The organism is Rhodococcus sp. NPDC003383, from assembly GCF_053589115.1.
On sequence record NZ_JBSFRG010000015.1, the window covers coordinates 57,672 to 113,854 of the forward strand.

Here is a 56,183-nt window from a genome sequence, read left to right on the forward strand (position 1 = left end):
ACCGCCGCGACCCCCGCAGCAACAGCAACAGCGTCAGCAGTCCCGCGATCGGGCACCGACGCAGACCCCGCAACGCTTCACCGACACGCAGCGACCCGATCCGCGGCAGCAGCGCCGCGCACCTGCTCCCCCGGCCGGACCGCCTCCGGGTGCCCCGCCGCGCCGGCCTCGGCCCGCTCCGGAACCCGCCCCGCGCAGGCGCCGGCCCGGAGCCTTCCCCCGGTGGACGCGACGCATCGCCCTCGCGGTGGTCGCGCTGCTCGTCCTGACGATCGCCGGGGTGGTCCACCTCGACGGCAAGCTCACCCGCATCGACGCGCTCGCGGCCTATCCGGACCGGGTCGCGGACACCCCCGGCACGAACTGGCTGCTCGTCGGATCGGACAGCCGCACCGGGCTGACCGCCGAGCAGGAACAGGAACTGGCCACCGGTGGTGACGTCGGGCCCGAGCGCACCGACACGATCATCCTCATGCACGTGCCGGAGGGCGGAGGCGCCACGACGATGGTGAGCCTGCCCCGCGACTCGTACGTGTCGATCCCCGGATACGGGCAGGACAAACTGAACGCGTCGTTCGCGGTCGGCGGCCCGACGCTGCTGGCGCAGACCGTCGAGGGCGCGACCGGTGTGCACATCGACCACTACGTCGAGATCGGGTTCGGCGGGTTCGCATCGATCGTCGACGCGCTCGGCGGCGTCGACATCTGCGTGCCGTACCCGATCGACGACCCGCTGGCCGGGATCAACCTGCAACCCGGATGCCAGGAACTGTCCGGCCCCGAGGCGCTCGGGTTCGTCCGCACCCGCGCGACGCCCCTCGCCGACCTGGATCGCATGAACAATCAGCGCCTGTTCATGTCGGCCCTGCTGAGCAAGGCGACCGGGCTCGGCACGATGCTCAATCCGTTCCGGTTGTGGTCGCTCGCCTCGGGGGCGACCGCGACCCTCGAGGTCGACGACGGCACCCACCTGTGGAACCTGGCGCGCCTGGCGTGGGCGATGCGCGGGGAGACGGTGACCGCGACGGTTCCGGTCGGCGGTTTCGAGGATGTCGACGGTTCCGGCAACGTCCTGTTGTGGGACCGTGAGCGGGCAATCCCGTTCTTCGATTCCCTTGCGGAAGACCGGCCCATACCTCCAGAATTGCTTTCGCCAACCCCTTGACAAATGGGTTCGGAATAAACTCAGGCTTGCCTCATATTACCCAGCAAAGGCAATACTGATCTTGATAAGCGTAGGCTCCCATTGGATGCGCAAGCCTCTGACCTGCACTAACGTCGTTGCCATGACGACCATGGGTGCGATGAACAAGAGCAAGTTCCATTCGCTGCTTCATGACCAGATCCGCAACGAATTCACCGCCTCGCATCAGTACATCGCGATCGCGGTCTTCTTCGACAATGCCGATCTGCCGCAGCTGGCCAAGCTCTTCTACGCCCAGTCCGTCGAAGAGCGCAATCACGCGATGATGATCGTCCAGTACTTCCTGGACCGGGACATGGCGGTCGACCTGACCGGTGTCGACGCCGTGCAGTCGATGTTCGACAGCGCCCGCGAGGCCATCGCCCTCGCGCTGTCGCAGGAGCAGAAGGTCACCGAGCAGATCGTCGAGCTCGCCCGCACCGCGCGCGACGACGGCGACTACCTCGGCGAGCAGTTCATGCAGTGGTTCCTCAAGGAGCAGGTCGAGGAGGTCGCGACCATGAACACGCTGCTCACCGTCGCCGACCGCGCCCGGGACAACCTGTTCCACATCGAGGAGTTCGTGGCCCGCGAGATCAACAGCAAGGTCGCGGCCCCGCCGGTGAACGCTCCGGCTGCAGCCGGCGGCAACCTCTGAGTTCGCCTGTAAACGACGCCGTCCGGCAGACCGATTCGGGTCTGCCGGACGGCGTCGTTTCGGAGCAGTATCGGCCCGACCGCAGTATCAGCGCAGGGTGACCTGGCGGCCGCGCAGGCCGTCCCGCGAACGACGCTCCGCCGCGGTGAGCGGTGCGTCGACGGCCAGCGCCTCGTCGAGGCGGGCACCCAACTCGACGGTCGCCGCGACCCACTCGTCGGGGTGCTTCTCCGGATCCAGGTCGAACACCGGAACCAGCAGGCCGTGCGTGCGGAACGATCCCGCGAACCGCGATCCCTCACCCAGGTTCAGACCGCCCGCGGCGTGCACCCGCGACAGCGCCGCCATCAGTGCGTCCTCGTCCTCGGGCCGCACCCACCGCAGGTGCGCCTTCTCGCCGGCGTCGACCCACCAGGCGGCGACGAGTCCGTCACCGGACAGCCGCGCCGACGGCATGATCGCGTCGTTGGCGTGCGAGACGGTGTGCGCGACGTCCGCCGCGACCTCGACGCCCTCCGGGATCCACCAGTTGAAGTCCTGGTGGACGGTGATCGCCGGAACCGCGTCGGTGACGACGAGATCCTGCAGGCGCGGGGTGTCGGCGTCGGCCCCGGCGGCCTGCAGCGAGGTGCCGGGCTCGGCGGTCAGTGCCCACTCGATCGCGGCACCGAGGTCGGCGGCCGGGTCCGGTCCGGGTGCGGCCAGCTGCAGACCGACGTAGGCGGCGACGTCGTCGCCCTCGTTGCGGACCAGCGCGGCGACCGCGCCGGGCAGCACCGTCGCGAGGGTGAGGCTGCGACCCTCGACGGGCGTTGCCAGCGGCAGTTCGACGAGCGCCGACGGCACGAACTCGCGCAGCGCGACGAGGTCGCATTCGGCGGCCAGACCCTCGAAGGGACGGGTCACCGAGGACGACGCCGCCTCACGTTCGAGGCGACGCTGCTCGAGCTTGGCGGCGCGGTTGCTGCCGGGCTTGGGTCCACTGTTTCTCTTGCTCTTCTTGGCCACCGCGCCAACCTACACGCCGTCCTGCACCGCCAGTAGCTGCTTGGTGCGCCCCGGATGGTTGGTGGCGACCCAGCCGACGCCGAGCGCGCGGCACAGTTCCACGTCCGCCGGATCGTCGACCGTCCAGCAGTAGGTCGCGCGACCTGCCGCCGCAGCCCGGTCCACGAGGTCCCGGTGCTCGCGCAGCGTCGCGATCGACGGTCCGATCGCGGTCGCCCCGACCGTGGTAGCGGCGCCGCCGCCCAGGTAGTGCGAGGTGTCGCCGAGCAGCACGGTGGGCAGCAGCGGCGCGGACCGGCGGATCCGCCACACCGCGCTCGCCGCGAACGACATCACCACCACCCGCGAGAAATCCGCGGAGGCCGGGGTGGCGAGGCCGAACCGCGCGAGCTCGGCCAGCAGTTTCGCTTCGACGAGTCCGCCGTAGCGCACGGGGTGTTTCGTCTCGACGAAGAGCTTGACCGGCACGCTCGTCCAGTCCAGGACGAGTTCGAGGAGCTGCCGCAGGGTCAGCAGCGACGCCGGTTCGCCGGGCTTGCCGTAGTCGAAGGCCGACAGCTCGGCGAGCGTCATCTCGCTGACCACGCCGGTGCCCGACGACGTGCGGTCGATGGTGCGGTCGTGGATGCACACCAGATGTCCGTCGCGGGTGAGCCGCACGTCGCATTCGAGTCCGTCGGCGCCCTCCTGCAACGCCAGCTCGTAGGCGGCGAGGGTGTGTTCGGGTTTGGCCGCGGACGCGCCCCGGTGCGCGACGACGCGGGGCCTTTCGCTCTCGCTCACGACGTCACCACCTTCGCGTGTTCCCGCTGCTCTGCCGACTCCGTGGTCTCGGTGGTCTCGGGGGCCTCGACCGGTTCCTCGAGAACCGGTTCCTCGGGATCGGACCGCCGCCCGGCCGGTTCGATCGGGGCGATCGGCGAGTGCGCCGGACCGGTCGCGACCGTGAGCTGTCGGTACTTCAGCGGCCGTCCGCGCAGGTCGGTGCCGTCGAACAACCGCAGCACGTGCAGTGCAGCGACCGCGACAAGCACGGCGACCGCGGCGGTCACCGCGGACAGGACGACGCCGTCGGCGCGGGCCTGCAGGGCGTCGCGCTGCCGCCACAGCAGGGTCACGACGACCAGCATCCCGCCGAGGACCCACAGGATCCACCAGGTGCGGACGGCGCGACGCACCCGCGGGCCGGCGTCGTCGGCGATCTCGGTGAGGTACACCCCCGGCAGCGCGAGGTTGACCAGCGGGATCACGCAGCCCAGCACGATCAGCGCGGGCGGTCGCGGATCCGACGACCCGCGTGCCGCGTACACGCGCTCGCGTACCCGGACCAACCGCAGCCCGGCTGCGACGACGGCCGCGAGCGCGACCAGCGGCGCGACCACCTGGGTGGAGCCGACGGCGGCGTCGGACAGCGCCAGCGCGACGGGATCGACCAGGCGGGTGCGGTTGAACAGCAGCAGCCCGTAGCGGACGGCTTCGGCGAGGGCCGCGAGCGCGAACAGCACCGCGGTCGCGACGAGGAGCGTCGGGGCGATCTCGGCGAGCTTCTCGGCACGGGTCGGTTCGTCGACGGTGGTGACCGCGCGACGGTCACGCAGACCCCATCGCGGCACGTCGTCGTAGCGGGGGGTGGCGCCGAGCGCCGCGGCCCCACCCGTGCGAGGCTGCGCCTCGGGCGGCGTGCCGGCTGCGGAGGGGATGGCGACCCAACGGAAGTTGCGGCGCGCCGGCGGCACCGGACGCTGCGGGTCCACGGGCGAGAGCAGCAGCCCGCGGCAGCCGGGGCACCATTGGCGCGGCTGCCCCACCACCGGCCAGCGGTGTTCGCAACGGACACAGATCTGGAAGGCGGGCATCAATAGATCTTCGCCGGAGTGTCGCCGTCGGCGGTCAGGGGTCGTCCGGTGCGCTGCCAGGCCACCATGCCGCCGCTCACCTGGAACGCATCGAACCCGATGTTGTTGAGGTACGCGACGACGCCCACGGATCGGCCGCCCTGACGGCACACGACGTAGACCTCGGCGTCGATGTCGATGTCCTCGATCCGGGCGGGTACATCGGCGACCGGGATGTGGAGCGCGCCCGGGGCATGACCGAGATCCCATTCGTCGGCTTCGCGCACATCCAACAGCACCACGCCGTCCCCGATCTCCGGGACGTCGTCGACCGACACGGTGGGAACATCGGAGAAGCTCACATCGTCAATAGTGGCACGCGTCTTCCGGGGACGCAGCCGTCGGATCGGCGCTACATCACCGGTGCGTCACACAGTTGTTACAGGCCGGCCACATTCCCGACCAGAACCGATGACGAAATCCCCACGGCGACGGAGTTATCCACAGTTTCCACAGGTTCATCCCCAGTTTTCGGAGTAATTCACAGCTCCTACCTCGCTCGGGCCGAGCACATTTCGCACTCCGTCCCTCGACATGTCCGAATCATCGTGCGCCGCACCGGCACCTCCCATCACCCACGAGGGCGCGCCCCGCCGCGCGGTGCGCGCACTCGAAACTGCCGCGCGTACGTACACGCGGAACTGAAAGGATCGTGGCCATGGAACTACGGATCTTCACCGAACCCCAGCAGGGCGCCACCTACGCCGATCTCCTCGCCGTCGCGCAGACGGCCGAACGGCTCGGCTACGCCGCGTTCTTCCGATCCGACCACTATCTCGCGATGAACAGCAAGGGCCTGCCCGGCCCCACCGACGCGTGGATCACGCTGGCCGGGCTGGCCAGGGAAACCTCGACGATCCGGCTCGGCACCCTCGTCACGTCCGCGACGTTCCGGCATCCGGGACCTCTCGCGATCACCGTCGCGCAGGTCGACGCCATGAGCGGCGGGCGCGTCGACTTCGGGCTCGGCGCCGGGTGGTACGAGGAGGAGCACCTCGCGTACGGCATCCCGTTCCCGCCCCTGCAGGAGCGTTTCGACAAGCTCGAGGAATCCCTCTCCGTGATCACCGGCCTGTGGGAGACCCCGGTCGGCAAGACGTTCTCGTACGAGGGCGCCCACCACCGGATCCTCGAATCGCCTGCTCTGGCGAAACCCGCGCAGCGTCCGGGTCCGCCGATCATCATCGGCGGCAAGGGCAAGCGCCGCACCCCTGCCCTCGCGGCCCGCTTCGCCGACGAGTTCAACGTCCCGTTCGAGTCGCCGGAGGAGTCCGCGCGGCTGTTCGAGGGGGTGCGGAACGCGTGCCGCGCCGTGAACCGCGACCCCGCGGAGATGGTGTGGTCGAACGCGCTGGTGCTGTGCTGCGGTCGCGACGAGAACGAGATCGCGCGCCGCGCCGCACGCATCGGGCGTGAGGTCGACGAGCTGCGTGAGAACGGGCTGGCCGGCACCCCGGCCGAGGTCGTCGAGAAGATCGGACGCTACGCCGAGATCGGCACGCAGCGGATCTACCTGCAGGTTCTCGACCTGGCGGATCTCGACCACCTCGAGCTGGTCGCGCAGGAGGTGCTCCCGGCGGTGCGCTGAGCTCCGCTCACGGGAGGCACCGGAGCTCCGCTCACGGGAGGCACCGGTAGGTCAGTGGCTGCTGGTGGAGCCGAGGAAGATTTCGATGTCCCGGCTCCACTGGCGGGTCCGTGCGAGATCGAGGCGCCAGCGGGCGACGGCGAACAGTCCACCGGCGACGAGCGCCGTCCCGACCCACGCGGACACGCCCACCAGCACCGCGGACACCTTGGCACTCGTGGCACTCATCGGCGGCAGCGACTGGTTGCCGTCGGCGTCGACCCAGACCGGTACCTGGCTGCCGGGTGCGGTGGTGGAGTCGACCTGGATGGTGCCGTTCCGTGTCTCCCGGCCCCACGGCCACGACGCCTGGACCGTCGCGGAGTCGGACACTCCGTAGTCTCCGTAGGTGGCGGCGACGGTTGTCGGGGTACCCGCGGTCGTTGCTGTCACCAGGGTGCGTTCCGCGGTCTGCTGCGCCGACACCGCGAGTTGTGTGTCCCAGGTTGCGGCCCCGGCCCATATCGCCAACGGGATCATCGCGACCACGAGGAATGCGAGCAGGGCCGTCAACCGCGCCTCGATGCGATCGGTGCGGCGCACGAGAGGATTACGGCGTCGAGAGGATCGGCGTGCCGTTCGTAGATAGGCCGCCGTGCTGTTCACCATGTCGAGTCCGGTCCTTCCCCCTAGTTCGCTCATTCCAGATTGATCCGCCGGACCGGTAAGAGCAAGGGGATGGGCCTTATATCACACGCGAGGCGACTGTGCGAGCGCCGACTCCCGAGGTCCCGAGGGGATCGTCAGAGTCCGAGACCGACGGGGCAGCTGACGCCGGTCGCGTGGACCGGGCAGTAGCCGTTCGGGTTCTTCGCCAGGTACTGCTGGTGGTAGTCCTCGGCGTAGTAGAACTGGGTCAACGGGGCGATCTCGGTGGTGATCGCGCCGTATCCGGCAGCGGCCAGACGCTTGCCGAACGATTCCGCGGTGGCCTCGGCGATCTCGATCTGCGATTCGTCGAACGTGTAGATCGCGGACCGGTACTGGGTGCCGTGGTCGTTGCCCTGCCGCATGCCCTGCGTCGGGTCGTGGTTCTCCCAGAACTGTTGCAGGATCTGCGCGTATCCGATCACTTCCGGGTCGAACACGACGAGAACCACCTCGGTGTGCCCGGTGCGGCCCGAGCAGACCTCCTCGTAGGTGGGGTTGGGGGTGTAGCCGCCCGCATAGCCGGCGGCGGTCGAGTACACGCCGTCGAGTTCCCAGAATTCCTTCTCGGCTCCCCAGAAACACCCCATGCCGACGACGGCGGTTTGCATACCGTCCGGGAACGGCGGGGTGAGGCGGTGGCCGTTGACGTAGTGGGCGTCGGGCACGGGCATGGGGTCGGGTCGTCCGGGCAGTGCCTGCTCGCGGGTGACCATCACGGATTTGGCGGCCTTTTGGGAGAGGATCTCGTCGAACCAGGACATGGTCCCGATGCTACGCGCGGGATTCGCTGCGGGCGGGGGTCGCGCTCACGCCGTCAGCCGGGAGGCGGCGGATCCACCGATCGGTGATCCAGCGCCCGGCCGGCACCTCCACGCAGCGGTAGAGCGCCTCGGAGACGAGCGCGCACACCACCACGAACGCGAGGACGGCCCCGGTACGGCCGAGGTGCCCGACGGTGTTCTCGTACACGCGGTACAGCACCAGCGTGTGCACGAGATAGATCGCGAAGCTGCGGGTCGCGGTCCAGTACACGATCCGGGAGCGGGCGAGCCGGCCGTCGTAGCGGGCGAGCAACACGACGGTCGCGGTGACCACGACGATCGTCCACAGGTAGCGGGAACCGGCCCAGTACACCTGGTAGTCGGTGGCGATCCAGACGACCATCACCTGCGCGAGCATCGCGAGGACGAGTCCGCGGGCAGCCGCCAGCCGCGCCCACCCCAGGTAGATGATCTGCCCGAGGAAGACGCACGGGAGGGTTGCGGCGATCTTCGACAGGAACGGCACCGCGTACGGCTGCGGGACGTACAGGTTGTAGAAGATCACCAGCATGCACACCGCGGCGCCGAGGGTCGGCATCGCGATCGGCGCGGCTCGGAGCAGGGGTCGCGCGAGCACGCAGTAGAGGTAGAACGTCACCTGCACCGCGAGGGTCCAGGTCACGCCGAGCACCGCGACCTCGGGTTTCAGGAAGAACCCGCCCAGGAAGAAGCTGAGCACCGCCTCGCCGTTGGTGATGCCGGTCTGCCCGCTGAACATGCCGTTGATGCCGAGACGCACGAGCACGATCGCGGCGAGGATCGCGACCCAGAATCCGGGCAGCAGCCGGGCGCCGCGGGCGATGAGGAACGGGCGGGCGTCCTGCCGGATCGCGGATCGGGTGATGAGCATCCCGGTCAGCATCATGAAGGCGGCGACGCCGAGGAACGACAGGTGCTGGTTGAGTTTCGCGCCGTCGACGAGCACGTCGTAGACGAGGTCGATCCCCCACCAGCCCGTCCCGAGGTCGTCGATCAGATAGAACGAGATGTGCGAGTACACGACGGCGAGTACGGCGAGTGTCTTCAGCAGATTCACGCCCGGGAACTCGACCCGAGGCGCTTCGCCGCCGCGTGCCGTGTCGCTCGGGAGTGGCCGAAACATCCGGCAATGTTAATGTCCGGTTTACTGTCGCGCCGAATCCGGCCCCCATCTGCGCAGGTAGAGACCTTTGTCCCGTGCCGAGCCGCCCAACAGCCCTCGACGGCGGCGCGCCGGATATGCCGGAACCGCGTGCAGGCCAGTGTTGCGCAGGGTGTACTTATGAGTTTGGGTGGAAACCCAGAAGTATCGAAAACATGAACGGGCCCAACAGGCCCGCAGATGAAGGGACCCTTCGTGGCTGAGTACACGCTTCCGGAACTGCCCTACGACTACGCGGCCCTCGAACCGCACATCTCCGCCAAGATCATGGAGCTGCACCACAGCAAGCACCACGCGACCTACGTCGCCGGCGCCAACACGGCCCTGGAGAAGCTGGCCGAGGCCCGCGACAACGGCACGATGGCCGCGCAGGCCACCAAGCTCGAGAAGGACCTCGCGTTCCACCTCGGTGGCCACACCAACCACTCGGTGTTCTGGCAGAACCTCTCGCCCGAGGGTGGCGACAAGCCGGAGGGTGAGCTCGCCGCCGCCATCGACGACGCTTTCGGTTCGTTCGACAAGTTCCGCGATCACTTCTCGGCCAACGCGAACTCCATCCAGGGCTCCGGCTGGTCCATCCTGGCCTGGGATTCCATCGGTCAGCGCCTGCAGATCGTGCAGCTCTACGATCAGCAGGGCAACATCTCCATCGGCCTGGTTCCGCTGCTCATGCTCGACATGTGGGAGCACGCCTTCTACCTGCAGTACCAGAACGTCAAGGCCGACTACGTCAAGGCCTTCTGGAACATCGTCAACTGGGCGGACGTGCAGGCCCGCTTCGAGCGCGCCCGCACCCAGACCGCCGGTCTGATCGTCTAGTCACCCCGCACACGCTGCGCAAAGAGGGACGCCGGAGATCCGGCGTCCCTCTTTCGTGTCCGCGGGCCGCGGCCCTGGCACTCCGTCCCCCTTGTGTGCCAGCCGGGATCCGGTCATTCTTCTCATATACCCAACGAGGTGTAGCGGTGGCGCTGCGCGCCGACACAACTTCGACATGGGGAGGTTGCGGGATGAACGGACACGAAAGAATCGAACTCGCCGCCTTCCAGGCCGCCGGATCCCTGCGCGGTTTCGTCGTCTCGGGACGCTGGCCCGAGACCACCCGCGAGTGGACCCAGCTGCTGGCGATGACGGTACGGGTGGCCTCGCTCCCGGGCCTGCTGCCCACATCCACCGTCTTCGGGGTACGCGAGGAACTTCCGGACGATCCGGCGCCGGGCACGGTCGGGCTGGTGGTCGCCGAGGGGCCGGTGCTCGGCGAGGAGGCCGTCGAACCGGGACGGTTCGCGAAGCATCAACCGCCGGCACTGATCATGCTGCACCCGCCGTCGGAGACGACACCGTCGCTGCCCGAGAACGTGGGCGTCGCGTCGGGGTGCGTCCTGCTGCCGGGTCTGCCGCACCTGGGGCTCGAGCACCGGGCCGCGTGGGTGGAGGCCGAGGCCGACGGCACGGTGACGTCGCTGGTCAGCAGGGTCGGCGTGGATCCCAACAGCGACCCCGACACCGCGATTCTGGCCATGCTGCTCGCGGCGTGACCGTCGCCCACATCCTCGAGTTCGGGTCGCCAAACTTAGTGTGCCCTTTGCGATTTCGTTGCCGACACGCTATCGTTGCCGAAGCGAAGGGGAGTAGCCCCCAATCGCTCGGTCGACACACTGGCGCGGCCCTTCGGGGTTCCGGCCCGGCCGGGTGAACCGGATCCCTCGATTCCGGTGGGCGAGACCTTCGGTCGTCGACGCACCCCGCGTCGGCGTCCGGAGGAAGCCCGTTTCCTCCATTCGGACAGGAGGAAACGAACCCGATGATCACCGCAATCGCCCTGAGTTTCGCAGTCATCTTCGTCGCCGAACTCGGCGACAAGTCCCAACTCATGGCGATGACCTTCGCGCTGCGCTATCGCTGGTGGGTCGTCCTGTCCGGCATCCTCGCCGCCACCACCGCCGTGCACCTCGTCTCGGTCGCCGTCGGCCACTATCTCGGGGTCGCGATCCCGTCCACCGCCCTCGCGATCGTCGGCGGTGTCGCCTTCGTGTTCTTCGGCCTGTGGACCCTGCGCGGCGATTCCCTCGACGAGGAGGAGCAGAACAAGGCCGCGCGCGTGACCCGGTCCGCGTTCCTGGCCGTCACCTCCGCCTTCTTCCTGGCCGAACTCGGCGACAAGACCATGCTGGCCACCATCACGCTGGCCGCCGACAACAACTGGGCCGGAGTGTGGATCGGATCGACCGTCGGCATGGTCGCGGCCGACGCACTCGCCGTGGTCGTCGGCGCGCTGCTCGGCAAGCACCTGCCGGAGAACGCGATCAAGTTCGGTGCCGCGGCGTTGTTCTTCGCCTTCGGCGCCTGGATGCTCGGTGAGGGCCTGGCCCCCGAGACCTCGGCCGGATTCGTCGCCGGTGGCGCGACGCTCGCACTCGCCGTCGTTGCCGCCGGCGTCCGCGCCGTCGCGGTCCGCCGTCGCGCGGTGGAGGCGCCGCGCGTGCCCGTCGAGTAGTAGAACCCCTCCCTTCCCCCTGGACCGTCCGCTGGAAACGGGCGGTTCCGGCTTGCCCGCAGGAGTATGCTTGCCGATAGGCAATTAATACGGGAGGCGACGGTGAGTTCCGCAAGCACACGTTTCGAGGACGACGAGATCGCACGGCTGCGCCTCACGTTCGGCAAGATCGCCCGCCGCGTCGACCGACGCTCGTCCGGCGAGGACGGCCTCACCCGCAGCCAGTTCTCGCTGCTGTCCACGGTCGCGCGACACGGCGAGATCGGGGTTCGCGAACTCGCCGAGATCGAGGGCATCAACCCGACCATGCTGTCGCGGATGCTCGGCAAGCTCGAGGACGCGGGCCTGCTCACCCGCTCCCCCGACCCCGGCGACAAACGCGTGATCAGGGCCGGCATCACCGAGGCCGGGCGGGAACGCTTCCTGCACCTGCGCGAGGTGCGGACCGCTCTGTTCGCCGAGAACCTGGCCGGGTTGTCGGACGAGCACACCGACGCGATCCGCCGCGCGCTTCCCGCCCTCGAAGCCCTCGCCGAGAGCATGGCCGTCTCCGCGGGGTGCCGCCCGTGACAGCCCTCTCCGACCTGCGCGGACAGACGTTCGCAGCAATGCGCGGCGCGAATTTCCGCCGCTACATCTCCGGCCAGGCCGTCTCCCTCGTGGGCACCTGGATGCAGACCGTCGCCCAGTCCTGGCTGGTGCTGGAGCTGACCGGTTCCGGCACCGCGATCGGCGTCGTCCTGGCGCTGCAGACCGTGCCCATGCTGCTGCTCGGCCCGTACGGCGGCGTCGTCGCAGACCGGGTGGACAAGCGCAAGCTGATGATCGGGCTCCAGACGATGATGGGGCTGCAGGCGCTGGTCCTGGGCCTGCTCACCGTCACCGGCACCGTCCGGCTGTGGCACGTGTGGGTGCTCGCCACGCTGCTCGGCCTCAACCAGTGTTTCGAGAACCCGGCCCGCCAGTCGTTCATGCTCGAGATGGTCGGGCCCGACGACCTGCGCAACGCCGTGAGCCTGCAGTCCGTGCTGGCGTCGTGCTCGCGCATGATCGGACCGGCCGTGGCCGGCCTGGTCATCGCCGCCGGCGGCCTCGGTGTCTGCTTCCTGCTCAACGCGGCCAGTTTCGTCGCGGTGGTGGCGTCGCTGCTGCGGCTCGACGTCTCGCAGCTCAATCCGTCCCCGCAGGCCGGTCGCGCCCGCGGTCAGCTTCGGGAGGGCCTGGCGTACGTGCGGCGCAGCCCGGATCTCGCGGTGCCGCTGCTCATGATGGCGCTCGTCGGCTGCCTGGCGTTCGAGTTCCAGGTCGTGCTGCCCGTCGTCGCGGAACACGTGCTCACCGCCGGGGCCGGTGGCTACGGCTTCCTCACCGCCGCGATGGGCGCCGGTTCCGTCGTCGGCGGGCTCGTGATCGCCACGTGGGGACGTACCGGCGTCAAACCCCTGGTGGTGACCGCACTCGCGTTCGGTGTCGCCATGGCCGCCGCCGCGGCCGCACCGAACCTGGGGCTCATGATCGCCGCAATGGTCCTGGTCGGTGGATTGAGCGCATCGTTCACCGCGACCACGAACAGTTCGTTGCAGCTCGCGTCGGCCCCGACGATGCGTGGCCGGGTCATGGCGCTGTGGTCCGTGGCGTTCCTCGGTTCCACCGCGATCGGCGGGCCGCTCGCCGGATGGGTGTGCGAGGAGTTCGGCGGCCGCGCCGGACTGCTGCTCGGCGCCGTCGCGTGTCTCGTCGCGGCCGGGCTCGGTGCGGCGCTGCTGGTGCGTGGCCGCAGTCTCGCGCTCGGTCGGGTCGACACGACCGTCGCCGAGGGCGTCGCGTAACTGCAGGAACTCTCGGGTCTGTGGTCGCCTCGAGTCGGTGATCACCGCGCTAGGGTTCGACCACAGACGAGGCGCGCCGACGGGGCCGCCGGAACAGGAGTACTGCAGTGGAAATTCAGGGAACCGCAGCACTGGTCACCGGTGCGGCGTCCGGGCTCGGCGCAGCCACCGCGAAGCGACTCACCGACGCCGGCGCGACCGTCTTCGGTCTCGATCTCGCCCAGTCCATCGAGCGGGTCGGCAGCAAGGCTCCCGAGGGCGTCACGATGCTCGCCACGGACGTCACCAGCGCCGACGAGGTTCAGGCCGCGGTCGACAAGGTCGTCGAGTCGGGTGTGCCGCTGCGCATCGTCGTCAACTGTGCGGGTGTCGGCTGGGCGGGCCGCATCCTGTCGAAGAACGGCCCGCACGATCTCGAGCTGTTCCGCACGGTCATCACCGTGAACCTGCTGGGCACGTTCAACGTGATGCGCCTGGCCGCGGATGCCATCGCCAAGACCGATCCGGTCGACGACGCCGGGCAGCGCGGCGTCATCGTCAACACCGCGTCCGTCGCCGCCTTCGAGGGCCAGATCGGGCAGATCGCGTACTCCGCATCCAAGGGTGGCGTGCACGGCATGACCGTCCCCGCCGCCCGCGACCTCGCCCAGTACGGCATCCGCGTCGACACGATCGCCCCCGGCATCGTCGACACCCCGATGCTCGCCGGCGTCACCGAGGAGTACCGCAAGGGCCTCGAGGCCGGTGTGCCGTTCCCGTCGCGCCTGGCCCAGCCCGCCGAGTACGCCCAGCTGGTGCAGATGATCGTCGAGCACGACTACCTCAACGGCGAGACCATCCGCATGGACGGTGCGCTGCGCATGGCCCCGCGCTAGGCGGCTCCGCCGCCCGTGTGCCTTTGTGGCGCCCCCAACCGCCACAAAGGCACACCGGAGCTAGCTGGGCAGGAGGTACGAGCCCGGGTACAGCGAGTAGGTATCCCACCGGGAGGACAACGCGTCCACGACGCGTGACCCGGCACGCGAAACACCCGCTGCCCCAACCACGGTCACCGTCGCGGCTGCGAAAAATACAGTGGCAGTGACAATTATGCGGAGCATCTGACATCCTTCCCGATGCGGTTCGGCCTCCAATCTATGCACCGAGCAAGATCATTCGCCAGGCGAAACGGCGCACGACGGCGAGGTTGATTCGTTCGGAGGAAGGGGCACACTCGTAGTCGTGACACTCGGAACAGCAGCGCGGGTGCTCGTGATCGTCGTCGCGGTGATCGCAGTGGCGGGCGTCGCACTGTTGGTCGGTCAGCGGCGGTTGATCTATCTGCCGGACACGTCCACGCCTCCCCCGGCAGCCGAGGTGCTGCCGGGCGCCCGGGACGTCCGCCTCACCACGGACGACGGTCTCGAACTGGGCGCCTGGCTCGTCCCGGCAGCCGAGCCCACCGGCCCGGGCGCCGGTTTCACCGTGCTGCTCGCTCCCGGGAACGGCGGCAATCGACTCGACCGGGCGCCACTCGCCGCAGCCCTGTCCCTGGCGGGATTCGCGACGCTGCTGGTCGACTACCGCGGCTACGGCGGCAATCCGGGCCGGCCCACCGAGGACGGCCTCGCACTCGACGCGCGGGCGGCACGGAACCATCTCGTCGAGATCGAGAACGTTCCGCCCGACCGGCTCCTGTATCTCGGGGAAAGCCTCGGCACCGGGGTTGCGACCGGACTCGCCGCGGCGTATCCACCGGCGGGTCTGCTGCTGCGCTCGCCGTTCGTCGACCTGCCGTCGGTCGCGCGGCACCACTACCCCCTTCTTCCGACAATGCTGCTGTGGGACCGGTTCCCGGTCGCCGCGACCGTCGCCCGGCTCGGCGTGCCCGTCACCGTCGTGTACGGCACCGCGGACACGATCGTCCCGCCCGCGCAGAGCGAGCGCGTCGCCGACGCGGTGCCGCACCTCGTCGAACAGGTCGTCCTGCCGGGGGTCGGGCACAACGACCCGCCCATGTTCGGACGGCCGGTGGTCGACGCCATGATCCGCCTCGCAGCCGCCGCTCGGTCGTGAGGGTCAGAGATCGTCGCTGTGCGGGATCTCTTGCACTGCACGGTCGGTCATCCACTCACGCAGGATCACATCACCGATGACGGACGCCGTTACCCGGACCATCTATTCGCCGACACCGCCGTTGGGAAGCCCCGGGTGTGCGGTGATGTTGGTCGAGCCGGTGAACGGCATCGATGACGCCGTCGCCAGCACACCGAGCAGGCTCGGCGAACCGGGATCGGTGACGCCGTAACCAGCGGTGAGCCGGTATGCGGCCTGCGCCGTCGGCGCGACCGATGCGCCGGGGGCATCGGCAGATCCCGTTCCGAGCCGAACAACGAACTCGCACAGGAGCGATAGCGCGAATGCGGCCGTGCTACTCGATCCCGTTCCACCGGCACCCGGCGCGCACCCCGGCGACGCATACACAGGATGACGCAGCGATTCGACGGCAGATGAGACCGGCGTGGGCGCGGGAGCCGCGGCCGCAGCGGCGGTCGGCACGAAACCGACAGCGGCGGTGAGGGCGACGACAAGTAGAGATTTACGCAGCATGACGAGTCTTTCGTAGAGGAACGACGGGCCCGGCGCGTCTGCCGAAGACTACTACGGCATCAGGTACGAACCCGGGTACAGCGGGAAGGAAACCGCCCGAAGGCCCGGAACACCGCGACAGGAGGATTGGTCCGGCGCGCGCCGCAACGCCCTATCTGCCGACCCAAGCCGAACCCGTGGACAGCAGGCACAGAATTGCTACCGGGTCGCGATAGCACGGGCCGGAAATCGTGGTTGCCTGATAGGGCAACGGACCAGCCGCCGGCGCGACCGGGGAAGGCGTCACCGGCGCCGCGACCGCGACATGAACAGGCGCAAAGACGGCGATGCCGACAAGGGCGGCAGAGATCAACGATGTGCGCAGCATATTCTTCCTCCGTTGTTGCAGGCCGAATCCACAGTCGGATAAGAAAATTCAGCGCCGGAACCACTTCGGTCGATCACCCGGCACCGACCTCGAATCACATGAACAGCAATCTATCCCGATGTGACGACAATCCACCACACGCACTGCGGAATTGATTCGTTCGGCGGACACATGCCTCGCGGCGGCTTCAGAGGTCGTCGATGTGCGGGATCTCTTGCACTGCACGGTCGGTCATCCACTCACGCAGGATCTTCGTCGCGATGACGTCGTCCTCGTTGTACTCGAGCAGCCGCTGCCGCTGGGACGGGTCGGGCGGACCCTCGTAGCCGACGGCCTCGCGATACCAGCTCATCGACGCCTCGCCACCGGCTTCCTCGTCGCGCCACCGATGTCCGGCCAGCGGCGCAATCTTCTTGAGTCCCTTACCGTTCGGGCACACGAACTGATCGGTCACGGCCTGGAACACGTCGACCCACTGCGGCGAGTCGATGAACGCGCGGACCTCCGCCTCACTCGGCACACCGGGCCGCCCGTAGAACCGGCGCGCCGACGCCAGCAGCCACTTGTCCTCGGCCGTTCTCGAATAGCAGTATGCGGCAAACGTTTTCCCACGACGCTCGGCGACCTTGCGTTGATCGGAGAGCCACGTCCAGAACTCTCCGAAGGAGCGGGCCTCATCGTCGGTGGGCACCGGATCCCAGGTCGCGAACGGCAGGTACGCCGACTCACCGTCGACGTTCAGCAGCGTCCCCCACAGGTAGGCACCGAACTCGTGGTAGCTCTCCATGTCGACGTCGACCTCGATGTCGGCGCGGTGCACGTGCACGTGCCCGTATCGCCGCACCAGGGGCGCACCCACCAGCCACGCCTTTGCAGTCACGATGGTGTCCGCGAACGACCCCTGCGGCCACACCTCGGGTTCCTCGCCGTCCCAGTGGGCCAACTCGTCGACGGTGTGCACACCGAGTTCCCGCAGCACCGTCGCGCGCTGGCCGGGCGCGACCAGCGACACGTCGTGCGCCTGCACCAGCTGTTCCCGGCACCGCGACCACCACGGGCAGGTCCGGCACTCCCCGATCTGCGCCGGCTCGGTCGCGACCTCCCCACGCGCGATCGCGATGCGGTCCGCGAACCGCTCGTCGTAGTCGGCGAGCACCTCGGACAGGTCGTGCACGAGGATGCAGTCCCCGCCGTAGCCGATCGCCCCCGCCACCCGCGCCGGGCTGGCGAGCCCGTGCCGTTCGAGCATCCGGTACAGCTGCGCGAGCCGCATCTGGTCGCGCAGCTGGCTGCGCACCTTGCGGGTCTCGTCGACCGCGGGTTCCCACGCGAACAGTCCGGTCGTGGTCGCGCCCCGACCCGGATCGGTGACCTTGTGGTTGACGACGATCACCGGGATGTAGCCGCCGCGCACGGTGTCGCGCAGCAGGATCTCGGATCGGCCCCGCCGCCCTGTTTCGGGCTCGGCGGGCAGCACCGCACCCCAGATCCGGTCGACGCCGGCTCGGCACGCCCGGATCGTGTCCTCGGCCCGACGGGACGCGGGCCCGTCGGCAGCGATCTGCACCCAGCCGGGCTGGGCGTCGAACAGCTGCCTGCGGATCGATTCGCGATGCGCCGCGGCAGCCTCCTGCCGCTGTTTCGCTCCGGGGTTCTCCGGTGCCGCCGCCAAGTCCTCGGGAAACGCCGCGTCCAGATACACCCGGTGACGGCACCTCGTCAGCGCGCTCGCCTCGATGAGAACGGGCGATCGCCGCATTTCGATGGGTGCATCCACAACCGTCCAGGGTATTCGTCCTAAGGTGAACCGATACCACCGGCACAGACAGCCTGATTCTTCAGGCGCCGCTGCGCCGTCACACCGAATGGAGGGTGCTGTTCGATGGCGTTGTTCAAACGGCGGAAGCGTCGCGCCACCCGCAAGGCCGAAGCGAAGGCCCTGAAGCACAAGGCCGCGCTCGAAGCGAAGCTCGGAGCAAAGAACCAGTCTCGACGGGACCGCCGCGCCGCGAAGGCACAGGCCAAAGTCGACAGGGAGCTCGTCAAGTCGCAGACCCGGATCGAGAAGCAGCAGATCGCCACGCTCAAGGCGCAGGAGAAGGCCGCCGCCTCCCAGGGCTTCACCGCCGCGAAGGTGCGGCGCTACCTCGGGGTCGCACGCCTGCTGGCGCCGGTGCTGGTACCGCTGGTCTACCAGGCCGTCACCGCACTGCGCGGGCAGCTCGACGCCCGGCGGGCGCAGCGCATGGGCATCGCGATCGACCAGCTCGGCGAGTTCACCGGGCACGGCGCGCGACTGAGCGCCCGCGTCGCCGGCGCCGAACATTCCGTCGCCAAGATCGTCGAGCAGCATCCGCAGGACGCCGAAACCGCCAAGTTCGCCGAGGCCACCCGGGCCCGGCTCACCGATCTCACGACCGCGATCAGTGCGGCCGAGCAGATGCCCGCCCCGCGTCGCCGCTCGGCGCACGCGGCGATCTCCGCCGAGCTCGACGGCATCGAAGCCGACCTGCTGGCGCGGCTCGGGGTGCGCTGACGATCCCATGGCTGCCGGTCCGATTCTGCGCGGTGCGACCGCGGGTGCCCTGACGGCGGCACTCGCGATCGTCGCGCACGCCGCGGCCGGTGGCGGGCTTCCCACGGGACCGAGTGCGGCGCTGCTCATCGCGGTCGCCGCCGCCGTCGGTGTCGCGGGCGCACATCTACCGGCGGTGCCGACGGCCGTGTTCCTCGCGGCCGGCCAGGCCGGCACGCACATCGTCCTCGCGACCGTGCCGGCCGAGCACGCCCACCCGTCGTGGCTGATGCTGGCAGCGCACGCGGTCGCGGTCGCCGGGTGCGCCCGGCTGCTCACCGTCGCCGAACGGCTGCACGCGGCGATCACCCGCGTGGTGCACGCCGTGCTGTCGGCGGGCCCGGTGCCGGTGGAGGCTCCGGCGCGCGTCGTGCCGGGCGGTGCGGTGCGCTGCGTCGTCGAGGCGCGACCACCACCGAGCATCCGTCGGAGGGGACCACCCGTCGCGGTCGCCTGAACCGCACGTCCTCTCCGATCAGAAAGCCAAGTACAGAAGATGAAGACCCTTCCGACCCGCGCCGTCACGGCCGCGGGCATTACCGCTGCGATGCTGTTCGCCGGGGCCGGCGTCGCCTCCGCGCACGTCAGCGTCGTCGCACCCGGCGCCACCCAGGGCGGCTATACGGTGCTCACGTTCCGGGTGCCCACCGAGTCCGAGACGGCCGGAACCACCGCGCTGACGGTGACGCTGCCCGGCCTGAAGTCCGCGCGGACCGAGCCGATGCCGGGCTGGACCGCGACCGTCACGAAGGACCCGGCGTCCGGTCTGGCGACCTCCGTGACCTGGACCGCCGATCCCGGCGTCGCCGTCGGACCCGGCCAGTTCCAGCAGTTCCTGCTGTCCGCAGGGCCGCTGCCCGAACAGGACGCGGTGTCGTTCCCGGCGGTGCAGACCTACAGCGACGGTCAGGTCGTCGCGTGGGATCAGGAGACCACCGGCGACGCGGAGCCGGAGAAGCCTGCGCCGAGCCTGACCCTCACCGCGAGCAGCGGCGACGGCCACGCCGTCGTAGCCACCGCGGCGTCCGAAACCACCGCGACCTCCGAGGTTGCAACCGACGACACCGCCCGCTGGCTCGGCGGGATCGGCCTGGTGCTCGGCGCGCTCGGCGCCGCACTCGGCCTCGGTGCGGCACTGAAGGGACGGCGTTCATGAATCGCCTGTTCACGATCCTGGCCGCCCTGGTCGCGGCCCTGGTGATGACCGCCGGACCGGCGTCGGCGCACGCCGTCGTCCTGTCCAGCAACCCGGAGGACGGCGCGCAGATCGCGCAGGCACCCGAACGGGTGACGGTGACGTTCAACGAGGCGATGCAGCAGCAGTTCGCGGCGCTCACCGTCGTCGGCCCCGACGGGAACCTGTGGTCGAAGGGCGATCCGGTCGTCGACGGCGCGACCGTCGGCGTCGAGGTCGGCGAGCTGGGTCCGGCCGGCGTGTACACCATCGCGTTCCGGGTGACCTCCGCCGACGGGCATCCGGTCAGCGGCACCCGCACGTTCACGCTCACGCAGGACGGGGTGGGCGCGCCCGGCGCTCCGGCCGCGGGCACGGACACCGCAGCCCCGGAGACCCCGGCCGCGACCTCGGCCGACACCGACGGCGGTGGCGTCGCGGTGTGGTGGTTCGTCGTGGCCGCGGTCGTGGTGATCGCGGGCGGGCTGTGGTTCGCGCTGCGCAAGCCGAAGGCCTGACCTCCGTGGTACCGCCGCGCCGGCGATGGCTGCTCGGTGCCGTCGTCGGCGCGACCGCGGGTGTGGCCGCCGGCTGGTTGCTGGCCGCGCCCCAGGGTTCGAGCTGGGTGCGTGCCCTGTCGTTGTGCGCCGGGGTGACCGTGCTGGGCCTGGCCGCACTCGGGGTCGCCGTCCGCGGCGACCGTCGTCCCCCGGTCGCGCCCGCCGATCTGTGGCGGGCGATCGCCGCATTCGGCGGCGTGTGGCTGATGTGCGAGGGCGCGCTGCTGGTGTTCGAGGCGGCGGCGGTGGCCGGTGTGCCGGTCACCCGCCTCGACACCGCACGGTTCGCGCAGTTCGCGGGGACCGTGGGCTCCGGGCGGATCGGGGTCGCGGCGTTCGGGTGTGTCGCGGCGTGCACCGTCGTCGCGGTCGTCGCGTACCGGCGAGATGCGTCGTGGCCGACGGCTCCGGTGCTCGCGGTGGCGGCGCCGGCGCTGATCGCGCGACCGGTGTCCGGGCACATGTCGCAGCAGCCTCTGGGTTCGCTGCTCGATGCGCTGCACGTCCTCGCGGCCGGTCTGTGGGTCGGTGTGCTGGTCGCGCTCGCGCTGACGGTGCGCTCGCGGGGCGCGTGGGCCAGGCTGCTGCCGCGCTATTCGACGCTCGCGACGTGGTGCGTCGCGGTGCTGGCCGCGACCGGAGTGATCGACGCGGCGGTGCGGCTGGGCTCGCTGTCCGCGCTGGTCGACACCGGTTACGGCCGCATCGTGCTGGCCAAGACCGTGGTCCTCGCCGGCCTGGTGGCTCTGGGGGCGCGGTGGCGTCGCACGTGGGTGCCCGCCGCGACCGCGCACCGCGCGACCGCGGAAGTGTCGCTGCGCAACGCGGTGCTCGAGGTGTGCGCGACCTCGGTCGCGTTCGGGTTGGCCGCCGCCCTCGCGACCTCCCCCTGAGCACCGACTTCAGCCGACGAGACTCGCCGCGCGCCGCAGATCGCGGACCAGGGATTCGAGCGCGTCGTCGCGGCCGGTGCGCATCCGCAGGATCGCCGACGGATGCACGGTCGCGATGATCTGCGGGTCGGACGGCAGCTTCAGTTCGGGGTCGGCGTGCAGGACCTGGCCGCGATGTTCGGTGATCCGGAAGGACGGGCCGAGCAGTGCCTGCGCGGCCGTCGCCCCGAGGCACACCAGCACGTCGGGGCGGACCGCTTCGAGTTCGGCGAACAGCCACGGCCGGCACGCGATCACCTCGCCGCGCGACGGCTTCTTGTGGATGCGCCGCTTGCCGCCGGCCTCGCGGGCGAACTTGAAGTGTTTGACGGCGTTGGTGACGTAGACGTCGCCGCGGTCGATCCCGGCCTTCTCGAGGGCACGGTCGAGCAGGTGCCCGGCGGGCCCGACGAAGGGCTCGCCGGCGCGGTCCTCCTGGTCGCCGGGTTGTTCGCCGACGAGCAGCAGCCGCGCGGTCGCGGGTCCGTCCCCGAAGACGGTGGGACCCGCGTATCGGTACAGATCACAGCCGCGGCATCCGGCGGCCGCGGACGCGAGGGCGTCGAGGTCGGTGCTCGCCGGCAGGTACTGCTCGGCCCCGGGATGTTTGGCCATACCTGCTGGATACCCGGTGTTCGGTACCGGAACCGTGCGACCCCCCGGCGGTCGTATGAAATGTCACAGAAATAAAAGATTGCACCGCTGCAGAGTTACGATCGGCCGACCGATCCAGGAGACGACCCGATGCCGAGAACCGCGACGACGGCAGCGCAGACTCGCCGCCGCTCGAGGCTGCGCACCGTGGCCCGGCACCCCGCGACACGTGTATTCGTCGGGCTCGCGGTCGTCGCCGCGGCCGCCTGGATCCTCCGCGCCCAGCTTCCCGCCCTGTCCACGATCCGCGACGCCGTGCTCGACGCTCAGGTGCAGTGGGTGATCGGGGCGCTTGCCGTCCAGATGGTCGCGATGCACATGCTGGCCCGCCTGCAGAACGTCGTGGTCTCGGCGTTCGGGGGTGAGATGTCTCGGCGCCGCTCGGAGTTGGTGACCTACGCGTCCACCGCCGTGACGCAGGGACTGCCCGCCGGTGGCGCGTTCGCGGCGGGCTACAACTACCGCTGGCTCACGTTCGCGGGCCTGACGCCCGGTCACGCGGTGGTCGCGCTGACCTTGTCCGCCGGGGTGTCGATGCTGGCCCTGGGCGTGGTCTATTCGGCGACCGTCAGTCCGCGGCTGGCCGAGTGGATGGTCGACGACGTGCTCCACGTCGTCCTCGCGGCATGCGTCGCCGCCGGGATCGCCGTGGTCGTGGCCGCCGCCGAGGTGGCCCGGCGACGCGCGCCCGCCCCGACCGTCGAAATCCCCCCGGATGCCGGTTGGAAGGCGAAGCTCGCGAACACGCTCGCCGAGGTCGCCCGGCTCCCGCGGAGGGTGTGGCACCGGGTGTTCGCACTGACCACCGCGAAATGGATGTTCGACCTGTTGTGCCTGATCGCGGCATGTCTCGCCGTCGGTATCGAGGCGGGGGTCGCCTCCCTCGCCACGCTGCACGTGGCGACGCAGGTGGCCCGGCAGATCCCGTTGACTCCGGGCGGCATCGGCATCGTCGAGGCCGGCCTGGTCGCCGGTCTCGTCGCGCTGGGGTTCGACGCCGGACCGGCCGCCGCCGCCGTCGCGATCTACCGCCTGTGCACCTACTGGTTCCCGCTGGTCGCCGGAGCCGGGAGCATTCCGCTGCTGCGGCACGTCGCGCGCCGCGAGTCCGTTCGACTGCCCGAGGACCGGCGCGCACCCGCAGCGGCATAACCGCTGCACCGTGGCCACAACGCCGCGGCACTGCACTACGGTGATACCGATGGCTGGAGGACTCTCGTGACCGATACCGGGCCGAAGCTCTCGCTGCGTTCGCGCAAGCGGGCTCGGACGTGGACCGCGATCCATTCGGCGGCGGCCGCCGCGGCGCTCGCCCACGACCGGCTCTCCGACGTGACGATCGAGTCGATCGTTGCGGAGGCCGATGTCTCCGCACGGACGTTCTTCAACTATTTCGCGTCGAAGGAGGACGCCGTCCTCGGGTTGCGCGCCCCGGCGATCGACGAGCGCACCGCGGCCGAGTTCACCCTCGGCGCCGACGAGGACGCCGTCGAGAAGGTCACCCGCCTGCTGTTCGACGTGCTGCAGAGTTCCGGCCCCGGTCCCGAGCAGCGCGAACGGAACGCCGAGCTCACCTGCCGTCATCCGGAGCTGGCGCGCCGCCGCATGGCGCACGTCGACACCGCGCAGTCGCTGGTGTCGGATCTGGTTGCGGAGAAACTGGCCGAGTCGGATCGCGCCGTCACCGGCGGTGTCGGCACCCGCGAGGCCGCGCAGATGCTGGTCCTGTCGGCGGGCTCGATCATCCGGTTCGCTATGCGCTCGTCGATCGCGGAACCGGAGGCCGACGTCGAGACACTCGTCGACCGGGCGCTCGAGGTGTTCCGGGAAGTGACCGGGTTCCGGGCGACGGCGTCCCGTTGAGCGCGGTCAGGCCGGGACGGTCGGCCGCGAGCGGACCGGACCGAGACCGCGCGCGACGACGACCGCGGTGATCGCTGCGGCGGCCATGATCGACGCGAGCACCATGATCTGGAACCGTCCGGCCTCGAGCGGCGACAGGCCCCCGAAGATCGCGCCGACGAACGCGCCGGGCAGCGTCACCAGGCCGGTGGTCTTGGTCTGATCGGTCGCCGGGATCAGCGCGGCGTGCACCGCGACCCGGGTGAGTTCGGCCGTCGACTGCCGCGGGGTGGCGCCGAGCGCGAGCCATCCCTCGACCTCCTCCCAGCGGCTGTCGACGATCTCGAGGAAGCGCCGCCCGGCCAGGGCCGCGACGGTCATGGCGTTGCCGATGACGATGCCGCCGATGGCGAGTGCGTAGCGGGGCGACAGTTCGATGGCGCCGGTCGCGAACACGATCGCCAGGGCCACCCCCGCACCGGCCAGGATCGCGACCGCGACGATCCCGAGTGTGGCGGTGCCGCGGCCGATTCGGCGCGTCGCGGTCCACGTTGCCACCGCGAACATCACCCCGAGGACGACCGCCACCCAGAGACCGTCGGTGATGACACCGCTGAGCACGAGACTGATGAGAGCGAGCTGGACGGCCCCGCGCGCGATCGCGAGTGCGGGCGCGAAGCGGTGCGGAACCCCGTACGCCCACAGCACCGCGGTGGCCACGACGACGAGGACGAGCACACCGACCAGTGACTGGGTGAGGACGTGCAGGTCGGCGGTCACCTGTGAAGGCTAGCGATCGTGAACGCGTCGTCGGTGGACATCTGCTCAGGGTGCACGGAACGATTCAACTGCGTCTATTTTTGCAGTAATGTAAATTTCCATGGCCGAAACTTCGGGTGACACCCCCGCTTCCCAGTCACCCCGCGGGCTGGTGTTCCTGTTCGCCGGGCTCATGCTCACCATGCTGCTGGCCTCGCTGAACCAGACCGTGCTCAACCCCGCGCTGCCGACGATCGTCGGCGAACTGCACGGCGCCGACCTCATGCTGTGGGTCATCACCGTCTACATCCTCGCGTCGACGATCATGATGCCCGCGTACGGCAAACTCGGCGATCTCTTCGGCCGAAAGCCGTTGCTGCTCGGCGCAATCGGTGTCTTCCTCGTCGGCTCGGTCGTGAGCGCGACCGCCGGCGACATCACCTGGCTCATCGTCGGCCGCACGATCCAGGGTGTCGGCGGCGGCGGTCTGATGATCCTGTCGCAGGCCGCGATCGCCGACGTCATCCCGGCCCGCGAACGCGGCCGGTACATGGGCATCATGAGCGGCGTGTTCGCGCTGTCGTCGGTGGCCGGCCCGCTGCTCGGCGGCTGGTTCACCGAGGGCCCGGGCTGGCGGTGGGTCTTCTGGATCACGGTGCCGCTCGGCCTGCTCGCCGCGACCGCGGCGATCGTGTTCCTGCGACTGCCTGCGAGAACCGGCCCCCGCCCGTCGATCGACGTCGCCGGCATGGCGGTCCTGTCCGTCACCACCACCGGCATCGTGCTGATCGGCACGTGGGGCGGCACGACGTACGCGTGGACGTCCCCGACGATCCTCGTCCTGATCGCCGGCACCGTCGCCGCCGCGGCGCTGTTCGTGTTCGTCGAGTCCCGCGCCACCGAACCCGTGCTGCCGCTGCACCTGTTCCGCGACCGCAACTTCGACCTCATCACCGTGTCCGGTCTGCTCGTGAGTGTCGCGCTTTTCGGTGTCGCCGGATATATGCCGACCTACCTGCAGATGGTCGCCGGGGTCAGCGCCACCGAAGCCGGCCTGCTCATGCTCCCGATGATGGGGTCGCTGTTCCTCACCTCCACCATCGCCGGCCGCGTGGTGAGCAACACCGGCCGCTACAAGATCATCCCGATCATCGGTTCGGTGCTGATCGCGGCCGGACTGACATTGCTGTCGCTGCTCACCGTCGACACCGCGCTGTGGGTGCTGTGCTGTTTCCTCGCCGTCGTCGGGGTGGGCTTGGGCATGACCGGGCAGCTCATGGTCCTCGTCGTCCAGAACTCGTTCCCCATCGAAGAGGTCGGCACCGCGACCGCGGGCAACAACTACTTCCGGCAGATCGGCGCAACGCTGGGCTCCGCCGTCGTCGGCAGCGTCTTCGCGAGCCGGGTGGCCACGCTCATCGCCGAACGCGCCCCGGCCGGCGTCGTCGCCGATTCCCTGACGCCCCAGGCCGTCCGGCAACTTCCCGACGCCGCGCGGCTGACGGTCGTCGAGGCGTACAACGAGGCACTCACCCCGATCTTCCTGTGGATCAGCCCGCTCGCTCTGCTCTCGATGGTGCTGCTGTGCTTCGTCGTGGAGAAGCCGCTGGCCACCACGATCGAGCGCCGGAAGGAGCTTCCGGTGGAGGCCGCGACCACCGGTTCCTGAGCGGTCGCGACACTCGCCGCCGAGACGGGCGTTCACGCACGCGGTCATTGCTTGTCCCATTGCCCGAATACTTTGCCGGGCAAGGATTCTCGATCAGCGAGGTTTGACGGCCGCCTGGATACCGGTACCGGGAACGGTGCGATAGCGGATGGGCTTGCGGGGTTGCAGGTTCGCCTCTTGCTGCCAGCGGGTCATGTCCTCGATCGACCACGTTCCGGACTGACTGGTGAGCGCGAAATAGAACTCGAGCAGGGCGCCGATCTGACCCGCCTGCTTCGGGGTGGACGGCCGGAAGATGTCTTGCACGGCAAGCACGCCGCCCGGACGCAGAGCGCGGGAAACACGGCCGGCGAGTTCACGGTTCTGCTCGTCCGAGAAGTGGTGCACGAGCCCGGAGACGAGAACGAGGTCGTAGGCGTCTTCGCCCAGATCGGCCGTGAGGGCGTCCCCGGCCCGGTGCACCACCCGATCTCCCATCCCTTCGGCGGCCAGGATGGGCGCGGCCTGCGCCACCGCCTCGGGCAGATCGAGGATCACGGACCGCAAACGCTTGTGCTTACGGCACAGGGCCACCGAGTAGTAGCCGTGGGATCCACCGATGTCGAGCATGGCACGGGCACCCCTGGGCAGTTCGAGACGTCGCACCAGCTCACGGGCGGGGGTGGAAGCCATCGCGCGCATCCCACGCTGGTAGAGGTCCCAGTCGGCGTCGGCGGTCATCGCGGTGTGGACGTCCAGGGGATCGCCGGTCCGGACATAGTCTTCCGTGCGCGCCAGCCAGTCCCACTCGAGGAACTGGAACAACATCTTGTCCGCCAGCGAGTGGGAACTGGCCGTGACCAGCCACTTCCGCGAGACCGGTGTCAACGCGTACTCGCCGTCGGAGGCGTCGAGATACCCGGCGCCGGCGAGAGCGAACAGCAACTTCTCGGTGCCGATCCGGCTGGTGTCGCATTCGTCGGCGACCCGTGCCGCCGGCAGCGGGCCGGCGGCCAGCGCATCGAACACGCCCAGTTTTGTGGCCGCCATGACCACACGAGACAGGGTGAACGCCATCTGCGTTTCGAGCAGCGGCACCGGAACCACGTTCAGCCGCTTCAAGATCGATTCGATGGGGTTCTGCGCCACCGCTCTCAGCTTCATGGCTGCTCCGTCCGGCGAAAACCGATCGAAGCGAAGTCTAGTGAATCACCGGGAATCGCGGGTTGCGTTCGTTGTGGCCGTGCACTGAAATCGAAATGCGCGTGGACCGAGGACGGGTCTCGACACGGAAGACCGTGCCGTCCCCGCCGGACCTGTCGATTCGGTTCCACCCGACAGGGACCGGCGGGGCCTGTACTGAAAGCGACTACGGCCCAAGAGCCGCACGCCGTCGGCGGCTACCTACCCGGCAGCCACTGCAGCGACCGGATGAACGGCGGAATGATCTTGTTCCACAGCTTCGGCGGCAGTCCGCGCGGCCCGCCGAGGTTGAGGATCCGCGTGGTCGCGACCGTCTGCGATTCGGTGTACTTGAGCAACCCGTCCGCTCCGTGCCTACGGCCGACACCCGAGATGCCCATGCCGCCCATCGGCGCGTCGGTGCTCGCCCACGCCGGCGCGTAGCCCTCGTCGACGTTGACCGTGCCGGCGCGGACACGAGCCGCGATCGCCTCGCCCTGCGCCTTGGTCGCCGCCCACACCGAGGCGTTGAGGCCGTACTCGGTGTCGTTGGCGCGACGGATCGCCTCCTCGACGTTCTCCACCGGGTACACCGACACGAGCGGACCGAACGTCTCCTCCCGGTAGCACTCGGCGTCCTCGGGGACGTCGGTGAGCACGGTCGGTTCGTAGAACAGCGGTCCCAGATCGGGACGCGCCTTGCCACCGGCGACGACGGTCGCACCCTTGACCACCGCGTCGTCGACGTGCGACGACACGGTCTTGACCTGCGTTTCGTTGATCAGGCAGCCCATCTCGATCCCGAACTCGTAACCGGGGCCGAGCGTCATCTTGCGGACGCGGTCGCCGAGCATGCGCGTGAACTCGGGGGCGATGGACTTCTCGACGTAGATGCGCTCGATGGAGATGCACAGCTGGCCGGAGTTCGAGAAGCACGCGCGCACGGCGGCGTCGGTGACCTCGCGGAGGTTCGCGCCGGCGGTGACGATCATGGGGTTCTTGCCGCCGAGTTCGGCGGAAAAGCCGATGAGGCGGCGCCCTGCCTGCTCGGCGAGGATCCGGCCGGTCTGCGACGATCCGGTGAACATCAGATAGTCGGTGTTCTCGACGAGGGCGGTCCCGACGACGGAGCCGGGCCCGGGCACGACCGCGAACAGATCGCGCGGCAGTCCGGCCTCGTAGAGTAGTTCGACGCACGCGAGCGCGCAGTACGGGGTCTGGCTGTCCGGCTTGAGGACGACGGCGTTGCCGGCGAGCAGCGCCGGGATCGCGTCGGACACCGCGAGGGTCATCGGGTAGTTCCACGGCGCGATGACACCGACGACACCCTTCGGATGATGCCGCACGACGGTCTTGGTCAGTCCGGGCAGCATGCCGGTGGCGCGGTGCGGGCGCAGCAGCTTCTCGGCGGTGCGCGCGTAGTAGCGGGCGGTGATCGCGATGTCGACGACCTCCTCCTGCGCGGACGCGCGGGACTTGCCGGTCTCGGCCTGCGCCATGTCCATCAGTTGCTCGCGCCGGCGCAGCACGAGGTCGCGGTAGCGGTGGAAGATGCGTGCGCGGTCGGCGACCGGCCTGGCCGCCCACGCCGCCTGCGCGATGCGGGCACGCTCGATCGCGGTCTTCGCGTCGTCTGCGGTGCCGACCGGGATCGAAGCGATCTCCCGGCCGCTGAATGCCTCCACGACCGGACGCGTGGTCCGCTGCGCGACGTCGTCGATGGCAATGAGGTCCGCGAGCCGCGTGAAGGTCGCAGCGCTGGGAGCAGGCATATCGCACCCCTACCGGTGAGTAGTTTTCCGAGTAACACCAAACTTAGCGCGCGGGGGTGGCCGCTGTCACAATTCCGTCACCCGCAGCTCGACGCGAGCCGGGATCCGCCGAGCGATACGACAGCGGCGCGCAGCCGGCCGCGCGCGGCTGTCCGACGGGGAAGCGAGGCCGTTCACACCCCCGACGTGCGGGAAGCACGCCTTTTGATCACGCTGACGATAATTCTGTTCCGGTAACGATCTCTTCCCCAGGATGGTCATCGGGCCCGGTCCTCCCGGTCGCCCGTCCCTGTTCATCGCTGGAAAGAGAAGGCTTCGTATGTCTCGCCTACGTCGTGCTGGATTCACAGCCGCTGTCGCCCTCGTCATGACGGCGGTTGCCGCCTGTGGATCCGGTTCCTCCGGCGATTCACCGGCCGCCGAGGGACCGCTGCCCACCGAGATCCCCGCGGGCACCAAGCTCGTCATCGCGGACCAGGGTGAACGGCAGCTGTCCCTCCTCACCGGCTCCGGACAGCTCGACACGCTGCCGTTCGAGTACGAGTTCGCGACCTTCCAGGGTGCGCCCTCGATCCTCGAGGCGTTCCGCGCCGACGCGGTCGACGTCGCGTGGGCCGGCGAGATCATGACCGTCCAGTCCCTGGTCGCCGGTGACGACGTGCAGGTCGTCACGGCCATGCAGACTAACAACGGCCTCAACATGGGCATCGCCCCGAATGCTTCGGACATCAAGTCCCTCGCGGATCTGAAGGGCAAGCGGATCGGCTACGCCGAGGGCACCTCGCAGCAGGCCTTCGTGCTCCGTGGCCTCGACAAGGCCGGCCTCTCGGTCGACGACGTCGAGCTCGTTCCGATGTCGCTGCCGGACTTCCCGGATGCACTGCGCTCCAACCAGATCGACGCCGCTCCGATGAGCGAGCCGGTCTTCTCCCGCTACATGCAGACCCCGGGTGCGACGTCGCTGCCGCGTCCCGAGATCGAGGACCTCAGCGAGGGCATCTCCTACCTCTACTCGAGCAAGAAGGCTCTGTCCGACCCGGCGACCGCCGCGGCGATCCGCGCCTACGTCACCGCGTACATCAAGTCCGTCGCATGGGCCAACGACAACCGCGACGCGTACATCGACACCTACTTCGTGAAGAGCCAGGGCCTGACGGTCGAGGACGGACAGCGCATCCTCGACACCGCCGGGATCACCACCTTCCCGCATCTCGACGAGGATCTCATCGCGATCCAGCAGCACACCATCGACGTGATCGATGCCGCCGGCGAACTGCCCAAGCCGGTCGAGGCCGCCGACGCCTTCGACCTGCGCTTCGACGAGGTCGTCACCGCCGCAGTCGCCGAGTCCGGCGCCGCCCACACCCGCAGCTGATCTTTCCGAGGGGAATTCGACATGACGAACCGCCAGCTCAACCTCAACGCCTTCATCTACCCGACCGGCCACCACGAGGCCTCGTGGCGCCACTCCGGCAGCGTGCCCGAGCGCATCTACGACGTGACCTACTTCCAGGAGCTCGCCCGCCTCGCCGAGAGCGCGAAGCTCGACGCCGTGTTCTTCGCCGACGGCCCCGCCCTGCGCACCGAGGTGAAGTACCGCCCCGACTACGGTCTCGAGCCGATCACCACGCTCGTGGCGATGGCGACGGTCACCTCGCACCTCGGTCTGATCGCGACCGCGTCGACCACCTACTACGAGCCCTACAACCTCGCCCGCCTGTTCTCCTCGCTCGACCACATCTCCAACGGTCGCGCCGCGTGGAACATCGTGACCACCGCGACCGACGCGGCGGCAGCGAACTTCGGCCTCACCGATCACCCCGATGTCCACCAGCGTTACGCCCGCGCACGGGAATTCGTCGACGCCGCGATCAAGCTGTGGGATTCGTGGGAGGACGACGCCCTCGTCATCGACAAGGAAGCCGGCGTCTACGCCGACACCGACAAGATCCACCGCATAGATGTCGAAGGCGAGTACGTCAAGGTGCGCGGCCCGTTCGGCTCCGCGCGTTCCCCGCAGGGTCGTCCGGTGCTCGTGCAGGCCGGATCCTCCAACGACGGACGCGATTTCGCGTCCACCTATGCCGAGGCGATCTTCACCGCCCATCAGCGCATCGAGGACGCGCAGGCCTTCTACAGCGACATCAAGACTCGCGCAGCCGGTTTCGGCCGCAACCCCGATCACGTGAAGATCCTTCCGGGTCTGAGCCCGTTCATCGGCGCCACCGAGGCCGAGGCCAAGGATCTGCACCGCGAGTTCAACGAGCTCACCATCGTCGAATACGGTGTCGGCCAGCTGCAGAAGATGGGTCGCATCGACATCTCGGGTCTCGGGCTCGACGAGAAGGTGCCGGTCGAATTGTTCGCCGGCTCCGGCGATATCACCGACAACAACAACAGCCGCCGGCTGGTCTTCGCGAAGATCGTCGAGCGGGAGCAGCCCACGCTGCGCCAGCTGCTGCACAAGCTCGCCGGGGCGCGCGGCCACAATGTCGTTGCGGGAACGCCGGTTCAGATCGCGGACACCATCGAGCAGTGGTTCCGGGGCGGTGCCGCGGACGGCTTCAACATCATGCCGCCGCAGTACCCGCAGGGCCTCGAGGCGTTCATCTCGACGGTCGTGCCGATCCTGCAGGAGCGGGGCCTGTTCCGCACCGAGTACTCGGGCACCACCCTGCGCGACCACTACGGTCTGCCCCGTCCGGCGAGCCAGTACGCGCGCGAACTCGCGTCGGCCGGCGTCTGACCGGACCCGACGAGTCGAAAGGACAAGGTCGATGAGCACCTCCGTCGTCGAACCCCGGCGTTTCGGTAGTGGTCTGGCCGGCGATGCCGACACCGACCAGAAGCCCGAACGCACCGGCGGGCCCGATCTGCAGCCGCGCAACACCCGCAGTCGTCTCGCTCCGGGCAAGCCCATCAAGTTCGGTCTCGCGATCGGACCGGTTCTGCTGCTGGTGATCTGGATCATCGCGTCGGCGACGGGGGTGCTCGACCCGAAGACCCTGTCCGAACCGTGGACGGTCGTCACCACCGCGGGCGATCTGATCGCCGACGGACGCCTGCAGTCCAATCTGTGGACGTCCGTCCAGCGCGCCCTGATCGGCGGCGTCATCGGCGTCGCCCTCGGTCTGACCCTGGCACTGATCGCAGGTCTGTCCCGCATCGGCGAGGCGCTGATCGACGGCCCGGTGCAGATCAAGCGGTCGATCCCGACCCTCGCCCTGATGCCGCTCGCGATCCTGTGGTTCGGCATCGGCGAGGAGATGAAGATCCTCCTCATCGCGCTGTCGGTGTTCGTCCCGGTCTACATCAACACCTACTCGGCGCTGCGTGGAATCGACTCCCGCTTCGTCGAACTGGCCGAAACACTGGATCTGTCGCGGGCCCAGTTCATCCGGCGGATCGCCCTGCCGGGGGCACTGCCCGGCTTCTTCACCGGCCTGCGCCTGGCGGTGACCATCGCGTGGCTGGCACTGGTGGTCGTCGAGCAGGTCAACGCCTCGAGCGGCATCGGGTACCTGATGTACCAGGCCCGCAACTACGGCATGACCGACGTCATCATCGTCGGCCTCGTCGTCTACGCGATCCTCGGATTCGGCAGCGACCTGCTGGTCCGTTCGGCAGAAAGGAAGGCGCTGGCATGGCGCAAGACGATCGGAAGCTGACCGTCCGCACCTCGGGCCTGGCCCGCGGCTTCGACGGCCGCGCGGTCCTGCAGGGCATCGACCTCGAGATCCGCGCCGGCGAATTCGTCGCCCTGCTCGGGCGCTCCGGATCAGGCAAGAGCACGCTGCTGCGGGCGCTGGCGGAACTCGACCACGGCGTCCCCGGTTCCGGCACCATCGAGGTGCCGAAGAAGCGCGCGGTCGTGTTCCAGGATTCGCGGCTGCTGCCGTGGGCGCGGGTGCTCGACAACGTGATCCTCGGCCTCGACGGGTCCGACGCCGCCGAGCGCGGCCGCAAGGCCCTCGCCGAGGTGGGTCTCGCGGGCCGGGAGAAGGCGTGGCCGAACGAGCTGTCCGGCGGTGAGCAGCAACGAGTTTCGCTCGCCCGGTCGCTCGTGCGGGAACCCGAACTGCTGCTGGCCGACGAGCCGTTCGGTGCGCTCGACGCGCTCACGAAGATCAAGATGCACGGGCTGCTCCAGGAGCTGTGCGCCAAGCATCAGCCGGCGGTGCTGCTGGTGACCCACGACGTCGACGAGGCCATCGCCCTCGCCGACCGGATCATCGTGCTCGACCACGGCCGACTCGCGGTGGAACTGACCGTCGATCTCCCGCATCCGCGCGCCTCGCGGGTCGTGGAGACCGCCGAGTACCGTCGCATCCTGCTCGAGGCGCTGGGGGTCGAGGTCGCGGCCTGAGGCCGTCCCCGGCCACCCGGCCCCAGCCGAATCGTGCCGGGCACCACGCTTCCGAATGTCGGTGGTGCCCGGCACAATCCAGTTCATGACCCGCTGCACGCGTTTTCACCGGGACGGCACCGCCTGCACCAACGTCACCGAGTACCTCGACGGCTGGTGCCGTCAGGACGACTGCGCCGGCTTCGTCCGCCCGAACACGTCGGCGGCTCCGGAAACCCACGGGTCCCCGCGCGGGACCGACACCCACATCCGCGCGGCGCCGGTGGCGATCACCGATGTGGCTCTCGACGAGATTCCCGGTGTCCATGTCACGACCCGTGCCGTGGACAGCTTCCGGTTCCATCACGGCGGGAGTGCGCGCAGCGCCGAGGTGCAACTGCGCTCCATGCTCGAGGACTTTCTCTTCAAGTCCGCCACCAGCACCTCCGCGAACGGTTTCGTGCGGTTGTCCCGTCAGGGTTACGACCTGGTGCTCTCCCCCGACCGGACGGCCATCACGGCCTACTCCACCGTCCACCGGGAGCGCACCTGGGAACAGGTCAAGAGCAATGTTCCCTCACGCTTCCGGCGCTACATTCCGCGGCGGCCGTCGACCGCCCCGCGCCGGGAGCCGGGAGAACCGGTGCCGCCGGAGCGGTTCGCGGACGTCTTCGATGCCTCCGAGGTGTATCTGACCGCGCGCGTTCAGCGGTCCTTCGCCAAGATCGAGGGCCTGTTGGAGGCCCCCGACGAGGAACTTCACGCAGCTGTACGCTCCTGCGCTGCGCAGCTTCCGGCCGGCATCCTCAGCCGACGTGCGGACGGACTGTTCGAGGTCGAACACGCGGGCCGGATCTGGCTCGTCACACCGGACTGCCGAACGTTGATCGGCGTGAAGCCGGTGCGGACGCAGGATTCGACCGAGCGGTCGGTTGTCGAGATTCCGAGGTCGGCCACCGCTCCACGCGCAGAACGTCTTTGATCACGAGCCCGTGTGAACGACGTCGAGGTGTTCCCTATTCGGGAACCGTGTACGGCCCGTTCAGTGCGGGAAGGTCGAGCAGCCGATCGAGCCAGCTGACGGCCTCGATCAACGCATGGGCCTGCTCCCCGGGCTCACTTCCGTGTTCGACGGGCGCGAGAGTGCCGTGGGCCCGCGGGAGGTCTCCGTCGAGGACCTCGGCGATCGCCTTCCACACATGTCGTTCGGGGGCGGGCAGGTCGTCGATCGCCAGCTGGATTCCGTCCGGAGTCCGCAAGGTGACCGCGAAGCCGGTGACCCCGTCCACCTCGCTGTCGACGATCGGCCCGATCTTGTCGGTGATCACGTCGGCGATCGTGGTGACCACCCACTCGAGCACGTCGTCGTACGAGGCGTCACCCGGTGCCGCGCCGTACACGAGCGCGGTCACGTACTGGGACAGGCCTACGATGTCGCCGTCACCGGCGAAGGCAAGCAATCGGCCCCCGAGGATCGCCTCGGGGCCCGCGCGTCGTCGATTCGGTTCCATACCGGAGAATGCCCCGCACCGAGCAATTCACACCTGCCTTCTTCCATAACTTTTCGGCGGCGGACGGTCGCATCGGTGGCGTCTGTCCAGCACCGCCGTCCGCCCCTCCCCACCGTGCCCCATCTGTGACCCTTCGACCGCTCGAAAGTTGCGTGGGCGAAGCAAGTCTTCGCACAGAATGCTTTCCGAGTCATCGGACTCGGAAGCCTTCCGAGTCCTCGGACTCGACGAGCAGGACGAGCAGGAGGAAACACATGGCAAACGGCACGCACGTCGCCACCCTCGCCGACCTCGAGCCCCTCGTCGGCAAATCCCTCGGCACCAGCGACTGGATGGCAGTCGAACAGGACCGGATCAACACCTTCGCCGACGCCACCGACGACCACCAGTGGATCCACATCGATCTCGAGCGCGCTAAGGCCGAGAGCCCCTTCGGCGGCCCGATCGCGCACGGCTTCCTCACCCTCTCGCTTCTCATCCCCATGTGGGAGCAGATCCTGAAGGTGGACAGCGCCACCATGGCCGTGAACTACGGCCTGAACAAGGTGCGCTTCACCAACCCGGTGCCGGCGGGAGGCAAGGTCCGTCTCGACGCAACCCTGAAGGATTTCGAGAAACTCCCCAAGGGCGGCGTGCAGCTCACCGTCGACGGACGGATCGAACTGGAAGGCAGCGAGCGTCCCGCTGTCGTCGTCGAGGTGATCCTCCGCTACTTCGAGGAGTGATCGAGCAGGCGTGAGCGAGCGGCGGAATCACGCCGCCCGTCGCAACTCGGGTCGGCCAGTGGCAGAATTCGCACGATGTCTGGCATTTCTGCCACTGGCACCGAGCGGTCGTTACCGGAGACAATGATCGCCGTGACGATCGAGACCGCCGCTCCTCCCCCGACCACCCACCGGATCCATTTCGCCTGGGCAGTCGCGACCGTTGCGTTCCTGGCACTGGTCGGCGCCGCCGCGTTCCGTGCGGCGCCGTCCGTGCTCATCGAACCGCTGCACGCGGATTTCGGCTGGTCCCGGGCGAGCATCTCGGCGGCCGTATCGATCAATCTGGTCCTCTACGGCCTCACCGCGCCGTTCGCCGCGGCCCTGATGGAACGCTTCGGGATGCGCGCGGTCGTCACCGCCGCCCTCGGGCTCGTCGCCGCCGGCAGCGGACTGACGGTCTTCATGACCGCCACCTGGCAGCTGATCCTGCTGTGGGGCGTGCTGGTCGGGCTCGGCACCGGGTCGATGGCGCTGGCATTCGTCGCGACCGTCACCGATCGCTGGTTCGTCGCCCGTCGCGGCCTGGTCACCGGCATCCTCACCGCCGCGAGCGCGGCCGGCCAGCTCGTGTTCCTGCCACTGCTGGCGGTGCTCGCCGAGAAGTACAACTGGCAGGCGGTCGCGCTGACGGTGGCGTTCGCGGCGCTCGCCGTCGTGCCGCTCGTCATGTTGTTCCTGCGCGAGCGGCCTGAGGACGTGGGCACCGTCCCCTACGGCGCCGGACCCGATTACGTGCGCGCCGAGCCGAGCACCGGCAACGCCGGGCTGCGCGCCCTGCGGGTCCTGGCGACCGCCGCGCGCACCCGCGTCTTCTGGCTTCTCGCAGGCACATTCGCCATCTGCGGCGCCAGCACCAACGGCCTCGTCGGCACGCACTTCGTGCCCGCGGCCCACGACCACGGCATGCCCCTGACGGCCGCGGCGAGCCTGCTCGCGGTGATCGGGATCTTCGACGTCGTCGGGACCATCGCCTCCGGCTGGTTCACCGACCGGTTCGACGCACGCCGCCTGCTCGGCATCTACTACCTGCTGCGCGGCATCTCGCTGCTCGTGCTGCCGTTGCTGTTCGCGAACACCGTGCACCCGCCGATGATCGCGTTCGTCGTCTTCTACGGCCTCGACTGGGTCGCGACCGTCCCGCCCACGGTCGCGCTGTGCCGCCGGCACTTCGGTCCGGACGCCCCGATCGTGTTCGGCTGGGTGCTCGCGTCGCACCAGGTCGGTGCGGGACTGGTCGCGTTCCTGGCGGGTCTGGTCCGCGACCGTCTCGGCGGGTACGACGCCGCGTTCTATGTCGCCGGGGCCCTGTGCGCGATCGCCGCGCTCATGGCACTCGCCATCGGCCGGGAACCGGCCACAGCCGCCTCACCACCATCCGCCGCCCCACAAGACACCCGCGCGTAACCCGCCGCGCGGGCGTGCCTCCCCACTGTGCGCATCGAGGTTGTCGGAAGCGGAGACGGAGCCGACCAGGCTTCCTAGACTTGGGCGCATGACCGTCCTTCGCAAATCCGACGAGCCCGTCGACTTCTCGAAGATCGAACAGCGGTCGCCGTCGCTCGCGCGAATGCTCATCGACCGCGTCACCAGCAACCCGGACGACGAGGCGTTCCGCTTCCCGGACGGCCAGGGCGGTTGGGCGAGTGTCACGTGGGAGCAGACCGTCGACCGCGTGCGTCTCATCGCCGGCGGCCTGATCGCCCTGGGGATCGAACCGGAGGATCGTGTCGCACTCGCGTCGTCGACCCGGTACGAATGGATCCTCGCCGACTTCGGCACGATGTGCGCCGGCGGCGCCACCACCACCGTGTACCCGACGACGAACGCCGCCGACGTCGCGTTCATCGTCTCGAACTCCGGCAGCCGCGTGGTCATCGCGGAGGATCAGGAACAGGTCGGCAAGCTCGCCGCCCACCGCAGCGAACTGCCCGACGTGCGCAAGGTCGTGGTCATCGACGGCACCGGCGACGGCGACTGGGTGATCGGCCTGTCCGAACTCGAGGACCTCGGCCGCAAGCTGCTCGAGGAACAGCACAGCGTCGTGCTCGATCGCATCCACGGCATCAAGCCCGAGCATCTGGCGACGCTGATCTACACGTCCGGGACCACCGGCAAGCCGAAGGGTGTGCGGCTGCCGCATTCGGCGTGGACGTACACCGCGGCCGCGGTCGATTCGCTGGGCATCCTGCACCCCGACGACCTGCAGTATCTTTGGCTGCCCCTGTCCCATGTGTTCGGCAAGGTGCTGCTGAGCGTGCCGATCCAGATCGGTTTCCCGACGGTCGTGGACGGTCGCGTCGACAAGATCGTCGAAAATCTCGCGGTGGTTCGCCCGACGTTCATGGGTGCCGCTCCCCGCATCTTCGAGAAGGCGCACGCCCGTATCGAAGGAATGATGGAGGAGGAAGGCGGCGTCAAGAAGAAGATCTTCGACTGGGCGATCGGGGTCGGGTTGCGCACGTCGAAGGCCCGCCAGGAGGGACGATCCCCCTCCGCACTGGACACGGTGCAGTACAAGATCGCCGACAAGCTCGTCTTCTCGACCATCCGGGAACGCTTCGGCGGCCGGCTCCGCTTCTTCGTTTCCGGTTCCGCCCCGCTCGACGCCGAGGTCGCGCAGTGGTTCGACGCGGTCGGCATCAAGGTGCTCGAAGGGTACGGCCTGTCGGAGACGTCCGCCGCGTCGTTCCTCAACCGCCCGAGCGCGTACCGGTTCGGCACCGTCGGCTGGCCGTTCCCCGGCACCGACGTCGAGATCGCCGAGGACGGGGAAATCCTGATCAAGGGCCCCGGCGTGATGAGCGGCTACCACGACCGTCCCGATGCCGATGCCGAGTCGTTCGACGCCGACGGCTGGTTCCACACCGGCGACATCGGTTCGATCGACGACGAGGGCTTCCTGCGCATCACCGACCGCAAGAAGGACATGTTCAAGACGTCGCAGGGCAAGTACGTCGCACCGTCCGCGGTCGCGGCGACGTTCAAGGGCATCTGCCCGTACGCCGCCGAGATCGTCGTGCACGGCGAGGGCAAGCCGTACTGCGTGGCGCTGGTCGCGCTCGACGCCGAGGCGATCGGCGAGTGGGCCAAGAAGAACGGACTGGAGGGGCTGTCGTTCGCGGAGATCGCGCGGCACGAGAAGACCGAGTCGCTGATCGCCGCATACATCGACGAGCTCAACGCCCAGCTCAACCGGTGGGAGCAGATCAAGAAGTTCACGATCCTGGACCGTGAACTCAGCATCGAGGCCGGTGATCTGACCCCGAGCATGAAGCTCCGGCGCAAGGTGGTGGTCGACCGATTCGCCGACAGCATCTCCGGCCTCTACGGATAGGCCACTATCCTGGTCCACATGAGTAGTGCACGACCGAATCCAATCCAGCTCATCGGCTACGTGTTCGGTCGCCGGCTGCCGACAGAAATGCAGGACTGGGTCCGCAACGACGTTCTCGGTCCCGGCAGCACGCGACGCTACCTGGTGCGCTGGATCACCCCGATCATCCCGTTCCTTCTGCTGTTCCTGCTGATTCCGGGCCCGGTGTGGATTCCGATCGCGATGATGCTGCTGTTGCTGCTTCCGTGGATCTACTTCTCGGTCGCGCTGCGGCCGATCTGGCAGCGGCACCGGCTGCAGCAGCACGGCCTGGATCCGGCCCTGCTCGGCGCGAAGGAGCGGGAGCGGGCGGACCGCGAGCGCGCGGAGTACGAACGCCGATTCGGTCGGTGACCTCTATCGACACTCGGACGCACCAGTCGCGTCTCTTCCTCCTGCTCGGCCCCGCCTTCGTGGCGGCCGTCGCGTACGTCGATCCCGGTAACGTCGCCGCCAATCTGACCGCCGGTGCCCGCTACGGATATCTGCTGCTGTGGGTGCTGGTGGTCGCCAACATCATGGCGATCCTCGTGCAGTACCTGTCCGCGAAGATCGGTGTGGTGACGGGGCGTTCCCTGCCGGAGCTGCTGGGTATGCGCCTGCGCACCCCGTCGCGCCGCGCTTTCTGGCTCCAGGCCGAGGTGATGGCGATCGCCACCGATGTCGCGGAGGTGATCGGCGGTGCCCTCGCCCTGCACCTGCTGTTCGGGTTGCCCCTGTTCGTCGGTGGGCTGATCACCGGTGCCGTGTCCATTGCGATCCTGTCGGTGCAGGACCGCCGCGGCCAGCGTTCCTTCGAGTTCGTGGTGGTCGCGCTGCTGGCGATCATCACCGTCGGGTTCCTGACCGGTCTGGCGTTCACGGATGTGTCGTTCACCGACGCCGCGGCCGGGCTGGTGCCCCGCTTCGAGGGAACCGACACGGTCCTGCTGGCGGCATCGATGCTCGGCGCGACGGTGATGCCCCACGCGATCTACCTGCATTCGGCGCTCGCCCGCGCCCGGCACGGCAGGGTCGAACCCGGGCCCCGCCTGGACCGGGTGATGCGGGCGACCCGCTGGGACGTCGCCGGTGGCCTGGTCGTGGCGGGCACCGTGAACATCGGCATGCTGCTGCTCGCCGCGTCGGCGCTGCGCGGACGGGAGGGCACCGACAGCATCGAGGGTGCGCACGCCGCGATCACCGATTCCCTCGGCCCGACGATCGGCGTGGTCTTCGCGGTCGGCCTGCTCGCGTCCGGCCTCGCGTCGACGGCGGTGGGATCCGCGGCCGGCGCCGAGATCATGGCGGGTCTGCTGCATATCCGGCTCCGGCCGATCGTGCGGCGCGTGATCGTGATGGTGCCCGCGCTGATCCTGCTCGCGGCGGGTGTCGATCCGACGTTCGCCCTGGTGCTCAGCCAGGTCGTGCTGAGCATGTGCATTCCGTTCGCGCTGGTGCCGCTCGTGCGGATCAGTTCCGACCCGGTGCTGATGGGCGCGCAGCGCAATCTTCCGGCGACGAGTGCGGCGGCCTGGCTGACGGTGGGTCTGATCGTCGCGTTGAATGCGACGCTGCTGTGGCTGACCTTCACCGCCTGACTGCTGCCGCGTCGCCCGCTAGGACAGCACCTCGACGAGCGTGGTCGCCGAATCCCCGGTCATGACCCGTTCGACACTGTCGAGATGCTTGCGCCAAAAGGCTTCGGCGGCACCGGGTTCCCCGTTGCGCAACAATTCGACGAGCTTGCGGTTCGCGCGCAGCGCGACCGACGCGCCGGGGCGGTCGGAGACGTCGCTGCGCGTCGAGATGTAGAGGGCGTTGTGGGCGTCCATGATGTCGAGCAGCATGCCCGCGAGTACCGCCATCGTCTGGTTGCCGCCGAGTTCCATCACCATGCGGTGCACCTCGGTGTCGTACCGCGCGAACCCGATCGGGTCACCGATCAGTTCCGCGCCGCGTTCGACCAGTTCGGCGAGGGTGTCGACGCGATCTTCCGGGTTCGCGGCGATCAGACCGACCGCCGCGACCTCGAGTTCGGTGCGGGCCCGGTAGACATCGGCGAGGGGCACGCCCCGGTACTGCAGCAGCAGACCGGTCGAGCGGGCCGCGGTGGAGCGGTCCGGCGCCTGCACGCGGGCGCCGCCGTGGGCGCCGCGCAGGACGGTGATGATGCCTTCGGATTCGAGGATGCGGAACGCCTCGCGCAGCGTCGGCCGGGACACCCCGAACCGTTCCATCAGGGCCGCTTCGTTCGGCAGCGGCTCGCCGGGCTCGAGCTCGCCGGTGATGATCTGCCTGCGCAGGCTCGCCGCGATCAGTTCGCCGGCCTTCGGCACGCGAACAACCGTCGAGCGTCCGTCGAGTGGCATTTCACCGTCCTGTAGTCCCGTCGCACAGCCCAAGCGCTGTCCGGTAAGAATACAAGAATCTACCGCTTTGACCGGTTATGAGTACGATCATCTGACCGTATGAGCTGGGACTTATCCTCTGCTCATGAGCGAAGCAACCAAGCCCGAGTTCACCGCCACCGCCGACCTGGCCGACGAGATCGGTCCGGACATCCGCAGCTGCGACACGCAGTTCATCCAGTTCGGCAAGCACACCGAGTTCTGCGGGCCGATCACCACGATCCGTTGCTTCCAGGACAACCTGCTCGTCAAGCAGACCCTGAGCGAGCCGGGCAACGGCGGTGTCCTCGTGGTCGACGGTGGCGGCAGCATCCACACCGCGCTCGTCGGCGACATCATCGCCGGCCGCGGCGTCGACAACGGCTGGGCCGGGGTCATCGTCAACGGCGCGGTCCGCGACTCGGCGATCCTGCGCACGCTCGAGATCGGCATCAAGGCGCTGGGCACGAACCCGCGCAAGAGCACCCAGACCGGCTCCGGGGAGAAGAACGTGCCCGTCGAGATCGGCGGGGTCACGTTCAACCCGGGTGAGATCGTCTACAGCGACAGCGACGGCGTCGTCGTCCGCGCCGAGGCCTGATCGGATGCGGTGACGGTGCCGACGAATTCGGCTACCGCACTGCGTAGTTCACGACTGCGCGGCACCGCACCGGACATCCAGAACACCCCGTGCACGAGGCCGTCGAATCGCACGGTGGTCACGTCGACACCGTCCCGGTGGAGGCGGGCGCCGTATTCCTCGGCCTCGTCGCGCGCCACCTCGTTCTCCGTGGTGAGGATCAGCGTCGGCGGCAGACCCGCCAGGCTGTCCGCGCGGGTGGGCACCGCATAGGGATTCTGCGCATCGCCGGGCGCGGACAGGTACTGCTCCCAGAACCAGTCCAGCCCCGCCGCGGTGATCACGTACCCCTCGGCGAATTCTCTCCGCGACGGCAGTTGCGCCTCCGGATCGACGACCGGGTACACGAGCACCTGCCCGCGCAGCCGGGGTCCGCCCTGGTCACGGGCCCGCAGCGCCGTGACGGCCGCCAGGTTGCCGCCGGCGCTGTCGCCCATGATCACGATGTTGTCAGGGTCGCCGTCGTAGTCCGCGATGTTGGCGGCGACCCACTTCAGTGCGGCCCACGCGTCGTCCGGCGCGGCCGGGAACCGGTGCTCGGGCGCGAGCCGGTACGCGGCGGTCACCACGATGGCGCCCGTGGCGTTGGCGATTCCGCGAGCCGGCTCGTCCACGACGTCCAGGCTCCCCGCCACGAATCCGCCGCCGTGGAAGTACAGCACCACCGGATGCGGCCCCTCACCCTCCGGAACATGGATCCGCAGGTCCTGCTCCCGGCCGGCGCTGCTGTACCGCGCCTCGTGAACCCGCGCGACCGGTTCGGCCGGCGCCTGCAGCCCGGTGAACGTCGCGACGACTGCGCGCGCTTCGTCCACCGACATCTGCTCGAACGACTTCAGTCCCTGTGCCTGCAGTCCCGCGATCAACTGCGCGACGTGCTCGTCCAGTGCCATCTGTCTGCCTTCTTTCGAAAGTGTTGTGCTGCTGAGTGATCGGAGCGGCGTCAGGAGGCGCGGGCGAGTTGCTCGCCGCCGCCGAGCTCGAAGCCTTCGTAGCCGCGTTCGACGACCTCGGCGCACTTGGCCCGGTACGCGGGCGCTCCGCCGAGGTAGACCATGCAGACCCGCGGCTTGCCCGGGATGTTCGCGCCCATGTACCACGAGTCGGTGTTCGGCATCAGCGTTGCCGCAGCCAGTTCGGCGCAGTGCTCGACCCACGCGTCCTCTGCCTCGAGGGTCGGCTCGATCGTGTCGAGACCGCGCTCTCGCAGATGGGCGATGGCGTCGGTGGCGAAGTCGACGTGGTCCTCGATCGCGAGCGGCATGTTGTAGAGCACCGACGGGGACTGCGGGCCGGTGACCAGGAACAGATTCGGGAACTTGTGCATCATCAGCCCCAGATAGGTGCGCGGTCCGCCCGCGAACTTGTCCTCGAGCCGCTCGCCGTCGCGGCCGACGATGCCCATCGCCAGCAGCGGCCCGGTCATCGCGTCGAATCCGGTGGCCAGGACGATGACGTCGAGTTCGTGGTCGGCGGCCGCGGTACGGACACCGGTCGCGGTGATCTCCCGGATCGGCGCGCTCGCGACGTCGACGAGGGTGACGTTGTCGCGGTTGTAGGTTTCGTAGTAGTTCGTCTCGAGCGGCGGACGCTTGGTCGCGTAGGGGTAGTTCGTCGGCGCGAGCAGCTTCGCGACCTCGGGATCGTTCACCCGTTCGTAGATGCGCTCGCGGATGTATTCGGCGACCGTGTCGTTGGCTTCCCTGTCGAACAGGATGTCCCGGAAGCTGTCGATGAACAACCGGAATCCGCCTGCGTCCCAACGCTCGTCGAACACACGTCGGCGTTCCTCGGCGGAGACCGCGAGCGCGGAGTCCTGCACCTGGTCGTACGGGACGCCGAGGAAGTGGTTGCGGGAGGCGGCGCGAATCTCGTCGTAGTGCGCCTTGACGTGCGCGATCTCCTCGTCGGTGACCGGGGTGTTGCCGATCGGCGTCGCATAGTTCGGGGTGCGCTGGAACACCGACAGGTGCCCGGCCTGCTTCGCGATCTCGGTGATCGCCTGGATGCCGCTGGACCCGGTGCCGATGATCCCGACGCGTTTGCCGATGAAATCGACCGGTTCGTGCGGCCAGTTGCCGGTCAGGTACACCTCGCCGGCGAAGTTCTCGATGCCCGGGAACTCCGGCTTCTTCGGCACCGACAGGTTGCCCGCACCGGAGATCAGGTAGGTCGCGGTGACCGAGTCGCCGGACTCGGTGCCCACCGTCCACACGCGGCGGTCCTCGTCCCACACCGCGGAGGTGATGCGGGTACCGAACGTGATGTCCTTGCGCAGGTCGAAGCGGTCGGCGACGTGCCGCAGGTAGTCGAGGATCTCCGGTTGCGCGGCGAACCGCTCGCTCCACCGCCACTCCTGCTGCAGTTCCTTCGAGAACGAGTACGAGTAGTGGACCGACTCGATGTCGACACGCGCGCCGGGATACCGGTTCCAGTACCAGGTGCCGCCCACATCGTCGGCGGCGTCGAAAACCCGGACCGTCAGGCCCATTTCGTCGCGCATCTTGTACAGCGCGTACAGGCCGGTGAACCCGGCTCCTACCACGACCGCGTCGACGTCGGGAGAGGCGGAAGAAGGATCGAAGGACATGATGCTGACTCCTCGTGGATCACGGGGGAAGGCACTCGAGGGGTGCCGATCCGGACACGACCACCATGACGTGGATCACACCCACCCCACATGGGGGAGAACACCCCCGTAGCTACCTGTGTTGGGGGTCACAGCCCGATCGGGTATCTTCGGCCTCGATCCTTCGGCATCTCGGAAGGGAGTCCGGCGCTGTCCGCCACCACCGTCCCGCACAGGTCTCTGACCAGCTTCGTCGGGCGTCGCCGTGAACTCGACGCGGCCCGCGCGTGCCTGCAGCAGGCCCGTCTGGTGTCGCTGGTCGGACCCGGCGGGGTGGGCAAGACCCGGCTCGCGGAGGAGCTGGCGGTGCGCTCGGCGCGCGCGTTCCGCGATTCGGTCCGGTGGATCGATCTGGCGGCCGTCCGGGACCCGGACACGGTGCCGTCCGCGGCCGCCGCCGCCCTCGGCGTGACCGACCAGTCCAATCGTCCGGTGCTCGACAAGCTCGCCGAGCACACCCGCAACCGGCACATGCTGATCGTCGTCGACAACTGCGAGCACCTGCTCTCCGCGGTGATCACGCTGGTCACGTCGTTGCTGGCCGCAGCACCGGAGATCCGGGTGGTCACCACCAGCCGCGAACCGCTCGGCATCGCCGGGGAACAGACCTACCTGCTGCCGCCGCTGGGCACTCCCCCGCCGGGCACCGGATACCGGGCGGTGGACATCGCGCCGTTCGAGGCGGTGACGCTGTTCGTCGAACGCGCCCACAACACCGTCTCCGACTTCGAGCTCACCGACGCGAACGCCGACGCGATCGCCCAGCTGTGCCGGTCCCTCGACGGCATCCCGCTGGCCGTCGAACTCGCCGCGAGCCGGCTGCGGTCGCTGTCGCCCTCACAACTCGTCGAGCGGATCGACCGCCGGTTCGCGCTGCTCACCGGCGGCAACCGCAGCGCCCTGCCGCGGCAGCAGACCCTCCGCGCTCTGATCGACTGGAGCTACGACCTGTGCTCGGAGGACGAGCGGCTGCTGTGGGCACGCCTTTCCGTCTTCCCCGGCTCGTTCGATCTCGAAGCGGCAGAGGCGGTGTGCGGGTTCGGTGCGCTTCCCGTGGACGACATCGTCGACCTGCTCGACCGGCTCATCGCCAAGTCCCTCGTCGGCACCGAGCGCGCCGCCGAAGAGCTCCGGTACACCCAGCTCATGACCGTGCGCGAATACGGAGCCGAGCTTGCCGAGAGGTGCGGCGAGACTGCGGAACTGTATCGCCGGCATCGCGACCACTATGCCGCGCGGGCCGCACGCGCCGCGCAGGACTGGTGCGGATCGACACAGCGGGACATCCTCACGAACCTGCGCATCGACCATCCGAATCACATTGCGGCGCTGGACTGGTCGCTGCGAGAGGAATCGTCGTCGCCGACCACCGCCGAGTTCGCGGTGGCGTTGCGTTATCACTGGATCGCAGGCGGCAACCTCGCCGACGGCCGCACCCGCCTCGAGCGCGTCCTGCAGCACGTCACCGATCCGGTCCGAGCCCGCGGCGATGCCCTGTGGGTGGCTGCCTGGATCGCGCTGATCCAGGGAGATCACGATGCGGCCGAGCGGCACCTGACCGAATGCCGTTCTCTCGCCGGAACTCTCGGTGACGATCACCTGGGTGCACACACCGACCACTGGGCGGCCCTGCACCTGCTCTTCCGCGGCCGCACCACCGAGGCGATCGGCCTGTACGAGTCGGCGATCGCGGTGCTCCGCTCCCACGAGGACACCGCCGCGGTGCTGACCGCGTCGTTCCAGCTCGCCATGGCGCAGATCTACGACGGGCATGCCGACGCCGCGCTCGCCACCTGCAAGACGGTCCTCGACCTGTCCGAGCGCTACGGCGAGAACTGGAATCGCGCCTATTCGCTGTGGGTTTCGAGCCTCGTGCATCTGCATCAGGGGGCACCCGGCGCGGGGGTGGACGCGGCCCGGGCCGCCCTGCGTATCCAGCGGTCCTACAAGGACAAGATCTGCACCGCGCTGTCGATCGAGGTGCTGGCGTGGACATGTGCGGGATCCGATCCCCGGATGTCGGCGCGCCTGTTCGGCGCGGCCGACGCGGTGTGGACACGGCTGGGCACCGACATCTCGGCGTTCGGCCCCCATGTCACCGACGATTCGCGTACCGCGCGGCAGCGCGCCGTCGACGCGCTCGGCGAAGCCGAATTCGGCAAGCTCGCCTCCGCGTATGCGGGGACCACGATCGACGAAGCGGTGGTCTTCGCGCTCGGGGAAGCCGCCGCCGAGGCCACCGCACCGACGAGTGTTTCGCCCCTGACGAAACGGGAACTCGAGATCGCCGCGCTCATCGCGGAGGGCCTGAGCAACCGCGCGGTCGCCGAGCATCTGGTGATCTCACCGCGGACGGTCGACGGTCACGTCGAACGGATCCTCGCGAAACTCGGTTTCGGGTCGCGCACGCAGATCGCCGCGTGGGTCGCGGCGCGCGCGGCGTAGCTACCCTTCGCGGGTGACGCGTGCGCTGGCCCCTGCGATCTCCACGATGTCGCCGACGTGCAGCTGCCGGCCGCGCCGGAACTCCGCCTCGCCGTTGACGGAGACCAGTCCGTCCGCGATGACCTCCTTCGCCTCGGCCCCGGATTCGATGAGGTTCGCGAGCTTCAGGAATTGGCCGAGCCGGATCGACTCGTCGCGGATGGGTACTTCGTAGGCGTCGGACATGACTCCCATTCTCTCCGAGACGGGAGGCTTCGACGATTCGCGGCCCCCTGCATAGCCGCAGATCGGAAAGGCAGCGGCGCGCTGCCGCCAGCGCGCGGCTGTCTACCTCGTCTGCGGGTTCTGCGGGGCTGCCGAAGTCGTGTGTCGTCGTGTGCCGATCCGGGCACACTGGACGGGTGAGTAGCCCCGCACTGGTCTGGTTCCGCCGCGACCTGCGGCTGCAGGACCTGCCCACCCTGCTGTCTGCCGCCGACACGGCAGACAGCGCGGCCGCGGTGTTCGTGCTCGACGACCGGCTGCTGCGGCCCTGCCCGCGCACCGCCTTCCTGCTGCGGTGCCTGCGCGCTCTCGACGACGACCTCGACGGACGCCTGCTCGTCGTCCGCGGGGATCCGGTGACGGTGATCCCTCGGCTCGCCCGCAACCTCGACGCGGCATCGGTCCACATCAGCGCCGATTACGCCCCGTACGGGTCGCGCCGGGACCGGGCCGTCGAGGATGCCCTCGGCGACGTGCCGCTCGTGCGGACGGGATCGCCCTACGCGGTCTCACCGGGCAGGATCCTCAAGGGCGACGGCAGCCCGTACCGGGTCTTCACGCCGTTCCGGAAGGCATGGCTCGAGCACGGGTGGCGGGCACCGGCCCGTACCGGCGCGTCGACGGTGGCGTGGATCGACCCGGACGGCGTCGACGGCAGAACGTCGATACCGGCCGACGACGACAGCCTCGGGGTCGCGTTGCCGCCCGCCGGAGAGGCAGCGGCACAGAAACGCTGGCAGCAGTTCCGCGACGACGCGCTGGACCGGTACGACAGCGACCGGGACCGCCCGGACCTGGACGGCACCAGCCGGCTGTCTCCGTACCTGAAGTTCGGGTGCGTGCATCCGCGCACCCTGCTGCACGACCTGCGCGACCGTTCCGATCCCGGCGCGACGACACTGCGCAGCGAACTGTGCTGGCGCGACTTCTACGCCGACGTGCTGCACCACCGGCCGGACACCGCCCGCCGCAACTACAACGACCGGTTCGACGACATCCGCTACGACACCGGCCCTGAAGCGGACCGCGCGTTCACCGCGTGGAAGCAGGGCCGGACGGGATTCCCGATCGTGGACGCCGGCATGCGCCAGCTGCTCGCGGAGGGCTGGATGCACAACCGGGTGCGGATGATCGTCGCCTCGTTCCTCACGAAGGATCTGCACCTGCCGTGGTGGTGGGGCGCCCAACACTTCATGGATCACCTCGTCGACGGCGATCTGGCCTCCAACCAGCACGGATGGCAGTGGACGGCCGGGTGCGGCACCGACGCGGCACCCTACTTCCGGGTGTTCAACCCGACCACCCAGGGCGAGAAGTTCGACCCGACGGGTGACTACGTACGCCGCTGGGTACCCGAACTGCGCGGCATTCCCGGCAAGGGGGTGCACCGGCCGCCGACCGCCACGTCACCGAACGGATCGTCCCCGGGCTATCCGGACCCGATCGTCGACCACACACACGAACGGCAGGTCGCGCTGGCCCGGTACGGCGAGATCGCGAGACGGTAGATCTACCCATCCGGGGACACCGCCGCCCCGAACCACCGGATACGACGAAGCTGATACGGAGGGGACCATGGGCATCGAGTATTCGAGCATCGTCGACGTGCCGCGCGACGAGGTCTTCGCCTGGCACGCCCGGCCGGGTGCGATCCAGCGGCTGATGCCGCCGTGGCAGCCGATGCGGGTGATCGCGGAGGCGGATTCGCTCGCCGACGGCCGCGCGGTGCTGGGACTTCCCGGTGGCCTGCGGTGGATCGCCGACCACCGGCCCGAAGACTACGATCCGCCCGCGCGCTTCGTCGACGAACTGGGCCGCGACGGTCTCACCTCGCTCCCCGCCGGTCTCGTCGCGTCGTGGCGGCACGAGCACATCTTCGAAGCGGTCGGCCGCGGCCGCACCCGCATCGTCGACCGGGTGGACACCCCGATCCCGGAAAAGCTTCTGCTGCAGACCTTCCGCTACCGGCACCGGCAGATCGCCGACGACCTGGACGCACACCGCTGGGCCCAGTCGCAGGGTGTGCGACCGGTGACGGTCGCGGTCACCGGGACCTCCGGGCTGGTCGGCACCGCACTGACCGCGTTCCTGACCAGCGGCGGATACCGGGTGATCCGGCTCGTGCGCCGAGCACCCCGCGATCACCACGAGCGGCAATGGGATCCGCAGGAGCCGGCCGAGGATCTGCTCGAAGGCGTGGACGCCGTCGTGCATCTGGCGGGTGCGTCCATCGGTGGACGATTCACCGACGAGCACAAGGCCGCGGCCCGCGACAGCCGGATCGAACCCACTCGGCTGCTCGCCGAATGCGCCGCGAACACCGCGAACGGACCGGCCTCGTTCGTGTGCGCGTCCGCGATCGGCCTGTACGGCTACTACCGCGGCGACGAGATGCTCGACGAGAACGCTTCCCGCGGTTCGGGATTCCTCGCCGACCTGGTCGCCGACTGGGAGGCCGCGACGAAAGCCGCCGAAGCCGGTGGCCTGCGTGTGGTCCACGTGCGCACCGGCATCGTGCAGACTCCGCGCGGCGGCACCCTGCAGATCCTGCGTCCGCTGTTCGCGGCCGGGCTCGGCGGCCGGCTCGGCGACGGTCGGCAGTGGCTGTCGTGGATCGACATCGACGATCTGATCGATGTCTACCACCGGGCGCTCGCGGACCCGTCGCTGTCCGGACCCGTGAATGCCGTTGCGCCGGAACCGGTCCGCAACGAGGACTACACGCGGATCCTGGCGAGCGTGCTGCACCGGCCGGCGCTGCTGCCGGTGCCGTCGTTCGGTCCGAAACTGCTTCTCGGCGACCAGGGTGCCCGTGAACTCGCCCTCGCCGACCAGCACGTCGTGCCGCGCCGGTTGCTCGAGGCCGGACACACATACCGACGTCCCCACATCGAGGACAGCCTGCGGCATCAACTCGGGCACATCCTCGAACAGACATGACTGCCCCGCTGCGCATCCTGGTCACCGGCGCCACCGGATACATCGGCGGACGGCTCGCCCCTCGCCTCGTCGCCGCCGGGCACCGGGTGCGGGTGCTGGCCCGCACCCCGGACAAGTTGCGTGACGTCCCCTGGGCGGGCGACGTCGAGGTGGTGCAGGGCGATCTCGACGATCCGGACTCGGTGGAGGCCGCGTGCCGTGACATCGACGTCGTCTACTACCTCGTCCATTCCATGGGCGGGCGAGGTGAATTCGCGGAGGCGGAACAGCGATCCGCCGAGCACGTCGCCGCGGCGGCGAAACGTACCGGCGTCGGCCGGATCGTGTATCTCGGCGGCCTGCATCCGAATTCCGACCGGCTCTCGCCGCATCTGCGGTCGCGGGAACAGGTCGGCCGGATCCTCCTCGACTCCGGGGTACCCACGCTGGTGCTGCAGGCGGGCGTCGTCATCGGGTCGGGTTCGGCGTCGTTCGAGATGATCCGCCACCTCGGCAACCGTCTGCCGGTGATGACCACACCCCGCTGGGTGAACAACCGGATCCAGCCGATCGCGGTGCGCGACGTGCTGCACTATCTCGTCGCGGCCGCCGACGCACCGCTGCCGCGCAGCCGGACCTTCGACATCGGTGGCCCCGACGTGCTGCGCTACGGCGAGATGCTGCAGGTCTACGCGGAGGTCGCGGGGCTGCGGCGGCGGCGCATCGTGGTGCTGCCGGTCCTCACCCCGAGACTGGCCGGACTGTGGATCGGCCTGGTCACCCCCATTCCCCCGTCGTTGGGGCGTGCACTGATCGAATCGTTGAGCACCGATGCGGTCGTCTCGGAGCACGACATCGACGCGGTGATCCCTCCCCCACCTGGCGGCACGACCGGATACCGGGACGCGGTCGCGCTGGCGTTGCGCCGCATCGATCGCGGCGAGGTGGAAACCACGTGGGCGAACGCCTCACCGGTCGGTGCACCCGCCGACCCGCTGCCGTCCGATCCGGACTGGGCCGGGGAGGTGGTGTTCACCGACGAACGCAGCCTGGACTGCGACTGCCCCGCGCGTGAGGTGTGGCCGGTCGTCGAGAGCATCGGCGGCGAGAACGGCTGGTATTCCTTCCCGTTGGCGTGGACGATCCGGGGCTGGCTGGATCGGTTCGCCGGTGGGGTGGGCCTGACACGGGGGCGCCGCAACCCGACGACGCTGCACACCGGCGACGCCCTGGACTTCTGGCGCGTCGAGCGGATCGACCGCTTCGAACTGCTGCGGCTGCGCGCCGAGATGCTCGCGCCGGGCGGGGCGTGGCTCGAATGGCGTCTCGAACCGCTGGGCCCGGACCGGACACGCCTGCATCAGCGGGCGATCTTCTTCCCCAAAGGACTTGCCGGCAGGCTGTACTGGTACTCGCTGCTGCCGTTCCACGGGATCATCTTCAAGGGCATGCTCGAGAACATCGCGGGCGCCGCGCGCCGGGAAGCCGGCGTGGGCGCATGAGACCGGCGCCGGGGTCGCATCCGAAGTTGCGATCCCGGCGCCGGTTCCTCAGCTACACAGTGCCTTCCGCTACACCGTGCAGAGGGGCTTGATCTCCTGCAATCCTTCCGTGGTCGGGGAGGTCAGCATCAGGCACGAGTTGTACCCGGCGTCCTCGACGACCGTGCGGATCTGTTGCCACGCAGCGCCGTCCACCACCGGCGAGCGCGACAGCACGAATCCGGACACCCGAGTCGGGTCACCGACGAGGGCCCACGAGTAGTCGTCGGCGAGGTAGGTGACGATGTAGTTGCTCGGACCGTCGAGCGAGTCCTGGAACGGCACACCCGGGAACGACACGTGCAGCGACGCGGTGTCGTTGACGCGGGCGTTGCCGACGATCCCGCGCCGCTCGCCGGTGATCGTCGTGCACGAATTCTCCACGCGCACATTGCGTTCGTCGAGAAGGGTGTACTGCGCGGTGGTGTCGCGAACACAGTCGATGTTGTACGGCGCAGGATTGGCGGCGAGCTGGTACCAGCCGCCGACGTACTGCGTCACGTCGAGCTGAGGAACGGGAGTCAGCGGCGCCGCCTGCGCGGGTGCCGCGACGAGGGCCGGACCCACCGCGGCGAGTGCCGCCGCGGCGAGTCCGAACATCGCTCGTTTCACGGGATCTCCTTTCGTCGGTCCGGGCACCGGAATTACTGCTGCGGCGGCAGCAGCACTCCGTCGATCAGGTAGACGGTGGCATTCGCAGTCTTGATTCCACCACAGATCAGGTTGGCGTCGTTGAACTTCCAGTCGTCACCCGAGCCGGTCACCGTCACGGTCCCGCCCTGGACGGTGGTCTGGTCACCCGCGATGTCGGCGGGAGCGATCTGCCCCGGAACCACGTGGTAGGTCAGGACATTGGTGAGCAACGCCGAATCCGTCTTCAGCGTCTCCACGGTGGCGGGATCGACCTTCGCGAACGCGTCGTCGACCGGCGCGAAGACGGTGAATTCGCCCCCGTTGAGGGTGTCCACGAGGTTCACGTCCGGGTTGAGCTGCCCGGAAACCGCTGCGGTCAGCGTCGTCAGGACCGGCACGTTCCCGGCGGCGGTGGCGACCGGCTGCTGTGCGAGCTCTTCGATCGAACCGGGTCCGGTCGGTACCTGCTCGGCGTAGGCGGCGCAGCCCGGGCCCACGAGTCCGGATGCCGCGGCCTCCGCGGTGGTCGTCGCTTCCATCGACGACATCGCCGAGGTCGCTGCCGAAGTCGCCGACTCCGTTGCGGAGTCGGAGTCGTCGGACGAGCACGCCGACAGACCCATCACTGCTGCGGCGCCGATTCCGATCAGTGCCATGCTCTTTCGCGTTCGAATAGCCATCGTTCGTCTTCCTTCCGTGGCGAGGGCCCGGGGGCTCCGTCGATCGGGTGTGTCACCGGTCATTCGCCACCGGTCGGGGGGCGGATGGGTCGGATCCGAAAGTTTTTTTCGAGAGCCGTTTCCGGGGCCGGTTTCTGCGGCGAGCCATCCGCCGCGTCTGCGGCTCCGAATGGCGGTCATGGAGATTCCTTCGAGCCGCGGCCGCGCCCACGTGCTGGTGCTGCCCGGCGGCAAGCCGGCGAGTACCGCGACCGCCCGGTGGTGGCACCTGTCGCAGCTGCGGATGTCGCTGCTCACCGAGTCTCTGCGGCTGCGGTTTGCCGGCACCGGCATCACCGTCCGCCAGGTGCAATACACGGTGCGGGGCTGGAACGGGAACGTCCGCAGCCCCGTGCAGGACGGTCTGCGTGCCCTCGACGAGATCCGCCGCCGCCGGCCCGATGCTCCCATCGGACTTGTCGGGCATTCGATGGGCGGGCGTGTCGTCGCACACCTCGCCGCGCACCCTCAGGTCGAGGCGGTGGTGGCGCTGGCCCCGTGGTGGCCGGACAACGACGGCGCCCTGATCCCGCCGGGCCGGCGGCTCCTGGTCGCCCACGGCACCGCGGACACGTGGACCGACCCGTCGGTCGCCGAAGCCCAGACGGAAGCCGCCCGCCGCCGCGGCGTGGACGCGACCTGGCTGCCGTTCCCCGACGCCGGTCACTTCCTGCTCACCCGGCCCGAGCGCTGGCACGCACTGACCGCCGATTTCCTGTCCGACGCCCTGACCCCGCCCACCCACTCCCCCGGAGGCTCCCGTGAAGCATGACCGGCCCCGTTCCGTCGCCGTGATCGGCAGTGGCGTCGCGGGCCTCACCGCGGCCCACGTCCTCGCCCGCCGCGACCGCGTCACCCTGTTCGAAGCCGACGCGCGTCTCGGCGGCCACGCCCACACCCACGACGTCGACCTCGGGAACGGGGTGCGGGTGCCGGTGGACACCGGGTTCATCGTGCACAACGACCGCACCTATCCGACGTTGCTGCGCCTGTTCGACGAACTGGGCGTCGCCACGCAGGACACCGACATGTCGATGTCCATCCGGTCCGACGCGACCGGACTCGAATACGCGGGCGCAAAGGGTCTGCCCGGTCTGTTCCCCGGCCTGCGCTCGCTGACCCGCCCCCGCTACCTGCACATGCTCGGCGAGGTCGTCCGGTTCCATCGCCTCGCCCGCGCCCTGCTCGGCGAGACCGGCGACGCCGGTGACGTCACGCTCGCGGAATTCCTCGCGCGGCATCGGTTCTCGCGGTACTTCGAGGAACACTTCATGACGCCCTTGGTCGCGGCGGTCTGGTCGTGCGATCCGGCGCAGGCCACCCGCTATCCGGCACGCTATCTGTTCACCTTTCTCGAACACCACGGCATGCTCACCGTCTTCGGATCACCGACGTGGCGCACCGTGACGGGTGGCTCGGCCCGCTACGTCGAGAAGATCGCCGCCGGGCTCGACGAAGTGCTCGTCCACACCCCCGTGCACCACGTCGAACGCACCGGCGACGGTGTCCGCGTGGTCGCCGGGGACGGGGACGCACGCGCCTTCGACGCCGCGGTCATCGCGACACACCCCCGGCACGCCCTGGCGATGCTCGCCCGTCCCACCACCCTCGAGCAGCAGGTTCTCGGGGCGATGCCGTACTCCGTCAACCACGCCCAGCTGCACACCGACACGTCGCTGCTGCCCCGCGCCGAACGCGCCCGGGCGTCGTGGAACTACCTGATCCCCCGCGACGGCGACGGCAGCGGCTCGGTGGTCGTCACCTACGACATGACCCGGCTGATGCGGATCTCCACTGTCACCGATCGGCGTTTCCTCGTCACGCTCGGCGGCGCCGACCGCGTCGACCCGGAGAAGGTGATCGCCGAGATGACCTACGAACACCCGTTGTACACACCGGAATCGGTGGCAGCGCAGCAGCGTCTTGCGGAACTCGGCAGCCACACACTCGCTTTCGCCGGCGCTTATCACGGCTGGGGATTCCACGAGGACGGCGCGCGTTCCGGCGTCGAGGCGGCACGTCGTCTCGGGGTCGAATGGGACAGCGCCCCCACAAAGTTCCCGCACGCCGAGGCGGAGGTGCTCGCGCCATGACCACCCCGTCGCTCTACCGGACCCGGATCCGGCACACCCGCCACGCCCCGATCCGGCACGGCTTCGAATACCGCAGCTACAGCTGGTTCGTCGACCTCGACGACCTGCCCCGGCTGCCGCTGTGGCTGCGGCCCTTCGCGCGTTTCGACCCCGCCGACCATTTCGACGATCCGCGGCCGCGGGCGACACTGCGCGACGCCCTCGACGCCTACCTCGCGGACCGCGGCATCGACCTGCGCGGCGGGCGGGTGACCGCCCTGCTCAACGCCCGGGTGCTCGGCTACGTGTTCAATCCGCTGAGCCTGTTCTGGTGCCACGACGACACGGGCGCTCTCGTGTGCGTGGTCGCCGAGGTGCACAACACGTACGGCGGCCGCCACTGCTACCTGGTGCGCACCGACGTCACGGGTCGCGCCGAGGTCGACAAGGCGTTCTACGTCTCCCCGTTCAATCCCGTCGACGGCCGCTACCACCTGTCCGTCCCGGAACCGGGGAACGAGCTGAAGGTGGCGGTCGTCCTGCACCGGAACGGGTCGATCCCGTTCACCGCGACGATGCGAGGCCGGGCACA

The 56,183-nt window shown here is 69.2% G+C and carries 56 protein-coding genes (2 of these 56 cut by a window edge); 36 read left to right on the forward strand and 20 right to left on the reverse strand.

Annotation, left to right across the window (positions count from 1 at the left end; genetic code table 11):
- Both ACWDTS_RS14965 and ACWDTS_RS14970 read left to right on the forward strand, forming a co-directional pair.
- Positions 1-1,165: the 3' portion of an LCP family protein gene (locus ACWDTS_RS14965; RefSeq protein ID WP_450118533.1), read on the forward strand. 98 nt of this gene lie to the left of the window's left edge; only the last 1,165 of its 1,263 coding nucleotides appear in the window; its start codon lies off the left edge, out of view; its stop codon occupies positions 1,163-1,165.
- 121 nt (positions 1,166-1,286) lie between these two features.
- The gene (locus tag ACWDTS_RS14970) at positions 1,287-1,841 is read left to right on the forward strand and encodes a ferritin (protein WP_450109007.1); all 555 of its coding nucleotides are present in this window, start codon (positions 1,287-1,289) and stop codon (positions 1,839-1,841) included.
- Between the two features lie 87 nt (positions 1,842-1,928).
- Here the strand turns inward: ACWDTS_RS14970 and ACWDTS_RS14975 are convergent, their stop codons facing one another.
- Genes ACWDTS_RS14975 through ACWDTS_RS14990 form a run of 4 tightly spaced genes read right to left on the reverse strand, consistent with a single transcriptional unit; the run spans position 1,929 to position 5,046 of the window.
- Positions 1,929-2,849 carry a DUF5926 family protein gene (locus tag ACWDTS_RS14975; protein ID WP_450118500.1) on the reverse strand — a complete coding sequence of 307 codons (921 nt, stop codon included), beginning with the start codon at positions 2,847-2,849 and terminating at the stop codon, positions 1,929-1,931.
- A gap of 9 nt (positions 2,850-2,858) precedes the next feature.
- The gene (locus ACWDTS_RS14980; protein WP_450109009.1) at positions 2,859-3,632 is read right to left on the reverse strand and encodes a glycerophosphodiester phosphodiesterase; all 774 of its coding nucleotides are present in this window, start codon (positions 3,630-3,632) and stop codon (positions 2,859-2,861) included.
- Positions 3,629-4,705: a DUF4328 domain-containing protein gene (locus ACWDTS_RS14985; protein WP_450118501.1), complete on the reverse strand. Its 1,077-nt coding sequence runs from the start codon at positions 4,703-4,705 to the stop codon at positions 3,629-3,631. Before ACWDTS_RS14985 ends, ACWDTS_RS14980 begins: the two co-directional genes overlap by 4 nt.
- A complete protein-coding gene (locus ACWDTS_RS14990) occupies positions 4,705-5,046 on the reverse strand; it encodes a rhodanese-like domain-containing protein (RefSeq protein WP_450118502.1) in 342 nt (113 codons plus the stop codon). Before ACWDTS_RS14990 ends, ACWDTS_RS14985 begins: the two co-directional genes overlap by 1 nt.
- 356 nt (positions 5,047-5,402) lie before the next feature.
- Here ACWDTS_RS14990 and ACWDTS_RS14995 point away from each other — a divergent pair, with 356 nt between their 5' ends.
- Positions 5,403-6,332 (forward strand): LLM class F420-dependent oxidoreductase, encoded by a 930-nt coding sequence (locus ACWDTS_RS14995; protein ID WP_450118503.1) that lies wholly within the window; start codon positions 5,403-5,405, stop codon positions 6,330-6,332.
- A 51-nt stretch (positions 6,333-6,383) separates the two neighbouring features.
- Here the strand turns inward: ACWDTS_RS14995 and ACWDTS_RS15000 are convergent, their stop codons facing one another.
- From ACWDTS_RS15000 to ACWDTS_RS15010, 3 genes are all read right to left on the reverse strand, one after another.
- On the reverse strand, positions 6,384-7,013 hold the full coding sequence (locus ACWDTS_RS15000) for an Rv1733c family protein (protein WP_450109013.1): 630 nt from the start codon (positions 7,011-7,013) through the stop codon (positions 6,384-6,386).
- A 101-nt stretch (positions 7,014-7,114) separates the two neighbouring features.
- Positions 7,115-7,783: a peptide-methionine (S)-S-oxide reductase MsrA gene (msrA, locus tag ACWDTS_RS15005; protein ID WP_197252963.1), complete on the reverse strand. Its 669-nt coding sequence runs from the start codon at positions 7,781-7,783 to the stop codon at positions 7,115-7,117.
- Positions 7,784-7,793: 10 nt separating this feature from the next.
- Positions 7,794-8,945 carry an acyltransferase family protein gene (locus ACWDTS_RS15010; protein ID WP_450118504.1) on the reverse strand — a complete coding sequence of 384 codons (1,152 nt, stop codon included), beginning with the start codon at positions 8,943-8,945 and terminating at the stop codon, positions 7,794-7,796.
- Between the two features lie 234 nt (positions 8,946-9,179).
- On the opposite strand from ACWDTS_RS15010, the gene ACWDTS_RS15015 reads away from it, so the two are divergent.
- The 7 genes from ACWDTS_RS15015 to ACWDTS_RS15045 all read left to right on the forward strand — a co-directional run bounded on the left by ACWDTS_RS15015 (position 9,180) and on the right by ACWDTS_RS15045 (position 15,365).
- The gene (locus tag ACWDTS_RS15015; RefSeq protein ID WP_068164327.1) at positions 9,180-9,803 is read left to right on the forward strand and encodes a superoxide dismutase; all 624 of its coding nucleotides are present in this window, start codon (positions 9,180-9,182) and stop codon (positions 9,801-9,803) included.
- Positions 9,804-9,994: 191 nt separating this feature from the next.
- Positions 9,995-10,522, forward strand: a complete 528-nt coding sequence (locus tag ACWDTS_RS15020; RefSeq protein ID WP_450118505.1) for a peptidase — start codon at positions 9,995-9,997, stop codon at positions 10,520-10,522.
- Positions 10,523-10,788: 266 nt separating this feature from the next.
- Positions 10,789-11,481 carry a TMEM165/GDT1 family protein gene (locus tag ACWDTS_RS15025; RefSeq protein ID WP_450118506.1) on the forward strand — a complete coding sequence of 231 codons (693 nt, stop codon included), beginning with the start codon at positions 10,789-10,791 and terminating at the stop codon, positions 11,479-11,481.
- Positions 11,482-11,583: 102 nt separating this feature from the next.
- Positions 11,584-12,051, forward strand: a complete 468-nt coding sequence (locus ACWDTS_RS15030; protein ID WP_450109017.1) for a MarR family winged helix-turn-helix transcriptional regulator — start codon at positions 11,584-11,586, stop codon at positions 12,049-12,051.
- Positions 12,048-13,310: an MFS transporter gene (locus tag ACWDTS_RS15035; RefSeq protein WP_450118507.1), complete on the forward strand. Its 1,263-nt coding sequence runs from the start codon at positions 12,048-12,050 to the stop codon at positions 13,308-13,310. Before ACWDTS_RS15030 ends, ACWDTS_RS15035 begins: the two co-directional genes overlap by 4 nt.
- A gap of 107 nt (positions 13,311-13,417) precedes the next feature.
- Positions 13,418-14,185: an SDR family NAD(P)-dependent oxidoreductase gene (locus ACWDTS_RS15040; RefSeq protein ID WP_197252970.1), complete on the forward strand. Its 768-nt coding sequence runs from the start codon at positions 13,418-13,420 to the stop codon at positions 14,183-14,185.
- A 346-nt stretch (positions 14,186-14,531) separates the two neighbouring features.
- Positions 14,532-15,365 carry an alpha/beta hydrolase gene (locus ACWDTS_RS15045; protein WP_450109020.1) on the forward strand — a complete coding sequence of 278 codons (834 nt, stop codon included), beginning with the start codon at positions 14,532-14,534 and terminating at the stop codon, positions 15,363-15,365.
- Between the two features lie 102 nt (positions 15,366-15,467).
- Here ACWDTS_RS15045 and ACWDTS_RS15050 read toward each other — a convergent pair whose 3' ends face one another.
- Together ACWDTS_RS15050 and ACWDTS_RS15055 are read right to left on the reverse strand one after the other, a co-directional pair.
- Complete coding sequence (locus ACWDTS_RS15050; RefSeq protein ID WP_450109021.1) at positions 15,468-15,899, reverse strand: hypothetical protein; 432 nt, start codon at positions 15,897-15,899, stop codon at positions 15,468-15,470.
- A 554-nt stretch (positions 15,900-16,453) separates the two neighbouring features.
- Positions 16,454-18,025 (reverse strand): TM0106 family RecB-like putative nuclease, encoded by a 1,572-nt coding sequence (locus tag ACWDTS_RS15055; RefSeq protein ID WP_450118534.1) that lies wholly within the window; start codon positions 18,023-18,025, stop codon positions 16,454-16,456.
- A 123-nt stretch (positions 18,026-18,148) separates the two neighbouring features.
- Here ACWDTS_RS15055 and ACWDTS_RS15060 point away from each other — a divergent pair, with 123 nt between their 5' ends.
- The 5 genes from ACWDTS_RS15060 to ACWDTS_RS15080 are packed head-to-tail and all read left to right on the forward strand — an operon-like array spanning position 18,149 to position 21,468.
- Positions 18,149-18,802, forward strand: a complete 654-nt coding sequence (locus ACWDTS_RS15060) for a DUF6474 family protein (protein WP_450109022.1) — start codon at positions 18,149-18,151, stop codon at positions 18,800-18,802.
- Between the two features lie 7 nt (positions 18,803-18,809).
- Positions 18,810-19,298, forward strand: a complete 489-nt coding sequence (locus ACWDTS_RS15065; RefSeq protein WP_450109023.1) for a hypothetical protein — start codon at positions 18,810-18,812, stop codon at positions 19,296-19,298.
- Positions 19,299-19,337: 39 nt separating this feature from the next.
- Positions 19,338-19,997 carry a YcnI family copper-binding membrane protein gene (locus ACWDTS_RS15070; protein WP_450118508.1) on the forward strand — a complete coding sequence of 220 codons (660 nt, stop codon included), beginning with the start codon at positions 19,338-19,340 and terminating at the stop codon, positions 19,995-19,997.
- Complete coding sequence (locus ACWDTS_RS15075) at positions 19,994-20,533, forward strand: copper resistance CopC family protein (protein WP_450118509.1); 540 nt, start codon at positions 19,994-19,996, stop codon at positions 20,531-20,533. The genes ACWDTS_RS15070 and ACWDTS_RS15075 overlap by 4 nt, the downstream gene beginning before the upstream one ends.
- Before the next feature lie 5 nt (positions 20,534-20,538).
- Positions 20,539-21,468, forward strand: a complete 930-nt coding sequence (locus ACWDTS_RS15080; protein WP_450118510.1) for a copper resistance D family protein — start codon at positions 20,539-20,541, stop codon at positions 21,466-21,468.
- Between the two features lie 9 nt (positions 21,469-21,477).
- Here ACWDTS_RS15080 and ACWDTS_RS15085 read toward each other — a convergent pair whose 3' ends face one another.
- Positions 21,478-22,122, reverse strand: coding sequence for a UdgX family uracil-DNA binding protein (locus tag ACWDTS_RS15085; RefSeq protein WP_450109027.1), 645 nt, complete (start codon positions 22,120-22,122; stop codon positions 21,478-21,480).
- A gap of 129 nt (positions 22,123-22,251) precedes the next feature.
- Between ACWDTS_RS15085 and ACWDTS_RS15090 the strand changes: the two genes are divergently transcribed.
- Both ACWDTS_RS15090 and ACWDTS_RS15095 read left to right on the forward strand, forming a co-directional pair.
- Positions 22,252-23,313 carry a lysylphosphatidylglycerol synthase transmembrane domain-containing protein gene (locus tag ACWDTS_RS15090; protein ID WP_197250646.1) on the forward strand — a complete coding sequence of 354 codons (1,062 nt, stop codon included), beginning with the start codon at positions 22,252-22,254 and terminating at the stop codon, positions 23,311-23,313.
- Between the two features lie 66 nt (positions 23,314-23,379).
- Positions 23,380-24,024 (forward strand): TetR/AcrR family transcriptional regulator, encoded by a 645-nt coding sequence (locus tag ACWDTS_RS15095; protein WP_450109028.1) that lies wholly within the window; start codon positions 23,380-23,382, stop codon positions 24,022-24,024.
- 6 nt (positions 24,025-24,030) lie between these two features.
- Here ACWDTS_RS15095 and ACWDTS_RS15100 read toward each other — a convergent pair whose 3' ends face one another.
- Entirely contained in the window at positions 24,031-24,783 is a 753-nt protein-coding gene (locus tag ACWDTS_RS15100) for an ABC transporter permease (protein WP_450109029.1), read from the reverse strand.
- A gap of 100 nt (positions 24,784-24,883) precedes the next feature.
- Between ACWDTS_RS15100 and ACWDTS_RS15105 the strand changes: the two genes are divergently transcribed.
- On the forward strand, positions 24,884-26,431 hold the full coding sequence (locus tag ACWDTS_RS15105; RefSeq protein WP_450118511.1) for an MDR family MFS transporter: 1,548 nt from the start codon (positions 24,884-24,886) through the stop codon (positions 26,429-26,431).
- Positions 26,432-26,524: 93 nt separating this feature from the next.
- Here the strand turns inward: ACWDTS_RS15105 and ACWDTS_RS15110 are convergent, their stop codons facing one another.
- Together ACWDTS_RS15110 and ACWDTS_RS15115 are read right to left on the reverse strand one after the other, a co-directional pair.
- Entirely contained in the window at positions 26,525-27,574 is a 1,050-nt protein-coding gene (locus ACWDTS_RS15110; protein WP_450109031.1) for a methyltransferase, read from the reverse strand.
- 236 nt (positions 27,575-27,810) lie between these two features.
- Positions 27,811-29,364, reverse strand: a complete 1,554-nt coding sequence (locus tag ACWDTS_RS15115) for a succinic semialdehyde dehydrogenase (protein WP_450109032.1) — start codon at positions 29,362-29,364, stop codon at positions 27,811-27,813.
- A gap of 367 nt (positions 29,365-29,731) precedes the next feature.
- On the opposite strand from ACWDTS_RS15115, the gene ACWDTS_RS15120 reads away from it, so the two are divergent.
- The 5 genes from ACWDTS_RS15120 to ACWDTS_RS15140 all read left to right on the forward strand — a co-directional run bounded on the left by ACWDTS_RS15120 (position 29,732) and on the right by ACWDTS_RS15140 (position 34,691).
- On the forward strand, positions 29,732-30,739 hold the full coding sequence (locus ACWDTS_RS15120; RefSeq protein WP_231611203.1) for an ABC transporter substrate-binding protein: 1,008 nt from the start codon (positions 29,732-29,734) through the stop codon (positions 30,737-30,739).
- Positions 30,740-30,760: 21 nt separating this feature from the next.
- Positions 30,761-32,110, forward strand: a complete 1,350-nt coding sequence (locus ACWDTS_RS15125; RefSeq protein ID WP_450109033.1) for an LLM class flavin-dependent oxidoreductase — start codon at positions 30,761-30,763, stop codon at positions 32,108-32,110.
- A gap of 31 nt (positions 32,111-32,141) precedes the next feature.
- Complete coding sequence (locus tag ACWDTS_RS15130) at positions 32,142-33,032, forward strand: ABC transporter permease (protein ID WP_248675590.1); 891 nt, start codon at positions 32,142-32,144, stop codon at positions 33,030-33,032.
- Positions 33,008-33,730, forward strand: coding sequence for an ABC transporter ATP-binding protein (locus ACWDTS_RS15135; protein WP_248675589.1), 723 nt, complete (start codon positions 33,008-33,010; stop codon positions 33,728-33,730). The genes ACWDTS_RS15130 and ACWDTS_RS15135 overlap by 25 nt, the downstream gene beginning before the upstream one ends.
- An 85-nt stretch (positions 33,731-33,815) precedes the next feature.
- Complete coding sequence (locus ACWDTS_RS15140; protein WP_450118512.1) at positions 33,816-34,691, forward strand: hypothetical protein; 876 nt, start codon at positions 33,816-33,818, stop codon at positions 34,689-34,691.
- Positions 34,692-34,725: 34 nt separating this feature from the next.
- Here the strand turns inward: ACWDTS_RS15140 and ACWDTS_RS15145 are convergent, their stop codons facing one another.
- Complete coding sequence (locus ACWDTS_RS15145; protein WP_197254731.1) at positions 34,726-35,220, reverse strand: hypothetical protein; 495 nt, start codon at positions 35,218-35,220, stop codon at positions 34,726-34,728.
- 254 nt (positions 35,221-35,474) lie between these two features.
- Between ACWDTS_RS15145 and ACWDTS_RS15150 the strand changes: the two genes are divergently transcribed.
- From ACWDTS_RS15150 to ACWDTS_RS15170, 5 genes are all read left to right on the forward strand, one after another.
- Positions 35,475-35,945, forward strand: a complete 471-nt coding sequence (locus tag ACWDTS_RS15150) for a MaoC family dehydratase (protein ID WP_450118513.1) — start codon at positions 35,475-35,477, stop codon at positions 35,943-35,945.
- A 132-nt stretch (positions 35,946-36,077) separates the two neighbouring features.
- A complete protein-coding gene (locus tag ACWDTS_RS15155) occupies positions 36,078-37,391 on the forward strand; it encodes an MFS transporter (RefSeq protein WP_374068760.1) in 1,314 nt (437 codons plus the stop codon).
- Between the two features lie 88 nt (positions 37,392-37,479).
- A complete protein-coding gene (locus ACWDTS_RS15160) occupies positions 37,480-39,321 on the forward strand; it encodes an AMP-dependent synthetase/ligase (RefSeq protein ID WP_450118514.1) in 1,842 nt (613 codons plus the stop codon).
- A gap of 18 nt (positions 39,322-39,339) precedes the next feature.
- Positions 39,340-39,714: a DUF5313 family protein gene (locus ACWDTS_RS15165; protein ID WP_197254737.1), complete on the forward strand. Its 375-nt coding sequence runs from the start codon at positions 39,340-39,342 to the stop codon at positions 39,712-39,714.
- Entirely contained in the window at positions 39,702-40,940 is a 1,239-nt protein-coding gene (locus tag ACWDTS_RS15170) for an Nramp family divalent metal transporter (protein ID WP_450109070.1), read from the forward strand. The genes ACWDTS_RS15165 and ACWDTS_RS15170 overlap by 13 nt, the downstream gene beginning before the upstream one ends.
- Before the next feature lie 18 nt (positions 40,941-40,958).
- Here ACWDTS_RS15170 and ACWDTS_RS15175 read toward each other — a convergent pair whose 3' ends face one another.
- Positions 40,959-41,711, reverse strand: a complete 753-nt coding sequence (locus tag ACWDTS_RS15175) for a FadR/GntR family transcriptional regulator (protein ID WP_450109039.1) — start codon at positions 41,709-41,711, stop codon at positions 40,959-40,961.
- A 124-nt stretch (positions 41,712-41,835) separates the two neighbouring features.
- Between ACWDTS_RS15175 and rraA the strand changes: the two genes are divergently transcribed.
- Positions 41,836-42,330: a ribonuclease E activity regulator RraA gene (gene rraA / locus ACWDTS_RS15180; protein WP_450109040.1), complete on the forward strand. Its 495-nt coding sequence runs from the start codon at positions 41,836-41,838 to the stop codon at positions 42,328-42,330.
- Here rraA and ACWDTS_RS15185 read toward each other — a convergent pair.
- Both ACWDTS_RS15185 and ACWDTS_RS15190 read right to left on the reverse strand, forming a co-directional pair.
- Positions 42,288-43,262: an alpha/beta hydrolase gene (locus tag ACWDTS_RS15185; protein ID WP_450109041.1), complete on the reverse strand. Its 975-nt coding sequence runs from the start codon at positions 43,260-43,262 to the stop codon at positions 42,288-42,290. The two genes, rraA and ACWDTS_RS15185, sit on opposite strands and share 43 nt — an antisense overlap.
- A gap of 50 nt (positions 43,263-43,312) precedes the next feature.
- A complete protein-coding gene (locus tag ACWDTS_RS15190; RefSeq protein WP_197254743.1) occupies positions 43,313-44,959 on the reverse strand; it encodes a flavin-containing monooxygenase in 1,647 nt (548 codons plus the stop codon).
- A gap of 219 nt (positions 44,960-45,178) precedes the next feature.
- Here ACWDTS_RS15190 and ACWDTS_RS15195 point away from each other — a divergent pair, with 219 nt between their 5' ends.
- Positions 45,179-47,443, forward strand: coding sequence for an ATP-binding protein (locus ACWDTS_RS15195; protein ID WP_450118535.1), 2,265 nt, complete (start codon positions 45,179-45,181; stop codon positions 47,441-47,443).
- On the opposite strand, the gene ACWDTS_RS15200 is transcribed toward ACWDTS_RS15195, so the two are convergent.
- Complete coding sequence (locus ACWDTS_RS15200; protein ID WP_450109042.1) at positions 47,444-47,668, reverse strand: RNA-binding S4 domain-containing protein; 225 nt, start codon at positions 47,666-47,668, stop codon at positions 47,444-47,446.
- 176 nt (positions 47,669-47,844) lie between these two features.
- On the opposite strand from ACWDTS_RS15200, the gene ACWDTS_RS15205 reads away from it, so the two are divergent.
- From ACWDTS_RS15205 to ACWDTS_RS15215, 3 genes are all read left to right on the forward strand, one after another.
- Positions 47,845-49,215, forward strand: coding sequence for a cryptochrome/photolyase family protein (locus ACWDTS_RS15205; RefSeq protein ID WP_450109043.1), 1,371 nt, complete (start codon positions 47,845-47,847; stop codon positions 49,213-49,215).
- A gap of 67 nt (positions 49,216-49,282) precedes the next feature.
- Entirely contained in the window at positions 49,283-50,647 is a 1,365-nt protein-coding gene (locus tag ACWDTS_RS15210) for a TIGR01777 family oxidoreductase (protein ID WP_450109044.1), read from the forward strand.
- On the forward strand, positions 50,644-52,128 hold the full coding sequence (locus ACWDTS_RS15215) for an SDR family oxidoreductase (protein ID WP_450118515.1): 1,485 nt from the start codon (positions 50,644-50,646) through the stop codon (positions 52,126-52,128). The genes ACWDTS_RS15210 and ACWDTS_RS15215 overlap by 4 nt, the downstream gene beginning before the upstream one ends.
- 69 nt (positions 52,129-52,197) lie before the next feature.
- Here the strand turns inward: ACWDTS_RS15215 and ACWDTS_RS15220 are convergent, their stop codons facing one another.
- Together ACWDTS_RS15220 and ACWDTS_RS15225 are read right to left on the reverse strand one after the other, a co-directional pair.
- Positions 52,198-52,767 carry a lipocalin family protein gene (locus tag ACWDTS_RS15220; RefSeq protein ID WP_450109072.1) on the reverse strand — a complete coding sequence of 190 codons (570 nt, stop codon included), beginning with the start codon at positions 52,765-52,767 and terminating at the stop codon, positions 52,198-52,200.
- A gap of 44 nt (positions 52,768-52,811) precedes the next feature.
- Positions 52,812-53,480 (reverse strand): fasciclin domain-containing protein, encoded by a 669-nt coding sequence (locus ACWDTS_RS15225; RefSeq protein ID WP_450109046.1) that lies wholly within the window; start codon positions 53,478-53,480, stop codon positions 52,812-52,814.
- Between the two features lie 178 nt (positions 53,481-53,658).
- Between ACWDTS_RS15225 and ACWDTS_RS15230 the strand changes: the two genes are divergently transcribed.
- The 3 genes in view from ACWDTS_RS15230 to ACWDTS_RS15240 are tightly spaced (each overlapping or abutting the next) and all read left to right on the forward strand, a layout consistent with a single transcriptional unit that may run on beyond the window.
- Complete coding sequence (locus ACWDTS_RS15230) at positions 53,659-54,291, forward strand: dienelactone hydrolase family protein (RefSeq protein ID WP_450118516.1); 633 nt, start codon at positions 53,659-53,661, stop codon at positions 54,289-54,291.
- Positions 54,281-55,612 carry an NAD(P)/FAD-dependent oxidoreductase gene (locus ACWDTS_RS15235; protein WP_450118517.1) on the forward strand — a complete coding sequence of 444 codons (1,332 nt, stop codon included), beginning with the start codon at positions 54,281-54,283 and terminating at the stop codon, positions 55,610-55,612. The genes ACWDTS_RS15230 and ACWDTS_RS15235 overlap by 11 nt, the downstream gene beginning before the upstream one ends.
- Positions 55,609-56,183, forward strand: partial view of a DUF1365 domain-containing protein gene (locus tag ACWDTS_RS15240; protein ID WP_450118518.1) — the 5' portion only. Its footprint extends 163 nt past the window's final position; only the first 575 of its 738 coding nucleotides appear in the window; the start codon lies at positions 55,609-55,611; the stop codon falls past the right edge of the window. Before ACWDTS_RS15235 ends, ACWDTS_RS15240 begins: the two co-directional genes overlap by 4 nt.

Coding starts and splice junctions, on each gene's coding strand:
- ACWDTS_RS14970 (WP_450109007.1), top strand. CDS start 1,287: ATGACGACCATGGGTGCGATGAACAAGAGCAAGTTCCATTCGCTGCTT.
- ACWDTS_RS14985 (WP_450118501.1), bottom strand. CDS start 4,705: ATGCCCGCCTTCCAGATCTGTGTCCGTTGCGAACACCGCTGGCCGGTG.
- ACWDTS_RS14995 (WP_450118503.1), top strand. CDS start 5,403: ATGGAACTACGGATCTTCACCGAACCCCAGCAGGGCGCCACCTACGCC.
- ACWDTS_RS15000 (WP_450109013.1), bottom strand. CDS start 7,013: ATGAGCGAACTAGGGGGAAGGACCGGACTCGACATGGTGAACAGCACG.
- msrA (WP_197252963.1), bottom strand. CDS start 7,783: ATGTCCTGGTTCGACGAGATCCTCTCCCAAAAGGCCGCCAAATCCGTG.
- ACWDTS_RS15010 (WP_450118504.1), bottom strand. CDS start 8,945: ATGTTTCGGCCACTCCCGAGCGACACGGCACGCGGCGGCGAAGCGCCT.
- ACWDTS_RS15020 (WP_450118505.1), top strand. CDS start 9,995: ATGAACGGACACGAAAGAATCGAACTCGCCGCCTTCCAGGCCGCCGGA.
- ACWDTS_RS15025 (WP_450118506.1), top strand. CDS start 10,789: ATGATCACCGCAATCGCCCTGAGTTTCGCAGTCATCTTCGTCGCCGAA.
- ACWDTS_RS15050 (WP_450109021.1), bottom strand. CDS start 15,899: ATGCTGCGTAAATCTCTACTTGTCGTCGCCCTCACCGCCGCTGTCGGT.
- ACWDTS_RS15055 (WP_450118534.1), bottom strand. CDS start 18,025: ATGCGGCGATCGCCCGTTCTCATCGAGGCGAGCGCGCTGACGAGGTGC.
- ACWDTS_RS15060 (WP_450109022.1), top strand. CDS start 18,149: ATGGCGTTGTTCAAACGGCGGAAGCGTCGCGCCACCCGCAAGGCCGAA.
- ACWDTS_RS15065 (WP_450109023.1), top strand. CDS start 18,810: ATGGCTGCCGGTCCGATTCTGCGCGGTGCGACCGCGGGTGCCCTGACG.
- ACWDTS_RS15070 (WP_450118508.1), top strand. CDS start 19,338: ATGAAGACCCTTCCGACCCGCGCCGTCACGGCCGCGGGCATTACCGCT.
- ACWDTS_RS15075 (WP_450118509.1), top strand. CDS start 19,994: ATGAATCGCCTGTTCACGATCCTGGCCGCCCTGGTCGCGGCCCTGGTG.
- ACWDTS_RS15085 (WP_450109027.1), bottom strand. CDS start 22,122: ATGGCCAAACATCCCGGGGCCGAGCAGTACCTGCCGGCGAGCACCGAC.
- ACWDTS_RS15090 (WP_197250646.1), top strand. CDS start 22,252: ATGCCGAGAACCGCGACGACGGCAGCGCAGACTCGCCGCCGCTCGAGG.
- ACWDTS_RS15105 (WP_450118511.1), top strand. CDS start 24,884: ATGGCCGAAACTTCGGGTGACACCCCCGCTTCCCAGTCACCCCGCGGG.
- ACWDTS_RS15110 (WP_450109031.1), bottom strand. CDS start 27,574: ATGAAGCTGAGAGCGGTGGCGCAGAACCCCATCGAATCGATCTTGAAG.
- ACWDTS_RS15115 (WP_450109032.1), bottom strand. CDS start 29,364: ATGCCTGCTCCCAGCGCTGCGACCTTCACGCGGCTCGCGGACCTCATT.
- ACWDTS_RS15120 (WP_231611203.1), top strand. CDS start 29,732: ATGACGGCGGTTGCCGCCTGTGGATCCGGTTCCTCCGGCGATTCACCG.
- ACWDTS_RS15125 (WP_450109033.1), top strand. CDS start 30,761: ATGACGAACCGCCAGCTCAACCTCAACGCCTTCATCTACCCGACCGGC.
- ACWDTS_RS15130 (WP_248675590.1), top strand. CDS start 32,142: ATGAGCACCTCCGTCGTCGAACCCCGGCGTTTCGGTAGTGGTCTGGCC.
- ACWDTS_RS15135 (WP_248675589.1), top strand. CDS start 33,008: ATGGCGCAAGACGATCGGAAGCTGACCGTCCGCACCTCGGGCCTGGCC.
- ACWDTS_RS15140 (WP_450118512.1), top strand. CDS start 33,816: ATGACCCGCTGCACGCGTTTTCACCGGGACGGCACCGCCTGCACCAAC.
- ACWDTS_RS15145 (WP_197254731.1), bottom strand. CDS start 35,220: ATGGAACCGAATCGACGACGCGCGGGCCCCGAGGCGATCCTCGGGGGC.
- ACWDTS_RS15150 (WP_450118513.1), top strand. CDS start 35,475: ATGGCAAACGGCACGCACGTCGCCACCCTCGCCGACCTCGAGCCCCTC.
- ACWDTS_RS15160 (WP_450118514.1), top strand. CDS start 37,480: ATGACCGTCCTTCGCAAATCCGACGAGCCCGTCGACTTCTCGAAGATC.
- ACWDTS_RS15165 (WP_197254737.1), top strand. CDS start 39,340: ATGAGTAGTGCACGACCGAATCCAATCCAGCTCATCGGCTACGTGTTC.
- ACWDTS_RS15175 (WP_450109039.1), bottom strand. CDS start 41,711: ATGCCACTCGACGGACGCTCGACGGTTGTTCGCGTGCCGAAGGCCGGC.
- rraA (WP_450109040.1), top strand. CDS start 41,836: ATGAGCGAAGCAACCAAGCCCGAGTTCACCGCCACCGCCGACCTGGCC.
- ACWDTS_RS15185 (WP_450109041.1), bottom strand. CDS start 43,262: ATGGCACTGGACGAGCACGTCGCGCAGTTGATCGCGGGACTGCAGGCA.
- ACWDTS_RS15190 (WP_197254743.1), bottom strand. CDS start 44,959: ATGTCCTTCGATCCTTCTTCCGCCTCTCCCGACGTCGACGCGGTCGTG.
- ACWDTS_RS15200 (WP_450109042.1), bottom strand. CDS start 47,668: ATGTCCGACGCCTACGAAGTACCCATCCGCGACGAGTCGATCCGGCTC.
- ACWDTS_RS15210 (WP_450109044.1), top strand. CDS start 49,283: ATGGGCATCGAGTATTCGAGCATCGTCGACGTGCCGCGCGACGAGGTC.
- ACWDTS_RS15215 (WP_450118515.1), top strand. CDS start 50,644: ATGACTGCCCCGCTGCGCATCCTGGTCACCGGCGCCACCGGATACATC.
- ACWDTS_RS15220 (WP_450109072.1), bottom strand. CDS start 52,767: ATGTTCGGACTCGCCGCGGCGGCACTCGCCGCGGTGGGTCCGGCCCTC.
- ACWDTS_RS15225 (WP_450109046.1), bottom strand. CDS start 53,480: ATGGCTATTCGAACGCGAAAGAGCATGGCACTGATCGGAATCGGCGCC.
- ACWDTS_RS15230 (WP_450118516.1), top strand. CDS start 53,659: ATGGAGATTCCTTCGAGCCGCGGCCGCGCCCACGTGCTGGTGCTGCCC.